This window comes from Aeromonas crassostreae (assembly GCF_054052445.1).
This window is the reverse complement of record NZ_JBSTYM010000010.1, coordinates 52661-108653: the sequence shown is the minus strand read 5'-3', so window position 1 is coordinate 108653 and position 55993 is coordinate 52661. Positions and strand designations below refer to the sequence as shown.

Sequence of the window (55993 nt, the reverse complement as noted above, 5' to 3'; positions counted from 1 at the left end):
GGCAGGCCGCCATGGCGCTCCAGGGGCGCCACTTGCCGAACACCAGGGCCGCCAGCGCCATGAAGCCCTTGCCCGCGCTCATGTTGGGGATGAACTGGGCAGTCTGGGCCACCGCCAGATAGGTGCCCCCTATCCCCGCCAGGAGGCCGCCGATGATGAGCGCCGTGTAGCGCATGCGCACCACCGAGATACCGGCAGTGTCCACCGCGGCCGGGGCCTCGCCCACCGCCCGTAGCCGCAGGCCGAAGCGGGTGCGAAACAGCACCCACCAGGCGAGCGGCACGGCGGCGAACGCCAGGTACTCCAGCAGGGAGTGACCGCTCAAGAGCTCGCTGTAGAGCTGACCGAGCACGGGCACGTCATACAGCTCCCTGGCGAAGGGCAGATCGATGGGGGCGAAGCGGGCGGCGCCGGAGAGCGCCGGTGTCTGCCCCCCCTGATCGAACCAGTAGCGACCCAGGGTGATGGTCAGACCCGCCGCCAGTATGTTGATGGCCATGCCGCTCACCACCTGATCGCCCCTGTGGGTGATGGTGGCGAAGCCGTGCAGCAGGGCAAACAGGATGGCGATGCCGGCCCCGGCCCCCAGGCCAATCCAGGCGGAGCCGGAGACGGCGGCGGCCGCACCGCTGGCGAACGCCGCCGCCAGCAGCTTGCCCTCCAGGGCGATATTGACCACCCCGGAGCGTTCGCAAAACATGCCGGCCATGGCCGCCAGGATCAGCGGCGGCGCGGTGCGCACCGTGGCGTCCAGCATCAGGATCAGTGTCTCAAACATGATGTGGACTCCCTTCGACGCGCAAAACATTCCTTTCATCCATGGCCGCCAGGATCAGCGGCGGCGCTGTGGGTATGGTGGCATCCAGCATCAATATCAGTGTCTCAAACATGATGTGGACTCCCTTCGACGCGCAAAACATTGTTGTCATCCATGGCCGCCAGAATAAGCGGCGGCGCGGTGCGTATGGTGGCGTCCAGCATCAATATCAGTATCTCAAACATGATGTGGACTCCCTTCGACGCGCAAAACATGGTTGTCATCCATGGCCGCCAGGATCAGCGGCGGCGCGGTGCGCACCGTGGCATCCAGCATCAGGATCAGGGTTTCAAACATGGTCAGACTCCTTTGACCGGAAGGGACGGACGTCGGGCAATGGCCAGATAGGCCTGCTCGATGCGCGGGCGCAGCATGTGCTCCAGGGCGCCGCAGAACAGGATCACCAGACCCTGCAGCACCACCACTATGTTGCGATCCACCCCGAACTCGAAGCTGAGCTCGGCGCCCCCCTGGTAGAGGAAGCCGAACAGCAGGCTGGCGATGATGACGCCGACCGGGTGGTTGCGCCCCATCAGGGCCACTGCGATGCCGGTGAAGCCGAATCCCTCCACGAAGTTGAGCTTGATCTGGTGCAGCTCCCCCTGCAGCACGTTGAGGGCGAAGAAGCCCGCCAGCATGCCGGAGATCACCATGGCCAGGATCACCACCCCAGGGTAGGAGATGCCCGCATAGGCGGAGGCCGAGGCGCTGGCCCCGACGGCGCGCACCTGGTAGCCCCAGCGGGTGTGCCAGATGAAGAGCCATACCAGCAGCGCGCAGACGAGCGCCCAGAAGAAGCTGATGTTGAGCGGGCTGTTGGGCAGGGTCATGCCGACACCGGCCGCCAGCTCGCTCATCTTCGGCAGCCAGCTCGCCACGGCGAACACCCGGCTCTCGGTGGCCATGGATCCCGGCGGCTTGAAGACGTCGACCAAGAGGTAGGCCATCAGGGAGGCGGCGATGAAGTTGAACATGATGGTGGTGATGACGATATGGCTGCCCCGTTTGGCTTGCAGCCAGGCGGGGATGAAGGCCCAGGCCGCACCGAACAGGCCGCCGGCTATGATGGCGAGCGGCAGCAGCAGGGCGAACGGCAGCAGGTCCCCGAGCAGCAGGCAGACCAGGCCCACACCCAGGCCGCCGATATAGGCCTGCCCCTCGCCACCTATGTTGAACAGGCCGGCGTGGAAGGCCACCGCCACCGCCAGTCCGGTGAAGATGAAACCGGTGGCGTAGTAGAGGGTGAAGCCTATCCCCTCGCCGGTGCCGAAGGCGCCGTACCACATGATCTCGGCGGCATCGAGGGGCTTGATGTCCAGGTAATAGAACAGGATGGCGGAGACCAGGAAGGCCAGCCCTATGTTCATGGTCGAGAGGACGCCGACCGATACCCAGGCCGGTACGCGTTGTTGACTCATGGTTGGCTCTCCTTGCCTGCCCCGTGGGTGGGGGATGTGATCGCCACCTCGCCCGGAACGATATTCGCCATCATCAGGCTAGCGATTGTTGCGCTTGCTGCGCTGGTTGATCCCATGTTCATGATGTGGCTCCTTGCGATGGGCTTGCCGCCACCTCGTCCGGAACGATATTCGCCATCATCAGGCCGATCGTTGCGTTTGCTGCGCTGGTTGATCCCATGCTCATGATGTGGCTCCTTGCGATGGGCTTGCCGCCACTTCGTCCGGCACTATGCTGGCCATCATCAGACCTATGGTGCGTTCATCCGCACTGGCGCCATCCAGCTCGCCGACGATGCGGCCGTCGCTGATCACCAGGATCCGGTCCGACAGGCTCATGATCTCGTCCAGCTCCACCGACACCAGCAGCACCGCCTTGCCCTGATCCCGCATGGCGATGATCTGCTGGTGGATATATTCGATGGCGCCTATGTCGACGCCCCGGGTCGGCTGGCCGATGAGCAGCACGTCCGGGTCCTGCTCCACCTCTCGGGCGATCACCAGCTTCTGCTGGTTGCCGCCGGAGAAGTTCGCTGTCTTGTGGTCCGGGCTGGGCGGGCGCACGTCCCACTTCTCCATCTTGTCCTGGCAGTCCCGGCGGATGGCGCCCTTGTCCTGCAGCCAGCCCTTGTTGTATCGGGGTCGGCGGTGATAACCCAGGATGAAGGCCTCCTGGGCGTCGAAGCGGTTGATGAGCCCCATCTTGTGCCTGTCTTCCGGCACATGGCCCAGGCCATAGTCGCGCACCTGCTCCGGGCTGGCCGGATGCTGGCCATCGATGCGATGGACGCTCCCCTTGCCATGGAGGGTGAAGCCCCCTTCGCTGGGGGTCAGGATGCCGCCGAGCAGGCTGAGCAGCTCGGACTGGCCGTTGCCGGAGACCCCGGCCACCCCGACCACCTCCCCGGCCCGTACCGCGAAGCTGACGGACTTGAGCCGCGGCACGCCGTTCGGATCCCGGTAGCCGAGGCCATCCACCTGCAACCTGGGGGCCCCCGGCCGGGCCGGGCCCTTGTCGACCCTGAGCCGCACCTTGCGCCCCACCATCAGCTCGGCCAGCTGCTCCTTGTCGGTGTCCTGGGTGGCCACGTGGGCCACCATCTCCCCCCGACGCATGATGGAGACCCTATCCGTGATGGCCAGGATCTCCCGCAGCTTGTGGGTGATGAGCATGATGGTGGTGCCCTGATCCCGCAGTTTTTTCAGCACCTCGAACAGGTGATCCGCCTCCTGCGGGGTCAGCCCCCCGGTCGGTTCGTCCAGGATCAGGATGCGGGCGCCGCGATAGAGCGCCTTGAGGATCTCGACCCGCTGCTGCAGCCCCACCGGCAGATCCTCGACCCTCTCGTGCAGGGGCACCTCGAGACCATAGTCCCGCGCCAGCTCGCCGAGCAGTTTCTCGGCCGCCGCCAGGCTCTTGCCCAGGTGCCAGCCGTGCTCGGCGCCGAGGATGACGTTTTCCAACACCGTGAAGTTGTTCACCAGCATGAAGTGCTGGTGCACCATGCCTATCCCTGCGGCGATCGCATCCTGGGAGCCATGGGGTTTGAAGGGGTGGCCGTCGATGAACATGTCACCGCGATCGGCGTGGTAGAAACCGTAGATGATGCTCATCAGGGTCGATTTGCCGGCGCCATTCTCGCCGACGATGCCGTGAATGCTGCCCTTTTGAACCTGGAGATCGATCTGCTTGTTGGCGTATACCTCGCCAAACCGCTTGTCGATACCGCGCAATTCGATGGCGTAGCGATCCGTCTGGTCCATGATGCAGTCCTTGCTAATCATGACGCGTCTCTCCCCCTGGCCGGGCAGGCCCGTTCAGAGGGAGTGAGACCGAAAACCGGCCCGCGAGCGGGCCGGTGTGTCTGGTAGCCAATGGGCTATCAGTAGTTGCAGGTGCCGTCGCTCATGTAGTCATGCACCTTGACCTTGCCGGCGATGATGTCGGCCTTGATGGCGTCCGCCTTGGCCTTCATCTCAGGGGTGATCAGCGCCTCGTTGTCCTTGTCCAGCGCCCAGTCCACCCCGCCTTCGGCCAGGCCCAGGGACTGGATGCCCGGCTGCCAGCTGCCCTTGGTGGCATCATCCCAGGTCTTGTAGGCGGCCAGGCCCACCGACTTGACCATGGAGGTGAGCATGGTGCCCGGCTGCAGGTGGTTCTGGTTGGAATCCACGCCGATGGCCAGCTTGCCCTCGTCCTTGGCGGCCTGATAGACGCCGATGCCGGTACCGCCGGCGGCGGCATAGACGACGTCGGCCCCCTTGGCGAACTGGGACTTGGCGAGCTCAGCCCCCTTGGCCGGGTCGGCGAAGGCCGCCGGGGTGGAGCCCGTCATGTTCTGGAACACCTCCATCTTGGGATTGACGTACTTGGCGCCCTGCTCATAGCCGCACTGGAACTTGCGGATCAGCGGGATATCCATGCCGCCCACGAAGCCGACCTTGCCGCTCTTGGACGCCATGGCCGCCAGGGCGCCCACCAGGAAGGAGCCCTCATGCTCCTTGAAGACGATGGATTGCACGTTCGGCTTGTCGACCACCATGTCGATGATGGTGAACTGCACCTCGGGGAACTCGGTGGCGACCTTCTCTACCGCTGAGCCCATGTTGAAGCCGACCGCGACTATGGGGCTGTTGCCCCGGCTGGCCAGACGGCGCAGCCCCTGCTCGCGCTGGGCCTCGTTCTGGGGCTCGAACTCCCTGACCTTGACCCCCTTGTCCTTGTTGTAGAGCTCGACGCCGTTGCGAAACACGGCCTCGTTGAATGACTTGTCGAACTTGCCAGCGGTGTCATAGATGACGGCGGGCTGGGAAGCGGCCTGGGCCGAGAGGGCGGCCAGGGTGAAGGCGGCCACACTGGCCAGTTTGAGTAGCTGAGTCACGATCTTGTCCTTGATTGTTATTGAGGGTCCGTAACCTGCTGGCGCAGGCAAGCGTGCACGCAGGCTAACTGTATGTGAGTGAGGTTGGGGGTCAAGGCGGGCATCACAGAAAAACGTTTGCGCTAACGATTTGATACATAAGCGAATGACTTTATAAGTTGTTGTTTATAGACGACTTTATGGTTTTTTGTGCTGCAACAAGGCGGCCTCAAATGACATTTTCATTACGAATCATGAAGTTGTGCGCAAGCGTTTTCCAAGACCGGGGCGAGAGTGAGCTTCTATTGACGCCAGCATGGCCCAGTGGCCGCCGCGCGACCCGCCAGGGGGAGGGGGCCGCCCTCGGGCGCGGGACGGGGCCTCACCGTGAGGAGGCGGTGATGCACCGGGATTTGGTCTGCGGCGCCACAAGCCGTATAATCGCCGCCTGTATAAATAAACAGGAGTGGTGATGGACGTTTCAACCCTGCTCGACGGGCTCAATGACAAGCAAAGAGACGCGGTGGCGGCCCCTCGCAGCAACCTGCTGGTGCTGGCAGGCGCCGGTTCGGGCAAGACCCGGGTGCTGGTGCACCGTATCGCCTGGCTGATGCAGGTGGAGCGTTGCTCACCCTTCTCCATCATCGCCGTGACCTTTACCAACAAGGCGGCGGCCGAGATGCGCGGCCGGGTCGAGAAGGTGATAGGGGACGGGGTGCGCGGCATGTGGATAGGCACCTTCCACGGCATCGCCCACCGCTTGCTGCGGGCTCACCATCTGGATGCGGGCCTGCCGCAGGATTTCCAGATCCTCGACTCCGACGACCAGTACCGCCTCATTCGCCGGGTGCTCAAGGCGCTCAATCTGGACGAGAAGCACTGGGCCCCCCGCGCCGTGATGGGCTACATCAACGGCAAGAAAGACGAAGGCTTGCGCCCCGGCGACATCGACCTCTATGGCGACCCCGTCACCCGCACCTATCAGCAGATCTACAAGACCTATCAGGAGACCTGCGATCGCTCCGGGCTGGTGGATTTTGCCGAGCTGCTGCTGCGCGCCCACGAGCTGTGGCTGAACAAGCCCCATATCCTCGAGCACTACCGGGATCGCTTCCAGAACATACTGGTGGACGAGTTCCAGGATACCAACGGCATCCAGTACGCCTGGCTGCGGATGCTGGCAGGGGACACAGGCCGGGTGATGATCGTCGGCGACGATGACCAGTCCATCTACGGCTGGCGCGGTGCCAAGATAGAGAACATCCAGCGCTTCCTGACCGACTATCAGGGCGCCGAGACCATCCGCCTCGAGCAGAACTACCGCTCCACCGCCAATATCCTCAAAGCCGCCAACAGCGTCATCGCCAACAACTCGGAGCGGCTCGGCAAGGAGCTGTGGACCGAAGGGGCCGAGGGGGAGCCGATTTCGCTGTACGCCGCCTTCAACGAGGTGGACGAGGCCCGCTTCGTGGTCGGCCGCCTCAAGGATTGGAAGGAAAAGGGCGGCCTCCTGGCCGACTGCGCCATCCTCTATCGCTCCAACGCCCAGTCGCGGGTGCTGGAAGAGGCGCTGATGCAGGACGCCATGCCCTATCGCATCTACGGCGGCCTGCGCTTCTTCGAGCGGCAAGAGATCAAAGACGCCATGGCCTACCTGCGTCTTATCAACAACAGGGGCGACGACGCCAGCTTCGAGCGGGTGGTCAACACCCCGACCCGGGGCATCGGCGATCGCACCCTGGAGATACTGCGCAACAACGCCCGGGATCAGGGGCTCAACCTGTGGCAATCAGCCAAAGCCTTGCTCAATGACAAGGTGCTGACCGGCCGCGCCGGCAACGCGGTGCGCGGCTTTGTCGAGCTGATCGACGCGCTGGAGGAGCAGGTCTCCCTGCTGCCGCTGCACCAGCAGGCGGATATCGCCATCCAGCATTCCGGCCTCAAGGCCATGTATCTGGCGGAGAAAGGCGAGAAGTCCCAGGCGCGGGTAGAGAACCTGGACGAGCTGGTCACCGCCTGCCGCCAGTACCAGCGCCCGGACGAGCTGGAAGACATGAGCGATCTCTCCGCCTTCCTCGCCCACGCGGCGCTGGAATCCGGCGAGAATCAGGCGGACGAATATGCCGATGCGGTGCAGCTGATGACGCTGCACAGCGCCAAGGGGCTGGAGTATCCCCTGGTGCTGCTGGTCGGTGTGGAAGAAGGCATGTTCCCCAGCCAGCAATCCACCGAGGAGTCGGGGCGGTTGGAAGAGGAGCGGCGCCTCTGTTACGTCGGCATGACCCGCGCCATGGAGAAGCTCTACATCTGTTATGCGGAGAGCCGCCGCATCTACGGCCGCGAGATGTTCCACAAGCCGAGCCGCTTTATCCGCGAGATGCCCGCCGAGTGTCTGGAAGAGATCCGGCTGCGCACCCAGGTCAGCCGCCCCACCCAGTACGGCCGCTTTAGCCAGAACGAGGTGCAGCAAAGCTTCGACGCCAGCGGCATCAAGCTTGGCCAGCGGGTGCTGCATCCGAAATTTGGGGAAGGCATAGTGCTGAACTTCGAAGGTGTGGGCCAGCAGAGCCGGGTGCAGATCCAGTTCGACGAGGTCGGCGCCAAGTGGCTGGTGACGGCGTATGCCAGATTGGAAGCGCTGTAAGGCGCAGCGCACCCGCCATCAATAGCAAAAGGAGCCGTTGGCTCCTTTTTTGTCAGGACTGTAGGTTCGATTAGCGAAGCGTAATCGGACGTTCGCGTCATGGGTAAATTGTGTGCCTGGGTGTTGGCAGCACGGCTGGCGCCGTGCAGGACGCGAGGGCTGGGCCCTCGATAGGGTTTCGCCCGCCCTTCGGGCTTGGGCGAGTAACTTTTCTTTGCGTGGCCAAAGAAAAGTCACCAAAAGAAAGGCCACCCCCGCCAATCCGACCGCTTCGCCAGTGCCCTCGGGGCCGCGGCCACCTCGGGCGGGCCCCCCCCGCCCGCCCCACCCGGGGGGGGGGGGGGGGGGGGGGGGGGGGCGGCGCCACGGGGGGGGGGGCCCCCCCCCCCCGGGGGGGGGGGGGGCGGCTACGCCATCATCCCTGATGGCGTCCCTGACGTTGCCTCTGACCCTCGGCGGATTGGAGGGGAATCAATACCGTGCCTGCTTTTGACTTGGAAGCATCTAGGATAGCCACTTTAACCAGAATGAGGGTGGCATGATCTCCGACGGCGGCGACATCAAGCTCGGCCAGCAGAGACGGGGACGGATCCATGCCAAGTGGCTGGTGACGGCGCATGCGAGATTGGAGGCGCTCTGATTTTTCCCTCCCTTTGATGCAGCCAACTCGGCTTTAAGCCGGACTGGTTTTTATAAATTTCGTCACGGTAATATTAATGACGCGATCGTCCGAATACGCTTCGCTATTCGAACCTACAGCTATCAAGAGATGTAGCTGTGCATACAAGAATCTGTCCTTACTGCACAAATTCAACATATAAATATTTACTTTATTGGCATTGTGGCTAGAAAATAATGTATATTAGATGGCATGCATTGAAACTAATAGTTTACTAGGGTTAGGGTGAAATGATAATAAATGAGCCCAAAAAAACTGGTGTAAGGTTATGGGTTGAAATTCTTGTCTTTATTTCATCCTACTACCCCCTTTTCCTTATATTATTCATTCGCGATATTGGTTCACAATCTCATAGCATAAAAATTGGTATTGCACCGTGGAATTCATCCGTTAGTGTATGGGCCATGTGTTTTCTTTTAATTTCCTCATTTGCAATGTTAATCACCGCAAACTTTATGCGATTCTTTTTAAAAAGCCATTCCAATGGGGTTGAAGTCCGTGTGGTTAAAGTTAATCAAGTTCGAGGAGATATGATTAACTATACAATCCCATTCCTAATTGGTCTTTTCGCATTTGATTATAAATCTTGGCAATCAATTACCTCCTTGGTTTATATTTCTTGTCTTTATGTTTTCATTTTTACACAAAGAAAAAACAATACTACTAAATCCGATGCTGTTGTTATTAGGGATTAGGCTGTATGACACCACATTGAAGTGGGTTGGTCAGGATAGAGAAGAAGAAAAAACTGTAATTTGTCTGGGGTGTATGTCAGTCTCAGATATAAAGGTTGAGTTTTCTGAGAATGCCGGGATTAATTTTATATATTCAATTAAAATGGAAAAGTAGAAATGCATAATGTTCAGCTTGAATTAGATCAGCAAGCTTTAGATGCAAAGCTGAGGGCATTGAAAGATCTAGATTTGGAAGAGGCCACCATAAATATTTGGGTCGCAGATGTAAAGACTAACAACTCGAAGAAGCGTTTCTCGAACGTAAAATTGCTCAATATTGAGCGTGTTCACAAAGAGCGATTTAAACAGTATGTAGTTGATTGTATTGAAGGCTATGATCATATCGATGAGTTGAGACCAGTTACAACAATTCAAGATAACCGTTTTTTCTACACTGAGAGTAGTGCCACAGATTTATCTCAACTCAAAGATATTGTTATTGAGGGAGGGGTAGGTGCAGTTACTGAACATGCGGAATTAAATAATTTCAATTCCTATGCGATCCAACTAACATTTGGCAATCCAGAAAGAAGCTTGTTTGCTTTTAGATATATTAGTGGGGCGTGGTCTTTAAATAGATCATCAGGAAATTTTTTGATTTCATTCTTGAGAGATGACACTTTAGTTTTTGAAATAAACAATCAACCAAGATTTCAGATAACACCATACATTGATTTCATTCAATTTGAGGATGATGTGTTTATTGCAGATTTAGTTCAATTTGAAACAGCAATGAACTATCATGAAAGACTGAAAGAAAAGAAAAAGGATGCCATTGCGGCTCTATGTGATAGCCCAGCTGTAAATGCCCGCTTTAGTCCTACACTCACTACCGTTATCGGAAATGATAAACGGCTAATGCGTCAGTTAGCATCCGTACACAGCAAGGGTCATTATTCTGATCCCGCTTGGCTCGGCAGGCTAAGAGAAGTAGCCCAAGAGGCAGGGAATTGGCAAATAGAATTTGACGAGAATGAACAAATCATTATTAAAGAAGATAAAACATACATAAAGGAGATATTGACTCTATTACAAAATAAACGAGTGAGAACAGTTGTTGATGGAGTCATGTTTGATGTAGATGGAGAACTAATTGCAGTTCCTGTCGTGCAAGCTGGCTGACGTAGAAGGGCCGTAGGTTCGATTAGCGAAGCGTAATCGGACGATCGCGTAATCGGACGCTTACAACGGAACAACCCTTTTAGGTGTTCACTCCAATCCCCCCAACACCCCATCCACCGACCCGCACCAATCCGGCGGATAGACGCCGCTCGCCACGTAACGATGGAAGGTGGAATAGGGCCAATCGGCCAGCCGGGTGACATGACCATGCTTGAGGGGGTTGATATGGACGTAATCCATATGGTGGCGGTAATCCTGCGCATCCCGGATCAAATGTTCCCAATAATGACGTTGCCAGATGCCCCGCTCCCCGTGGCGTAGCCGGGTCTGGCTGCGGCGCTCCGTCACCGGCAAGGCGCGGGAAAAGTGGCTCTTGATCAGCCGCCAACGCAGGGGGAAATCGCTGTCTCCCTCCGGCAAAGAGAGAATGCAGTGGAGATGGTCGGGCAACACCACCCAGGCGTGGATGGCGAAGGGGTGAGCCTGTTGCACCTTGGCAACGCTGTGGCGCAGCAGGTCGATCTGCTCCACCAGCAGCCGGTTGTTGCGCCGCTCCAGCAGGTTGACGGTAAAGAACCAGGTTCCGCCGGGCCACCATGCCCGCCGCCAGTTGGCCATGCATTTCCCCTATCTTCGGCAGAAAAGCCAAGCATAGCCTTGCCGCTATATACCCAATCACGCGAACGCCCGATTAAGCGATCGTGCATGACGCCATTGTCCGATGATGGGATAGACCGACGACGAGATTGCCCGATGACGCGAACGTCCGATGACGCGATCGTCCGATTACGCGATCGTCCGATTACGCTTCGCTAATCGAACCTACATGCAGGCGGGTTCCGACAGGAAAAAAAACCAGGCTCCCGCCTGTCGGGCTCACCGCAACTGAAACGCCTTGACGATAAATTCGATAAAGAGCCGCACGTTTCGGGACTGCTCCTTGTGGAAGGGGTAGACGGCGAACAGGGCGTGGGGGTCGGGTTGCCAGTCGGGGAGCAGTTTGACCAGGGTGCCGTCCGCCAGTTCGCTCGACACGAACTCTTTGGGCACCAGTATCACCCCAAGCCCCTGCACGGCAGCCTGTTTCAGGGCTATGCCGTTGTTGGCGCAGAAGCTGGCGGGCTTCAATTCCACCGCCACGCTCTCCGCGTCCCGGGTGAAGAACCACTTGTTGGGGGAGGAGGATAGGCTGTAGAGCAGGCAGTTGTGGCTCTTGAGATCCTCCGGGTGGGTGGGCTGGCCCGCCTCCTTGAGGTAGTCAGGGGCGGCGCAGAGCACTCGCCGTACCTCGCACAGGGGTTTGGCGCGCAGTGTGGAATCATCCAGGGTGCCTGCCCCCCGGATCACCAGATCCAGCCCCTGATCCACCAGGTCCATGTAGGCGTCGCTCAGGATCACCTCGATGCTGATTTCCGGGTAGCGGCGCTGGAACTCGCAGACGAGGGGGTTGATGCGGATCAACCCGTAGGACATGGGCATGCCGATCCTCAGCCTGCCCCTGGGGGTGAAGGAGGCGGCCATGATGGACTGGTCGGCGGCCTCCAGGCTGTCCAGCACGGCGCATATCTGGCCGTAGTAGGCCATGCCGGATTCGGTGACGCTCAGCCGCCTGGTGGTGCGGTTGATGAGGGCGAAGGAAAATCTGGAGAAAATCTGGGACACCCACCTTTTTGAGTGAGGCGCAGCCGAGCTGGTTGTCGATGTTGTGGCGGACTGAGAGCGAAAATGTTCCTGGATCTGGGTGGGCCAGGGCTGCGCTGGCGCTAAAACTCTTATTCAGACACAGTCATGCCCGGCATCGGATGACATGCCGGGGTTTGATTTGAAGAGGAGGAGGGACGAAATCTAGGACACCCACCTTTCTAGCAGAGGCGTATCCGGGCTGGTTGTCGATGTTGTGGCGGGTGTGAGAGCGAGAAGAAATCTGGGACACCCACCTTTTTGAGTGAGGCGCAGCCGAGCTGGCTGTCGATGTTGTGGCGGACTGAGAGCGAGAATGTTCCTGGATCTGGGTGGGCCAGGGCTGCGCTGGCGCTAAAACTCTTATTCAAACACAGTCATGCCCGGCATCGGATGACATGCCGGGGTTTGATTTGAAGAGGAGGAGGGATTCAAGGAGGAGGCTGGTGACATCGTTGCTGACCACAGTGCTGCGCAAACTGCCGGCAATGCTCCCTGTCACCCACGGCTCTGATGCCTTGTCGCCGAAACAGTGTCACTTGTCTCAACCATTGTGCGGCATCAAGGCCCAGCCGTTGCAGGATAGGCGCAAGGTGAGCCGGTATATGGCCCCTCTTGTCGGCTCTGATGGCGCGACCCGTCCAGTCGACCAGCATCAGGTAGTCAGCGAAGGCATGGGGCAGGCCATCCGGTTTTCCCTGGCTGGCAAATGGTAGCAATAGCGGAGGCAAGGCGTCGCTTGCTGGTGTTTCATCCAGTCGCTGCTTGATGCTGGTGTAGTCGCTCTGTTCGGGCTTGTCGGCAATCGCGGCCCGTATTGGATTGAGGTCCACGTAGACCATGCAGGCCAACAGGGCAGACTCGGTGAGCAAGGCCTGACTCTTGAAGCGCCCTTCCCAGAAATGCCCCTTGCAACCATCCTCCCGATTTGCCTGGCGGGCCAGGGTTTCATTGAGCAATCGAACAAGCCAGCTGATGGAATGCAGCCGTTCACGCCATTGGGTTATCAGCTGTTGCACGACTGCCAGTTCAGGCTCAATCAGAGATTCCCCTTGATACCAGCGCCGTACCAGCAGCGGCCATTGGAACAGTGCAGCCCAGCGCTCTGCCACCTCCCGTTCGCTCCAGCTGGCGGCAGTGTCTGGTTCGACTTTGAGCACCAGATGGTAATGGTTGCTCATCACCGCGTAGGCGCAGACGCTGATGGCAAACAGCCGCGACAGCTGGCCCAGCTTGCCGACCACCCACTGACGACGATGCTCGTAGCTCTGGCCGGAGTGGGCATCTTCACCACACAAGAAAGCCCGCCGCACACAGCGACTGACCACATGGTAGTAAGGCGTATCCTGCAAACTGATTTGACGTGAACGGGCGATGGTCATGGCACCCTCCTGCGATTCCCCTTTCAGTCAAGAACAGAGCTAAAGCGCTGTCAAAAAGGTGGGTGTCCCAAGACGCTGTTCGATCCCCATGTCACGGGCCGCGCCCCGCACTATGTCCACGCCGTCGGCGAGGGGGTCGGCTTGCTGCAGGTTGCGGGTTGCAGGCACTCTCTGATCGCGAATGGCCAGGGTGGTGAAGATGGCCTCTATCCCCCGGCGGTTCCCAGCAGATGGAGGAAATCTGGGACATCGGAGGAAATCTGGGACATCCATCTTTTTGTGCGTGTCGCAGCGAGGTTGGCTGTCGATATCAAAAAGGTGGGTGTCCCAAGATGAAAAGTGCCGGCGAGATCAGGCCCCCTGCCAGCGTTTGAACAGCACGCTGGCATTCACGCCGCCAAAGCCAAACCCATTGGAGATGGCGTGCTCGATCCGCATGTCACGGGCCGCGCCCCGCACTATATCCACGCCCTCGGCGAGGGGGTCGGGTTGCAGCAGGTTGCGGGTGGCGGGCACTCGCTGATCGCGAATGGCAAGCGCAGTGAAGATCGCCTCTATCCCCCCGGCGGCCCCCAGCAGATGGCCGGTGGCAGACTTGGTGGAGGTCACCGCAATCTGGTTGTCATCGCCAAAGACGCGTTTGATGGCGGCCAGCTCCCCCCTGTCACCCACTGGAGTCGAGGTGGCATGGGCATTGAGGTGCTGGACATCCGCCCCCTGAATGCCGGCCTGAGCCAGGGCAGCCATCATGGCGCGGCGAGCGCCGTCTCCATCCTCCGGGCCGGCGGTGAGGTGATAGGCATCGGCGCTGGTGCCATATCCCACCAGTTCCACTATGGGGGTGGCGCCCCGGGCCAGGGCGTGTTCCAGGGATTCAATCACCAGGATCCCGGCCCCTTCGCCCATCACAAACCCGTCGCGGTCGACATCGAACGGACGGGAGGCCGCTTCGGGATCATCGGCATAGGCGGATGACAGGGCGCGGGCGGCGGCAAACCCGCCCAGGCTGACGCGGTCTATGGTGGCCTCGGCCCCGCCACAGATGGCGATGTCGGCCTCACCGCAACGAATGAGGCGGGCGGCGTCGCCAATGGCCTGCACCCCGGCGGCGCAGGCCGTGACCGGTGCCCCGAGCGGCCCTTTGAAGCCGAAGTTGATGGAGACATGGCCCGCCGCCATGTTGACCAGGAAGGAGGGGATGGTGAAGGGAGACAAGCGGCGCGGCCCCCGCTCATCCGTGGTGCGCACGGCCTCGACGATGGCGGGGAAGCCGCCGATGCCCGAGGCGATGATGGTGGCGGTGCGCTCCTGCTCCGCCGCCGTCTCGGGGGCCCAGTTGGCTTGCAACAGGGCCTCCTTGGCTGCGGCAATGGCAAACAGGATGAAGCGGTCCATCTTCTTCTGCTCCTTGGTCGACACCACGGCATCGGGGTCAAACCCGGCCACGGGATCCTCGGCCAAGGTCGGAACCATGGCGCCCACCTTGGCGGCCAGCCCTTCGGTGAAGGCCTCCGGCAGGCGGCGCAAGCCGGACTGGCCCGCCAGCAGCCGCTGCCACACGGTTTCCACCCCATATCCAAGCGGGGTCACCGCTCCCATTCCTGTCACCACGATGCGAGTTGAGCTCATGATTCTGATTCCTGTTTCGAAGGGTTATCGCCGCTCATGACGCCATTGGCATGGCGCAGACGCTGCTTCATGCCGTCGCTGGCGGCCGGTCCTGGCACCAGAGTGTGGCGCGAGGGTGAAATCTCCTGACCGGTGCGCCTGTCCACCAGCATGGGCTCGACCAGCTCGCCCGTCTGGGCATCCATCAGCTGGATGCTGGCTCCCTCGGGGGCCAGGTGGTTATTGCCCCAGGTGAGCAGCGCGATCAGCACTGTGCTGAGATCCTGGCCGCGGGGGGTGAGCGCATATTGATAACGAGGGGGGCGATCGGAGTAGAGCCGCTTCTCCATCAACCCCCCCTCGACCAGAGCGGTCAGGCGTCGGGTCAGTATGTTGGGGGATATGCCAAGGCTCTTTTGAAATTCATCGAAGCGCGACAGGCCATGCATGGCATCGCGGATAATCAGCAGACTCCACCATTCGCCGACGTGATCCAGGCTGCGGGCAATGGGGCACTGCTGTTCACTCAGACTCTTCTTGCGCATATGGGCTATCAGGTTACTTGCATAATGGAAGTAACCATACGACCCCTACTTCCATTATGCAAGTGACTCGTGCCGTCCGGTGGTGGGCGATGCTATGCGACACCTTGGAGAGGGGATATCTGGGACACCCATCTTTTTGGACAAGGCATTACCGTCAGATGACGGAAATATGGCGCGAGCACATCTCGGAGAAACAGGGGGAGCCAGAAACCCGGCCGCCATGCCGAGGGTGCGACGGCCGGGTGAATTGTAAAGAGTAGGGTGACAGTTGGAACTGGGTATCAGCCTAGTCTAATCAACTCGATGGGCGCATAACGCTCTTGCGTGTTGGCCAGCAGCACGCACTTCTCATGCTCCGCCTCATAGGGAGTCATGTTGTCGGTGCGAGCCTCCTTCAGGGTGTCGACGGCGCCGGTGGCGGCAATCATGACGCGCTGGCCAAGGGTCAGCACATTGCGGTTTCTATCATAGATCTTCATGGCATTCTCCTTTTCTGATGTGTGTCCCGACCCTGTGCCGAGGACAGCGGACCCAGACTACGCCTCCAAAAAAGTGGGATGCGTGTCACAGATCAAAAAAAGGGCAATCTGGAGGGGCAATCTGGGACACCCATCTTTTTGTGCGTGTCGCAGCGAGGTTGGCTGTCGCTATCAAGAAGGTGGGTGTCCCAAAATGAAAAGGTAGGGGAGAGGGGGGGGGTGGGAGCAGAGAAAAGCAGAGAAAAGGCGGGACGCCCACCAGAACGACATCTGGCGCGCCGCCCTGCCGGGCGACAAGTCGGGCCCTGGCGGCCTAGCGGCCAGAGAGGTGACCGAGAGGGGAAGCGGCCCGGCCCTGGATCCTTAAGGGTTTGATCTGGCTTGCTGTTTTTGTGAGCGATAGCTCATATAATCGCCGCCATGAAAATGATTCGGATGGATTCGATGGTCACGGCGATGGCGGCCCTGCTCGCGCTGCTCTGCTCCGCTCTGGCATGGGCGGCCCCCACCCCCTTTGTGGCGCTCCCGGCCGCGTCGGCGAGCCAGAGCAGCATGGAGCCGCTGCTCTCCTGGTTTCGCGGCGAGTTCAGCAATGCCGAGCAGGCCGGCTATGACCCGCGCTTCGCCAATGCCACCCTGAGGCTGACAGAGATCTGGCCCGGCGGGGCCGGGGTGCGCTGGGTCTATGCCGAGCAGAACCTGGCCGGGCGCCCCGAGCGACCCTTTCGCCAGCGCATCTACCGTTTCAGCGCGGGCCCAGGAGGGCGGGTTCTGATGAGCGAGCTGACCATGCCCAGGGCCAGCGACTTTGCCGGTGCCTGGCGGGATCCCGACCTGCTCGCAGGCCTCACCCCTTCCCAGCTCTCCCTGCGCGGCGGCTGCGACATCTGGTTGCATCGTCAGCCTTCCGGCGACTATCGGGGCCGCAGCGACATAGGCCTTTGCCCGACCGAGTTTGGCGGCGCCGCCACCCTGGTGCAGTACGTCTGGATAGGCAAGGACAGGATCCGGCTGCTGGACAGGGCCTACGACGAGGCGGGCCAGCCACGCTGGGGCAGCCCGGGGGAGGGCTATCTCTACCTGCGGCTGCCCGCCACCGGCTGAGTCGGCTCGGGCAGGGCCCGGGTCCGGGCGGCGCCCGCCAGGGCGCGATAGAGCAGCAGGTAGCCCAGGGCGCACACCAGGCTTGCCATCAGGAAGATCTCCTGCACCGCTACCCTGTCTCCCAGCAGGGCGATGATGAGCCCGGCCAGGGGCAGGCTGAGCTGATTGAGCAGCACCATCAGGCTGATCACCCTGCCCCGCTGTTGTTCCGCTATCCAGTGCAGCCGCTCGGTGCGAATGAAGACATTGAACAGGCCGCACAGACCGTAGCTGAGGCCGCATCCCAGCAGATACCAGCCGAAGCTCGGGGCCATGGCCATGATGAGGCCCCCGGCCAGGATCAGCAGGAAGGCGAGCTGTCCAATCCAGTAGACGGCGACCCGGCGCAGCAGCCAGGGCATCAGCAGGAAGGCGCCGATGGAGATGCACCCCATGGTGAGCTGGACGCTGGCCAGGGTCTGATCGCTCTGGCCAAACAGCCCCAGCGTCATGGGGGCGGCGGTGGCGAGCGCCAGGCCGACGATCAGGTTGACCAGCATGGCGAGCCCCACCAGGCGCAGCAGTATGGGCTGGGCCAGCAGGGCGCCGAGCCCGACCCTCAGCTCGGGCAGCAGGGCCCGGCGTTGACTCTGGCTGTGGGCGGCGGGGGCGGCGCCCCGGGTCAGCCCCAGCACGCCGGTGGCGCTCAGGGTGAAGCCCAGGGCGCATCCCCACAGCAGCTGGGTGGCCGGCAGCCAGATGAGCAGGGCGGCGGCCAAGGCGGGGCCGAGCACGCTGGCCCCGTTGTTGGTGACCTGCAACCAGCTCTGGGCCTTGGCCATGTCGGCGGGGGGCACCAGATGGGGCAGGGTGGTCTCGAGGGCGATGAAGGCCTGGGCATAGCAGAAGGCGCACAGCGCCATCATCACCATGATGGGGGCCATGCCGCTGCCGGGCCACAGGGTCATGATGAGGGCGGTGACGACGCAGGCCGCCGCCCTCAGACCATCGGCCAGTATGTAGACGCGCCGTCCACCGACCCGATCGGCAAACACCCCGGCCAGGGGCAGGGAGATGAGGCGGGGCAGCCATTCGATGAAGAAGGCCAGCCCGGAGAGGGCGACACTCCCCGTGCTGCGATAGACCAGCAGGGGCACGGCAAACTGGAGGATCTGATCGCCGAGCCCGGACAGCATGCGGGAGCCCAGAAAGACGGAGAAGCGCATTCCCTGCATGGCCTGCCCCCTCAACAGTGAACGACCGGCTGGTCGCAGGCGATCTGGGTGTCGGCCTCGATGGCGTCGGCCAGGGTGTCGAGCCAGGCCAGCAGGGTCGGGTAGTCGGCATGGTGCAACACTATCTGGCCCATGAAGCCGCCATTGTCGGTCACCCTGGCGCTGACCCGCTCCCCCACGGCCTTGCTGTAGCTCCCCTGATGCAGGGTGATGCCCAGGGCCTGGGCGAGGCGCGGGATATCGGCCTGGCGGCTCAGGGTGCCGCTCTGGCGCGGGCGCAACATGCGGATCCCGCTATAGCCCAGCTGGCGGGGCAGGGCGCTGTGGGTCTGCCCCGTGCGGGCCCAGTGCAGCCAGCGCTGCCAGGGGTCGAACGCCTCGAAGCTGAGGGCGGCGAGATCCCAGATGTGCATCCCCGCCGGTCGCATGTTGCTCTCCACCGCGCTGGCTCCCTGTTCGCGCAGGAAGAGCTCGTTGTGATAGGCCCCCCACTCCTCGGCCAGCAGCCGACGCATGAAGCCCCCGGCCTGATTGAGCCAGCGGGTCTGCTCCGGGGTGAGCCTGGCCGGCACTATCTGCTGGTACTCGGCGCGGTACTCCCCCTGGGTGGTGTGCTTCTCGGTCAGCCAGCGGCAACCGGCCACATAGTCCCAGCTAAATTCCCGCGCCCCCTCGATGAGGGGCTCCATCATGATGCCGCTGGCGTGATAGGGGGCGAGCTCGGCCCAGACGGCGGCGCAGTCGGTGTGCTGATGAACCGCCATGCAGCCCCGGCTGTTGCCCTCGGCCACCGGCTTGATGAAGCCGCTGCCGCCCAATGCCTCCCGGGTGGCGATCAGGGATTCGAGGCTGTCGATGGCCCGGGCCGTCAGGGGCAGATAGTGATCCGGGGCGGGCACCTCGGCCTCCATGGCCCGAAAGCGCCCCTTGTCCAGGCCCGCCAGGGCCGCCTCTGGCCGGGCGCCGGGCAGCCGGTAGTGCTGGGCCAGCAGGGCACCGAGCGGTACCCCCCGATCGGAGAAGGGGAGTATGCCGAGCGGTGTCATGGCCGCCTCGGCCAGGACCTTGCACACCCGCGCCAGGGCGGGGCTCTGGCCGAGCTCCGCCTGGATCACCAGGTCGGCGGCCTGCCAGTCTTGCAGGCTGGCCCGCTCCACCACCAGCACCAGCTGGCAGTCGAACCGGTTGTGGGCCAGCTGGCGGAGCTTGGCAACATCATAGATGCGCACATTGTTGTAACCGACGATGACGAAGCAGGGGGTCATGCTGATGCCTCCATCCGCGCGGGCGGGGTCGAAATGTATTCCACTCGGGTCTGCTCCAGCAGGGCGCCGAGGGCGAGAGGCAGGGTCTCTGCCCGGCCCTGCACTATGCCGGACAGGGGAGTGGCGCCGGTGGCGTAGCTGATGCTGCCGGGGCGCGCCGCCACAGGCGTCGCCTGATGCCAGCTGTGCAGCAGGGTGCCCCAGCGGTCGTGGTCGAAGTGGATGCGCTGGGCCTCGCCCCTGTGGTGGGCCGGGTAGACGAACCAGCCGTAGTGGGTGTCGGTCAGGGGGACGGCCTGCTGGGTGATCTCCCCGTGGAGCTGGTATTGCAGGTCGATGTGATAGAGGTTGAGCCCCGTCCTCAGGGCGAAGGTATCGGCGACCCCGGCCCCGCCGACCCGGCAGGCGGTCTCGAGGAAATGGACCCGGCCCGCCTCATCCTGGATCAGCTCGAAGTGAAAGCAGCCCTGGGCCTGGCCCAGGGCGGCCAGGGTCTGGCGCAGCAGCACTTCCATCTGCGGCTGGGGGGCGATCTGGACCGAGCCCAGGGGGGCGCCCCCGGCGTAGTCGAGGCAGTTGCCCACATAGCGGCTGGTGATGGATTGCACGACCTCGCCATCGCGCAGGAAGCCGTCCAGATGACAGATGCTGCCGGGGATGAAGGCCTCGACGAAGTAGTCGTCCGGGCGAGTCAGCTGGCCGATGGCGTCGAGCAGCCTGCGCCTGTCTCCCATCACTATCCCTGTGCTGGAGGCTTCCAGCCTGGGTTTGAGCACGAAGCAGCCGGGACTGTCCGGCAGGTGGGCAAAGGCCGCCAGAGACCAGAAGTCGGGTTGGGGGATACCGGCGTCGCGACAGTGCAGGCGCATGGCCCACTTGTCGCGCAGGGGCAGTATGGCCGCCGGGCTATCCCCGGGGATGGCGAAACGCTCGCGCAGTTGGGCGGCCGCCAGCAGCTCGTACTCGGAGCGGGCGATCAGCCGATCGGCCCGTTGCAGCAGGGACGCGCACTGGCGGGCCAGCGCCTCGGCCTCGAAGCTGGCGACCTCATGATGGTGACTCCCGGGGGGAAGGTCTGCCGCGCCGCCGGGCAGGCAGAGGTAATCGACCCGGTGCACGCCGTGGTCTATCACCTGGTCGTAGCGGATCTTGCCATAGGGCAGCCGGTGCAGGATGACGATGTTCATGGGTGATACTCCACCTGGAAGTGGTGCGCCGTGCTGGCGGCGAAGTCGGAGAATCGGGCAACTCTAATCTCGCCCTCCATGGGGGGGCAGGGAAGGACGGTATTCATTTGGCATTACTTTGCCGGTAAAGTGGCCGGTAAAGTTGCGCAAGGAGGCAGCCATGATGATCCCAGCGTTGGCATTCAGGCCAGGGGAGCCCAAGGTGGTTCAAATCACGGACCACCTCGGCCAGTTGATCCGGGAGGGCGTGCTGCCCATGGGGACGCGGCTCCCCTCCATCCATGCCCTGACGCGCCAGTTCGGGGTGAGCAAGTTCACCGTGGTGGATGCCCTGGACCGACTCAAGGGCCAGCAGCTGGTCCATGCCAGCCAGGGGCGGGGCTATTTCGTCTCCCGCCGTGGCCCGGTGCCGGATGGCGACAGCCTGGGGCAACTGCTGCCCCAGGATTTTCTGAGCGTCTCCCGGCGCGCCCTGATCGGCGAGCAGGGGGCGAGCCGTCCCGGCTGCGGCTTCTTGCCCGCCGATTGGCTCGATGGTGACAACCTGCGCCAGGCCCTGCGCCAGGTGAGTCGGCAGCCCAACCTCAGGCTGGCCGAGTATGGGGATGCCGCCGGCTATCGCCCCCTGCGCGAGACCCTGAGGGACCGGCTGGCGGTGCTCGGCATGGCGCTGACCCCGGGCCAGTTGGTGACCACGGCCAATACCATGCAGGCGCTGGATCTGCTGCTGCGCCTGCTGTTGCGCCCCGGGGATACCGTGCTGGTGGATGACCCCTGCTACTTCAATTTCCACGGCGTCCTGAGTCTGCATGGCGCCCGGGTGCTCTCCCTGCCCCGCACCCCGAATGGCCCCGATCTGCCCCTGCTGGAGCGCTGGCTCAGGGAGGAGAAGCCGCGGCTCTATCTCACCTCAGGCCTGCTGCACAATCCCACCGGCCAGTCGCTCTCGCCCGCCCAGGCGTTCAGCCTGCTGGCATTGCTGTCCCGCTGGGATTGCCATCTGATCGAGGATGACCTCTATGGGGATCTGCTCGGGGAGGGGGTGCCCCGGCTGGCCAGCCTGGGGGGCTGGGATCGGGTGACCTATGTGTCGGGATTTTCCAAGCTGCTCAGCGCCAACCTCAGGCTGGGCTTCGTCGCGGCCAGCCCGGCCCTGGCCGCCAGCCTCGCCGGCCTGAAACAGGTGTGCGGCGGAGTGACCATGGAGATAGGGGAGCGGATGCTGACCGGGCTGCTGCGAGATGGCCACTACGACCGGCAGCTGCGGCGGATCCGCCAGCGGCTGTGCGATGCGGGGGGGCGCGTCGACGACTGGCTGGCGGGGCTGGGCTGTGGGCTGGAGTTCGATGGCCAGGGGGGCCTGTTTCGCTGGGTGCGGCTGCCGGACGGGGTCAACAGCGAGACCCTGGCCCAGTCGGCCCTGGCCGAAGGCATCGCCCTGGCGCCGGGCTCCCTCTTCACCCGGAGCGAGGAGGGGCAACGCCATATGCGGCTCAACCTGGCCCACACCGATCACCCCGAGCTGATGGCGCGGCTGGGTCGGCTGCTGCAAGAGGCGGGGTCAGGGCCGGCTTAGCCCTCTTGAGGGGGAATATCGGCCGCGCCGTTGCCCTCCTTAAATGAGCTGCTCGGCCATGCCGCCCGGGAGGGAGAGGCTGCGACCGGACGCCCAAACAGCAGGTCGGGGCCTGGCCCCTGAGGGAGGGCCGCGCCGTTGCCCGCTTTAAATGAGCTGCTCGGCCATGCCGCCCAGGATGGAGAGACTGACGGCGCCAAACAGCAGGCCGGTCACCAGGTTGAGGGGACGCTGCACCCGGCCGAGCAGACGCTGGGCCCGCGGGGTGGAGAGGCACCAGGCGAGCAGGCCGAACCAGGCGAGGGAGAGCAGGAACAGCTCCAGGATCAGCAGGCCCCGGGTCAGGCCGCCCACCTGGGGGGTGACCATGGCCGCCAGCAGGCCGACGAAGAACAGCAGCGCCTTGGGATTGAGCAGATTGGTGGCGAGCCCGCGCCGAATGCCGAGGGCCAGTCCGCCCCGTTCGCCCCCCGCCTGCAGACGGTCGGCCTCGCCACCCTGCCAGGCGGCCCTGAGGGCACCCCAGCCGAGCCAACCCAGATAGAGGGCGCCGACCAGCCGCACCAGGGTGAACAACCAGGGGTGGCTGGCGATCAGCAGGCTGATGCCGGTCAGGCTGAAGGTGGCGTGCAGCAGGATGGCGAGGGCGATGCCGATGGCGGCCCCCAGGGCGGTGGGCCTGTGCAGGCTGGTGCGCAGGATCAAGGCAAAATCGGGCCCAGGGCTTGCCAGGGCGATGAGGTGGAGGAGTCCCAGGGTGATGAACAGGCTCTGCATGGGGGCGCTTTCCTTTATGGTGCCGGCGATGAGGAGGAGAGCTTGCCAGCTCAGGGGAGGCTGCGGCTTGTAAAAGATTGCATCTGCTGACGGAATTGCGCCGGCGTGATGCCGAAGGCCTGGCGAAAGCCGTGGTGGAAATGGCTCTGATCGAAGAAACCCACCGCCAGCGCCACCTCGCTCACCGCCATGCCCCGGGCGAGCAGGGCCTTGCTGCGCTCGAGCCGCAGCCGCTTGAGCCAGGCGTAGGGGGTCATGCCGCTCTTCTTCTTGAACTGACGCAGGAAGGCGAAGCGATCCAGCCCGAACAGGGCGGCGAGATCCTCCAGGTTGTGGGGTTGATCCAGTCTGTCCAGCAGGTGCTCGCGCAGGAATCTGAGCTGGGGATCCGACAGCCTGTGTTCGCCGGGCGTCAGGTGCAGCAGATCCCCGAGCAGGGTCAGCAGGGTGCTCTGGGCCAGCAGGCCGTCGGCCAGGGGATCTTCCAGGTACATGTGCAGGCGGGCGAAACCGGCGTAGAGATCCGGGCGCCGCTGCAGGGCGCGGTCGAAGAAGTGTTCGCCACCGGGCAGCCAGTTTGCCAGGGTGGCGGGATCGATGGAGAAGACCCGCACCTCGTACCCCTCCGGCAGCAGGCTCAGGCCGTCGTGCATCTCGTCGGGATTGACGGTGGAGAGCTCGCCGCGCACCAGGGCGTGGCTGTTGCCCTTGTGGATGAACTTCTGGCCGCCGCGCTGCACCAGGCCGACGTGATAGTCCAGATGGACGTGACGGCCATAGCTGAACTCCCTGTGATGGGAGTGGGACAGCTCCAGCCCCGGCAGGTGGGGGGAGTGCCAGTAGTGAATGGGGGCTATGGGTTTCATCCCCTATCAATACCCCAGATGAAGGCGGGACGCTTGTAGATTATTGCAATCCCGGGGCGAGGCCAGACGGCACACACCCGGCCAATGCCGGGTGTGTCTGCCGGTTTATCGGGCCGCCGGCTGGGGCGGGCGCCGGCTGCTGCGCAGGCCGTCCAGGCTGAACAGCACCAGGGCGCTCCAGATGCAGGCGAAGGTGATGAGCTTGTCGGTGCGCAGCGCCTCGCCATACAGGGTGACCGCCAGGATGAACATCAGGCTGGGCCCTATGTACTGGAAGAACCCCAGGGTGGAGAACTTGAGCCGGGTCGCGGCGGCGGTGAAGCAGAGCAGGGGGGCCGTGGTGACGGCGCCGGCGGCAATCAGCATCAGGTTGAGGTAGAGGCTGTTGTCGGTCAGGTGACTGGTGGGACTGTCGGCGATGCCCCACAGATAGATGGCGGCCGGGGGCAGCAGGATCAGGGTCTCCAGCAGCAGACCGGTGAGGGCATCCAGGGCCAGCTTCTTGCGGATGAGGCCATAGAAGGCGAAGGAGCTGGCCAGCACCAGGGCGATCCAGGGCAGGGAGCCGAACGCTATCAGTTGCACCGCCACGCCGATGAAGGCGAGGCCCACGGCCCACCACTGCAGGCGGCGCAGCTTCTCCCCGAGAAACACCATGCCGAGCAGCACGTTGAACAGGGGATTGATGTAGTAGCCCAGGCTCGCATCCAGCATGTGGCCATTGTTGATGGCCCAGATGAACAGCAGCCAGTTGCCGCCCACCACGGTAGAGGTCAGGGCCAGGGTCATCAAGACCCTGGGTTGGCGCAGCACGGCGCGCACCTTGGACCACTGGCGACCCAGCAGCACCAGGATCACCAGCAGGGCACAGGACCAGATGATGCGGTGGGTGAGGATCTCGGCGGCGGGCACCTCGGCGATCAGCTTGAAGTAGACGGGGGCTATGCCCCAGAGGGTATAGGCGCACAGGGCATAGAGGATGCCCTGGCGCTGGATCTGTTGTGGCATTGGATGACCTTCGCTGGACGGCGGATGTGACTGACATCGCCAAACCCGCAGTGTAGCCATCCCGGCGACGGGAAAGAAGCGATTAAATAGTGATTAACATGCAACTTATGGCCGGGGATCCGGCACTTCGCCTCACCCCCGGCGGATCTTGCCGATATCCAGCAAGACCCACAGCATAAGCACTATGGCCGAAATCCAGGGGCCCCAGGTGACATAGGCCTCCCCCTGACCCAGCAGGAAAAACAGCAGTGGCAGCCCTATCACCAGCAGCAGCACGCTTCCCACGAGAAAAAGCATTTTTATCTTGATATTGAAGGGTTTGTGTAGCTGATGATTATATCAATCGACTCGAATGAGGGAAGGGGAAAAACGAGAAAGGGGGGCGAGCCCCCCTTCCATGTCCATTCCGGCGCCAGGCTCAGGACTCGAGCTGTATCCAGGTGCTCTTGAGCTCCGTATATTTCTCGAGGGCGTGCAGGGACTTGTCGCGGCCGTTGCCCGACTGCTTGAAGCCGCCAAAGGGCATGGTCATGTCGCCGCCGTCCCAGTTGTTGACGAACACGGTACCGGCGCGCAGGGCGCGGGAGCCCTTGATCGCCTTGTTGAGATCTGCGGTCCAGATGGCGGCGGCCAGGCCGTAGTCGGTGTCGTTGCCAAGGGCGATGGCCTCTTCGAGGGTATCGAAGCCGGTGATGGCGAGCACGGGGCCGAAGATCTCCTCCCGAAAGAGGCGCATCTGGGGGGTCACCTCATCGAAGATGGTGGGGGCTATGTAGAAGCCACCGCTCTCCTCCCGGGTGCGCTCGCCCCCCAGCAGCAGCCTGGCCCCCTCCTGCTTGCCTATCTCGATATAGCGCAGTACCTGTTCCATCTGGATGCCATCCACCATGGCGCCGATGCGGGTGGCGGGATCCTGGGGATCCGCCGCGACCCACTCCCTGGCATGGACCAGCAGCCGCTCGATGAAGTCGCTCTTGATGCTGTTTTGCACCAGCAGCCGGGAGGCGGCGGTGCACACTTCCCCCTGGTTGTAGAAGATGGCGGCGGCGGCGCTTGAGGCCGCGGCGTCCAGATCCGGCGCATCCGCCAAGATGATGTTGGGGCTCTTGCCGCCGCACTCCATAAAGGCGCGTTTCAGGTTGGATTTACCGGAGCACTGCACCAGATGCTTGCCGACCCGGGTGGAGCCGGTGAAGGTGATGCAGTCCACATCCATGTGCATGGCGAGCGCCTCGCCCACGGTATGGCCAAAGCCCGGCAGCACGTTGAACACGCCGTCCGGGATGCCCGCCTCTTTCGCGATGCCGGCGATGCGCAGGGCGGTGAGGGGGGATTTTTCCGACGGCTTGAGGATGACGGAGTTGCCGGTGGCGAGCGCCGGGCCCAGCTTCCAGCACGCCATCACCAGGGGGAAGTTCCAGGGGACGATGGCGGCCACCACACCGAGCGGCTCCCGGGTCACCAGAGCCAGGGCGCCCTCCTCGACCGGGGCCACCTCGTCATAGAGTTTGTCGATGGCCTCGCCGTTCCAGGCGATGCAGTTGGCGGCGGCGGGGGCATCGTAACCCATAGCATCCGAGATGGGCTTGCCCATGTCCAGGGACTCCAGCAGCGCCAGCTCGACCCGGTGGAGCCGCATCAGCTCGGCGAAGCGCTGCAACACCAGCTTGCGCTCCTTGGGGGATTGCCCCGCCCAGCGCCTGTCGTTGAAGGCGGCGCGGGCGGCGGCGACCGCCAGCTCGGCATCGGCGGCATCGCAGGCGGCGACGTTGGCCAGCAGCTGGCCATTGGCCGGATTGATGCACTCGAAGGTGGCACCAGTGACCGCATCCCGGTAGCTGCCGTCGATGAACGCCTGGGTGGGGAGGGTCAGCTGGGCCTGTCGGTATTGCCACTGGGCCAGGTTCATATCACTCATGTTCGCTCCTTGAACGTGCAAAGGTCATCCGCGTATCAATATGCTAAACATTTCGCCGCCTGTAAATCCGGCTTGTAACAACTTCTTAAACAGCGGGTGGCCAGGATAGCCGCCGACCCGGATCAGAAGGTGGCCGGTGTGTTGGCGGAGATCAGCACGCACTCCTGCTCGTCGACGTTGCGAAAGCGGTGCGGGGTGCGGCTGTCGAAGTAGTAGCCATCGCCGGCCCCGAGCAGGTGGATCTGCTCGCCTATGGTCACCTCGACCCGGCCCTGGATGACGATGCCGCACTCTTCGCCGTCGTGGCTGAGCATGTCATCGCCGGTGTCGGCGCCGGGGGGCAGTCTCTCCTGCAACATGCCGATGGCGCGATTGGCCCGGCTGTGGCCCACCAGGCGGTAGCTGATGGGGTGGCTGCCGAGATCCGGCATGTCGGCGGCGCGAAAGACCACCTCGGAGTCGAGGGCCGTCTCGTCGGTGAAGAAGCTGGCCAGGGACATGGGAATGCCTTCCAGCACCTTGCGCAGGGAGGCGACCGAGGGACTGACCTGATTTTTTTCTATCTGGGAGATAAAGCCGTTGGTCACCCCCGAGCGCTTGGCGAGTTCGCGCTGGGACAGGGCCGCCTTGGTGCGGACCGCCTTGAGGCGTTGACCTATATCCATCCTTCTGTTCTCCTCGAGTGTTTACTATTATTGAATTTGTGTTAAATATCTTATACCACCCTGGTCGGGGTGACACCATCACTGGGCAGCATAGCGCCCTTTTTTATGGATACAGGTGTTTAATTTAATAGGCGATCACCCTGAGTAGCTAAACACCTTAAGGATGAGGTGACCATGAAAGTTGTCAGTGACATCAATACGCCGGCGGACATGTCCGCCTTCTGGATGCCCTTCACCGCCAACCAGCAGTTCAAGGCGGCGCCACGGATCCTCAAGTCTGCCGAGGGCATGTATTATCGCGCAGAGGATGGCCGCAAGATACTGGATGGCACCGCCGGCCTCTGGTGTTGCAACGCGGGCCATGGCCGACGGGAGATTGCCGAGGCCGTCTCCCAGCAGATCGCCCACCTCGACTTCGCCCCCACGTTCCAGATGGGTCATCCCCTGCCGTTCGAGCTGGCCAACCAACTGGTGGAGATAGCCCCCAAGGGCTTCGGCCACGTCTTCTATACCAACTCAGGCTCGGAATCGGTGGACACGGCCCTCAAGATCGCCCTGGCCTGGCAGCGGGCCCGCGGTCAGGGCACCCGCACCCGGCTCATCGGCCGCGAGCGCGGCTATCACGGGGTGGGCTTCGGCGGCATCTCGGTGGGGGGCATTCCCGGCAACCGCAAGTGGTTCGGCTCCCTGCTCGGCGGGGTGGATCATCTGCCCCACACCCTCAACATCGCCAAGAATGCCTTCACCAGGGGCTTGCCCGAGGAAGATCTCACGCAAGCCGACGAGCTGGAGAAGATCGTCTTCCTCCATGACGCCAGCAACATAGCCGCCGTCATCGTCGAGCCCATCGCCGGCAGTACCGGCGTCATCATGCCTCCCAAGGGTTACCTCAAGCGGCTGCGGGAGATCTGCACCAGGCACGGCATACTGCTGATTTTTGACGAGGTGATCACCGGTTTCGGCCGCCTCGGCTCCCCCTTTGCGGCCCAGGAGTTCGATGTCATCCCCGACATGATCACCTGCGCCAAGGGGCTCACCAACGGCGCCATCCCCATGGGGGCCGTGCTGGTACAGAACCATATCCATGACGACATGATGGCCGCCGGCAAGGGCGCCATCGAGCTGTTCCACGGCTACACCTACTCCGGCCACCCGGTGGCCGCCGCCGCCGGTCTGGCGACCCTGGAGATCTACCGCAACGAGAACCTGCTGACCCGGGCCGCCGAGCTGGCGGGCTACTGGGAGGAGGCGGCCCATTCCCTCAGGGGCTGCAAGCATGTGAAGGATGTGCGCAACTACGGCCTGGTGGCGGGCATAGAGCTGGAATCCATACCCGATGCGCCGGGCAAGCGGGCCTACGAGGTGTTCGTGCGCTGCTTCGAGAAGGGGGCGCTTATCCGGGTGACCGGCGACATCATCGCCCTGTCGCCCCCCCTCATCATCGAACGCAGCGAGATCGACGACCTCTTCACCCTGCTGCAGGACGCCCTGCAGGCCCAGGACTGACCCTTGTCACCCGGGATGACGCCCGCCCTGGGCGCCATCCCTCAGCCCCTTCTCGGCGCGGCAGAGGGAGGAGCAATGACCCATCACGGAGGATTTATGAGTTACAGAATTGACAACTTCATCGACGGCGAGACGAGGGAGAGCCGCAGCGAGCGTTTCGGGGCCATCTTCGATCCGGCCACCGGCCAGCAGCAGGGCACGGTAGCCCTCTCCACCGCCGCCGAGTGTGCCGAGGCGATTGCCAGCGCCGAGGGCGCCTTCGCCGCCTGGTCCCAGACCCCGCCCCTGGTGCGGGCCCGGGTGCTGTTTCGCTTCAAGGAGCTGATGGAGCAGCACAGGGACGAGCTGGCCCGGCTCATCAGTCGCGAGCACGGCAAGGTGTTTTCAGACGCCCAGGGTGAGCTGACCCGGGGGCTGGAGGTGGTGGAGTTCGCCTGCGGCATTCCCCATCTGCTCAAGGGGGAGCACTCCCTCAACGTGGGCCGGGGGGTGGACAGTTACTCCCTGATGCAGCCGGTGGGGGTGTGCGCCGGCATCACGCCGTTCAACTTCCCGGCCATGGTGCCGCTGTGGATGTTCCCGGTGGCCCTGGCCTGCGGCAACACCTTCATCCTCAAACCTTCCGAGAAGGATCCGTCCCTCTCCCTGCGCATGGCCGAGCTGCTCAAACAGGCGGGCCTGCCGGACGGGGTGCTGAACCTGGTCAACGGCGACAAGGAGGTGGTGGACGTGCTGCTGACCGACCCGCGGGTACAAGCGGTCTCCTTCGTCGGCTCCACCCCCATCGCCGAATACATCTATGCCACCGCCTCGGCCCACGGCAAGCGGGTGCAGGCCCTGGGCGGCGCCAAGAACCACATGCTGGTGATGCCGGATGCGGATCTCGATCAGGCGGTCTCCGCCCTGATGGGAGCGGCCTATGGCGCCGCCGGCGAGCGCTGCATGGCGATCTCGGTGGCCCTGGTGGTGGGGGACGAGACCGCCGATGCCCTGGTGGCCAAGCTGGCCCCCCTGGTGGAAACCTTGCGGGTCGGGCCCGGCCTCGGCCAGAGTCCGGAAAACGAGATGGGGCCCCTCATCAGCCGCGAGCACCTGGCCAGGGTGCGCGGCTACGTGGATCAGGGGGTGGCCGAGGGGGCCGAGCTGGTGGTGGATGGCCGGGGCCTGAGCCACGGCGAGGGCTACTTCATCGGCGGCAGCCTGTTCGATCGGGTCGGCCCCGAGATGCGCATCTACCGGGAGGAGATCTTCGGCCCCGTGCTCGCCATCGTGCGGGCGCCTGACTACGAGACGGCCCTGCGCCTCATCAACGAGCACGAGTACGGCAACGGCACCGCCATCTTCACCAGCGACGGCGACACGGCGCGGGACTTCACCACCCGGGTGCAGGTCGGTATGGTAGGGGTGAACGTCCCCATCCCTGTGCCCATGGCGTTTCACAGCTTCGGTGGCTGGAAACGGTCCCTCTTCGGGCCGCTCAACATGCACGGGCCGGATGGGGTACGCTTCTACACCAAGATGAAGACGGTGACCGCCCGCTGGCCCCAGAGCCTGCGCGCCGGCGCCGAATTTTCCATGCCGACCATGAAATAGGGCCCAGGGCCGATTTCGGTCGGCCCCTGATGTGACGCAAAGGAGTGAAGGATGCGACTGGGAATTCTCGATTGTGATCGGTTGGACCCCGAGTTCGAGCAGCAGTTTGGCCGGGTCTATTCCGGGATGTTTATCGAGGGATTCAGGGCCCTGGCGCCCCACCTGGAGTTTCGGGTCTGGTCGGCCCTGGATGGCGAGTTGCCGACCGATCTGGACGAGTGCGATGGCTGGCTCATCACCGGTTCGCGCCACGACGCCTATGGTGATGCCCCCTGGGTGGTGGCGCTGCGGGAGTGGGTGCGCCGGGCAGATGAGGCCAGGGTCAAGCTGGCGGGAGTCTGCTTCGGCCATCAGCTGATCGCCCAGGCCCTGGGGGGCGAGGTAGGCAAGTCCGACAAGGGCTGGGGACTGGGGGTGGCCAGCAATGCCATGCTGGCGAGTGAGCCCTGGATGCAGCCCGGGCTGGACCGGATCCGCATCCTCGCCAGCCATCAGGATCAGGTGATGCGCCTGCCCTCTGGCGGGCGCCGCCTGGCGGGCAATGATTTCTGTCCGAACTTCATGTTTGGCCAGGGGGAGCACATAGTCGCCATTCAGGGCCACCCCGAATTCTCGGTGGACTATGACAGGGCGCTGATCGAGAAGCGGCAGCAGAGTCTGGCGCCGGAACGCTATCAGGCCTTCCTCGCCTCCCTGGAGCAGGAGGTGGACTCCAACATCATGCTGGGCTGGTTGTTGCGATTTTTAGGCATGCTGCCGGCTCGGCCATAGCGGGGCGCCGGCGGGGGACAAGGACGAACGCAGGAGCATCGAGATGATCATTGGCGTACCCAAGGAAATCAAAAACCACGAATACCGCATCGGCATGACCCCCGCCGGGGTGCAGGAGCTGACGGCCCGGGGCCACCAGGTGCTGGTGCAGCGGCAGGGGGGCGAGGCGATCGGCCTGTCCGATGCCGAGTACCAGGGGGCGGGAGCCGAGCTGGTGGCCAGCGCGGCGGAGATCTTCGCCCGGGCCGAGATGATAGTGAAGGTGAAGGAGCCGCAACCGGAGGAGTGCGAGCTGCTGCGCCCGGATCAGCTGCTGTTCACCTACCTGCACCTGGCACCGGATCCGGTGCAGACCCAGCTGCTGGTCCATTCGGGCGCCGTGGCCATCGCCTACGAGACGGTGACCGACGAGCGTGGCGGCCTGCCGCTGCTGGCCCCCATGTCCGAGGTGGCGGGGCGGATGGCGATCCAGGCCGGGGCCCACAGCCTGGAGAAGGCCCAGGGAGGCAACGGCACCCTGCTCGGCGGCGTGCCTGGTGTGGCCCCCGCCCGGGTGGTGGTGCTGGGTGGCGGTGTGGTGGGGATCAACGCGGCGCGCATGGCCCTGGGGCTGGGGGCCGATGTCACCCTGCTCGACAAGTCCCTGCCGCGGCTGCGGGAGCTCGATGGTCTGTTCGGCCCGGCCCTCAAGACCCTCTACTCGACCCGGGTCAACATCGAGGCCTGCCTGGCCCAGGCGGATCTGGTGATCGGCGCCGTGCTGATCCCGGGGGCGGCGGCGCCCAAGCTGCTGACCCGCGCCATGCTGGGACTGATGCGCAAGGGCTCTGTGCTGGTGGACGTGGCCATCGATCAGGGGGGCTGCTTCGAGACCTCCCACCCCACCACCCACGAAGAGCCGACCTATGTGGTGGATGGCATCATCCACTACTGCGTGGCCAACATGCCGGGGGGGGTGGCGCGCACCGCTACCTTCGCCCTCACCAATGCCACCCTGCCGTTCGTGCTGGCGCTGGCGGACAAGGGCTATGTCCAGGCGCTCAAGGAGGACAAGCACCTGAGGGCCGGCCTGAACGTGTTCAAGGGCAGGGTGACCCAGCAGGCGGTGGCCCAGGCGCTGGGCTACGAATACGCCAGCGCCGAGTCGGTACTGGGCTGAGCCGGTCGCGGCGAAAGCTTGAGCGGGTTCACAAACCCCGCCATCCCCGGGAGGGCCGTCATGGCCCTTTCTCTTTATAATGAGCCTTCGCTCTCCCGGAGGTTTCCCCATGTCCCGCATCCTGCTGCTCGCCAATCTCAACTGTGACCACGTGCTCTCCCTCTCTGAACCCCTGGTGGCCGGGGCCCGCCTGCACTACGTGGATCAGGGGCGACGGCTGGGGGGCGGCGCCGCCAATACCGGCATAGGGCTGGTGTGGGCCGGGCACCAGGTCGCCATCGCCTCGCGCATCGGCCTGGACGAGACCGGCGACTGGCTGCTGGCCGAGGCCCGCGGCCACGGCCTGGATTGCCAGCATGTGGAGCGGTTTGGCGGCGAGACCGGCGAGCTGCTCATCCTGGTGGATGCCACCGGGGAGCGCACCATATTGCGCCAGCCCCGCCGCCCGGATCTGCCGGGCCAGCTGCCCCAAAGCGGGGTGGACTGCCTCTATGTGAACTACCCGGGAGGCGCGGTGGCCCAGTACATGACCGCCATGCTGGAGCAGTGCCTGGTGGTGGCCCAATATCCCAAGGGGGGCAAGCACCCCAGGCCCTGTCACCTGCTGGTGGCGTCGCGCTCCGATCTGGGGGAGCTGGCCGACCCCTGGGCCCATGCCCTGACCCTGGCCGGTGACAAGTTGCAGTGGCTGGTGCTGACGGAGGGCAAGGAGGGGGCGGTCGCCATCCATGGCGAGGAGCGGATCCGGGTGGCGGCCCGTCCCGTCTCCGTGGTGGATACCACGGGGGCGGGGGATGCCTTCGCCGCCGGGCTGATCCATGGCCTGGCCCGGGGCATGGCCATGGCGGATGCGCTGCAATGCGCGGTGGACTGGGGCGCCTTCGCGGTCGCCAGCCAGAGCTCCATCCCCTCCCAGGCCTTGAAGAGCTGGCTGGCCCAGGGTCACTGAGGCCGCGCCGCCCGATCCGGGGCCGGGATCCCGGGGGTTTCACCTCCCTTTACCCTCGCGCCTCCTTGCGCCGATTGCTGCTGAAAGCGGGGCAAACGACGGCACAAGTCGGCAAGTTTGCGATCAATCAAAGAAAGTGTCGATTTATGTGCATCTTCATCGACACCCGCAGCGGCTGCTCTTAACCTTGGAGCCTCAACCTCAGGGAGCCCGGTCCCGACCGCCGTCTCCCTCCGGTCTCTTTGTCCGATTTCCGGCTGTAGTGAGAGGCAGAACCAGCATGCAACTGACCCGTTTTACCGACTATGCCCTGCGCACCCTGACCTTCCTGGCATTGCAGCCGGCGGATCGGCTGTCGACCATCACAGAGGTGGCCGACACCTTCGCCATCTCCCGCAATCACGTGGTCAAGATAGTGCATCAGCTCGGCCTCAAGGGGTACATAGAGACGGTGCGCGGCAAGCATGGCGGCATTCGTCTCGGCCGCGCCGCCGTCTCCATCAACCTGCGGGACGTGGTGATGGACATGGAGAACATCCTCTGCCCCGCCTACTGCAAGACGGACAACTGCCGCCTGGCCGGCGGCTGCCGCATCCAGGGCATATTGCGCAAGGCGATGAACGCCTTCCTCGAGGTGTTGGGGGAGTACACCCTGGCCGATGTGGTGAGCGATCCGACCCGGCTCTGTCACCTGCTGGGGCTGGAGCAGGATCAGCTGCTGGTGGTGGGCTGAAACGGGCCGCCGCTGGAAGAGAGAGAAGGGGCCTGCGGGCCCCTTCTGCCGTCTGTGGGGTCAGGGCTGGCGCACCAGGCTGATGGCGCCATAGACGCAGGCGAGGCCGCAGGCGCCGCAGCCATCGCAGGCGACCATGTTGACCGTGACCCCCTCAGGGGCCGCCTTGATCGCCTGGCGGGGACAGGCGTCCTCGCACAGCAGGCAGTAGAAGCCCTGACGGGCCTGGCAGCTAGCCTCTATCCTGACCCGGGTCTGCACCTGGCGGCCGTAGCGCAGGTCGAGGGCGCCGCTCGGACAGGCCCTGGCGCAGCTGCCACAGTAGCTGCACTGGCCACAGGCGAGATCCAGCACTGGGGTGCCGGCCACCGGGCTGCCCAGGTATTCGGCGCCGCCAGCCCCCTTGATGAGCCCCCGTGGGCAGGCCTGGCGGCAGCGATCGCAGCGCTGGCAGAGGGCGAGAAACTGGGACTCCTCGATGGCCCAGGGGGGGCGGGCCTCGCGGCAGTCGATGGTCCGGGGCCGACGCCTGGCCCAGAGCCGCGTCAGCCGTCGACAGAGTGCATGGGCCATGCTGGCCTCCTGATACCCAATAGGGGGTAATTCTATGGCCATAATGCCGCACAAGCCAGCGGAACCCGCACGGCAGGATCGCAAGGCCAGGCCCCCTTGTGTAAGCTAGGCGAGTCTTTTTTGCTGGGCTGACTCTATGTGGTTATTTCTGTGGCGGGCCTCCCTGCTCTATGTCTTCCCCCTGCTGATGTGGGGTTACTGCCGGTTCAAGGGGATCGGCTTCGATGAGCTGGATACCGGCGTCAATGGCCACAAGTGGGTGGTGCTGTCGTCCTATCTGCTCTACGTGGTGCTCTGGCTGCTGATCAATCGCTATCTGCTGCTGTTCCTGCGCCAGCGGGGCCGGCGATGATGGCATCGCTGACCTGGCTCTGGCTTGGCGGCGCCGGGCTGCTGGCCGTGGGGCTTGGCTGGCTGTGGGGGCGCCATGGAGCCCAGGCCCTGGCTCAGGAGCTGGCCCTGAGTCGGGAGCGCGCCGAGACCTGGCAGGAGCGTCTCGCCGAGCTGCAGGATCAGCAGCTGCGGGATCAGGAGAAGCTGGAGCAGCAGCAACACTTCGTCATCAAGCTCACCGCCCGCCTCAAGGACGCCGAGGCGACCCTGCGCAGCGAGCGCATTGCCAGCGCCGAGAAGCTGGCGTTGCAACAAGAGGCTGAAGCGCGCCTCGGCCAGCAGTTCGAGAACCTCGCCAATCGCATCTTCGAACAGAACTCGGGTAATTTCCGTGAACTGAACCAGCACAGCCTGGACAACCTGCTCGGCCCGCTCAAGGAGCAGCTGGAGGGGTTTCGCCGCCAGGTGGGGGAGACCCACGCCCAGGAGACGGCCCAGCGCCACAGCCTCAAGTTCGAGCTGGAGCGCCTGGCCGAACTCAACGCCCGCATGACCGAAGAGGCGGCGGCCCTGACCCGCGCCCTCAAGGGGGACAGCAAGCAGCAGGGCAACTGGGGCGAGGTGGTGCTGGCCCGCATCCTCTCCGAGTGCGGCCTGCGGGAGGGGCACGAATACCAGACCCAGGTCAGCCTGGAGACCGACAAGGGCAAGCGCTATCAGCCCGACGTCATCGTCCATCTGCCTCAGGGCAAGGACATCATCATCGACGCCAAGGTGTCCCTGACCGCCTACGAGCGCTGGTACAACAGCGATGACGAGCTGGGGCGGGCGGTGGCGCTCAAGGAGCACGTCGCCTCGGTGCGCAACCACATCCGCGAGCTGGGTCGCAAGGATTACCAGCAGCTGCCCGGGGTGCGCACCCTGGACTATGTGCTGATGTTCGTGGCGGTGGAGCCCGCCTTCCTGGCGGCGCTGGAGGCGGATCCTGCCCTGGTGCGCTTCGGCCTGGAGCACAACATACTGCTGGTGAGCCCCACCAACCTGATGGTGGCGCTGCGTACCATAGAGAACCTGTGGCGCTACGAGCGCCAGAACCAGAATGCGCGGCAGATCGCCGAGCGGGCCGGGCGCCTCTACGAGAAGCTGCGGCTGTTCGTGGAGGAGATGCAGCAGCTGGGTGGCAGCCTGCACAAGGCTCAGGAGAGCTACGACAAGGCCATGGGTCGCCTGGCCAGCGGCCGCGGCAACCTGATCGCCCAGGCCGAGCGCTTTCGCGAGCTGGGGGTGGAGGTGACCAAGACCCTGCCCGAGCCCCTGGTCAATCGCGCCCTGGAGCGTGAGGAGTCCGGCGACTGAGGCGGATGCGGGGGATGGCAAGACGACAAGGGCAGCCGCGGGCTGCCCTTGTCGTTGCGATGGGCGTCACTGCTTCCAGAAGGAGGGGAAGAAGATCACCGCCACCGTCAGGATCTCGAGCCGCCCCAGCAACATGCCGAAGGAGAGCAGCCACTTGGCGACGTCCGGCAGGGCGGCGAAGTTGCTGCTCGGCCCGATCAGGGGGCCCATGCCCGGACCCACGTTGGCCACCGCCGTGATGGCCCCCGAGATGGCGCTCAGGGGATCCAGCCCTATCACCGCCAGCAGGGCGGCGATGAGCAGTATGATGGCGAAATAGGCCAGCACGAAGGAGATCATGGAGCGGATGATGGCGTCGTTGACCGGACGGCCGTTGTACTTCTGCGGGAAGACCGCGGAGGGGTGCATCAGCTGGCGCATCTGCTTCTTGAACAGGGCGAAGGCCACCTGGACCCGGAAGATCTTCAGCCCCCCGGAGGTGGAGCCGGAGCAGGCCCCGAGCAGCATGATGAAGATGAACAGCAGGCTGGTGAGGGAGCCCCAGGTGCCGAAATCGCCGAGGCCGTAGCCCGTGGTGGTGAGCACGGAGACGATGTTGAAGCTGCTGATGCGCAAGGCATCCATGAAATCGAAGGTGCCACGATGCCAGAGGTAGAGCGTCATGATGAGGGTGACCCAGACCACCAGCCAGAAGAAGCCGCGCACCTGGGCGTCGCGCAGCAGGCTGGCATCGCGCCGGGAGAGGCTCTGCACATAGAGCAGAAAAGGCAGGCCGCCGAGGAACATGAAGAGGGTGCCAATCCAGTGGGCGGCATGGGAGAAGTGGGACATGGATTGATCCGAGGTGGAGTAGCCCCCGGTACTGAGAGTGGTCATGGCATGGTTGACCGCCTCGAACAGCGTCATGCCGCTCACCCAGTAGGCGAGGAAGCAGAGCATGGAGAGCACCAGATAGACCTGCACTATGTTCTTGGCCACCGTCTTGGCGCGGGGGGCGCTCTTGTCTGACCAATCCGAGCTCTCGGTCTGGAACAGCTTCATGCCCCCCACGTTGAGGTAGGGCAGCACGGCCACCGCCATCACGATGAAGCCCACTCCCCCCAGCCACTGCAGGATGGAACGCCACAGCAGTATGCTGTGGGCCATGCCGTCGAGCCCGGACAGCACGGTGGAGCCCGTGGTGGTCACCCCCGACATGGTCTCGAAGTAGGCGTCGGCGAAGCCGATGTGGTTGATGAAGACGAAGGGGAGGGCGCCAAACAGGCAGGCCACGCCCCAGACGGAGGTGGTGAGCAGGAACATCTCCCGCACCCCGAGCCTAAATTCCGCCTTGCGCCCGTAGTGCAGGCACCAGAAGGCGGCGAGGTGAGTGATGACCACCGACTGCAGAAATTCGACGAAGCCTTCCGATCCGGTCAGCAGGGCGAGCAGGGTAGGCAGCCACATGAAGAGGGCGAGCTTGGAGAGTACCAGCCCCAGGGTGAACACGATGGGACGCAGCTTGATCATGATGCTCGGCCTGGTTGTTGATGAGAGAAGCAGGGAGCGCCACCGCTGGCGCTGTTCCCTGGCTTGTCAGTCCGATGAATCCGCATGGTGGCGTTACAGGAAGAAGGGACTTGGCTGGAACAGCCGTTCCACTTCCTGTATGTACTTCTTGTCCACCAGGAACATGACCACGTGGTCATCTTGCTGGATCTCGGTGCGATCGTGGGCGATCAGTACCTCTTCACCGCGCACTATGGCGCCTATGGTGGTACCGGGCGGCAGCTTGAGCTCACCCACCGTCTTGCCCACCACCTTGGAGGTGTTCTCGTCGCCATGGGCGATGGCCTCGATGGCCTCGGCCGCCCCGCGGCGCAGGCTGTAGACGTTGGCGATGTCGGCCCGGCGCACATGGGTCAGCAGGGCCGAGATGGTGGCCTGCTGGGGCGAGATGGCGATATCGATGGAGCCGCCCTGCACCAGATCCACGTAGGCGCCGCGCTGGATCAGCACCATGGTCTTCTTGGCGCCCATCTTCTTGGCGAGCAGGGCCGACATGATGTTGGCCTCGTCCTCGTTGGTGACCGAGATGAAGACGTCGATCTGGTCGATGTGCTCCTCGGCCAGCAGCTCCTGATCCGCGGCATCGCCGCAGAAGACGATGGTGTTCTCCAGCAGTTCGGAGAGCTGCTCCGCCCGCTTCTGGTTGCGCTCGATAAGCTTGACGCTGTAACGCTTCTCCAGCTGGCGGGCGAGGCCGGCGCCTATGTTGCCGCCGCCGACGATCATGATGCGGCGATAGGGGCTCTCGAGCCGTTGCAGCTCCGACATCACGGCGCGGATATGGCCGGCGGCGGCGACGAAGAACACCTCGTCATCGGCCTCTATGATGGTGGTGCCCTGGGGACGGATGGAGCGGCCCTGGCGGAAGATGGCGGCCACCCGGGTCTCGATGTTGGGCATGTGCTCGCGCAGGCTGGAGAGGGCGTTGCCCACCAGGGGGCCGCCGTAGTAGGCCTTGACCGCCACCAGGCCCACCTTGCCGCCGGCGAAGTCCACCACCTGCAGGGCGCCGGGATACTCGATGAGGCGGCGCACATAGTCGGTCACCAGCTGCTCGGGGGCGATCAGGTGATCCACCGGCACGGATTCCGGCAGGAACAGGCGATCCCGCTCCACCAGATAGGCGGGGGAGCGAATGCGGGCCACCTTGTTCGGGGTGTTGAACAGGGAGTAGGCGATCTGGCAGGCGATCATGTTGGTCTCGTCACTGTTGGTGACGGCCACCAGCATGTCCGCATCCTGGGCGCCCGCTTCGCGCAGCACCTTGGGGTGGGCGCCATGACCATTGACCACCCGCAGGTCGAACTTGTCCTGCAACTCCCGCAGGCGGTCGCTGTCGGTGTCGACCAGGGTGATGTCGTTGTTTTCCCCGGCCAGGTTCTCGGCCAGGGTGCCGCCCACCTGGCCGGCTCCCAAGATGATGATTTTCATAGGGAACGCTTGCTCACATGCAGAGAGAAGAGGAGGCCATCGGCCTGGCCAATGATGCCCGTCATGGCTGAACTTTTACCAGCTTGGCGTAGTAGAAGCCATCCATGCCCGCCTCGCCAGGGAGGAACTGGCGGCCCGGACAGGCCGGGGTATCCTGCGGGTGCAGCGGGATCAGGTGGGCGTCCGGGGTGGCCGCCAGGAAGGCGCGCACCTGGTCGCGGTTCTCCTCGGGCAGCACGGAACAGGTGGCGTAGAGCAGGGTGCCGCCGGCCTTGAGTCGGGGCCAGAGCGCAGCCAGGATGCGGCCCTGCAGCTCGGCCAGCTCGCGGATGTCCTGATCCCGGCGCAGCCACTTGATGTCGGGATGGCGGCGGATCACGCCGGTGGCGGAGCAGGGGGCATCGAGCAGGATGCGATCGAACTGGCCTTCTGGCCACCACTGCTCGGGGGCGCTGGCATCCCCGTGGATGAGCCTGGCCTTGAGGCCGATGCGATCCAGGTTCTCCTGCACCCGGGTGAGGCGCTGCTGGTCGGCATCGACGGCCACCACGCCGGCCAGATCGGGCTGGCGCTCGAGCAGGTGCGCCGTCTTGCCGCCCGGGGCGGCGCAGGCGTCCAGTATCCACTCCCCCGGCTGGGGGTCGAGCAGCTGGGCGGCCAGCTGGGCGGCACCATCCTGCACCGAGCAGTCGCCGGCCTCGAAGCCGGGCAGCTTGGTCACGTCGCAGGGGCGTTCGAGCAGGATGCAGTCCGCCCCCTCTTCACCGGCGACGGCATGGATGTCGGCCTCGGCCATGCGGGCCAGCATCTGCTCGCGGCTCTGGCGCTGGCCGTTGTTGCGGATCCACATGGGGGGGCGCTGGTTGTTGGCCTCCATGATGAATTCCCAATCGTCGGGATAGGCCTGGCGCAGGCGCTTGGTGAGCCACTCAGGGTGACCGAGGCGGGTGCTGGGTACCCGGTCGATGCGGGCCAGTATCACCTCGGCGCTGCGCTGGAAGTTGCGCAGCACCCCGTTGATCAGGCCGCGCAGTGAGCTGCCCTTGAGCAGCTTGACCGCATTGACGGTCTCGGCCACGGCGGCGTGGGCGGGAATGCGGGTGTAGATGAGCTGGTAGAGGCCGACCAGGATCAGATAGTGGAAGATGCGGCTCTTGTTCTTGAGCGGCTTGTCCATCATCTCGCCCACGGCGGCGTCCAGGCGCGGCATCCAGCGCAGGGTGCCGTAGCAGAGTTCTTGCAGGAGGGGGCGATCGCGAGGCGCCACCTTCTCCTGGGCAGCAGGCAGAACGGCGGAGAGGGAGAGCCCCTGATCCAGCACCTGCTGGATGACGAGGGCGGCCTGTGCACGTGTTTTCATAGTCTTACCTTAGATGCGCAAGTCGGGGCCCGGGCCCCGCTTGTTTCGATTCAATCCCGCTCAAACCAGTTGGGTGCCGGGTACAAACCAGTCGCGGCGAGAGTTGAGCAGGTCCAGCGCCGCCATGGCCTTCTTGCCGGGAGGCTGCAGGGTCAGCAGGCGCAGCACGCCCTTGCCGGTGGCCACCTCTATTCCTTGCCTGTCGGCCTTGAGCAGGGTGCCGGCGGCTTGGCCATGGTCGCTGTCGATGACTTGCGCCTGCCACAGCTTGATGGTCTGTCCCGCCACCTCGAACCAGCTGATGGGCCAGGGATTGAAGGCGCGAACGCAGCGCTCGATGGCGGCGGCATCCATCGACCAGTCGATGCGCGCCTCCTCCTTGGAGAGCTTCTCGGCGTAGTTGGCCAGGGCATCGTCCTGGGGCTCGGCGGCGGTGTCACCGGCCGCCATGGCGTTGACGGTGTCGACCAATGCCTGGGGGCCCAGCTCGGCCAGCTTGTCATACAGGCTGGCGGAGGTCTCATCACTGGCGATGGGGCAATGAGCCTTGCGGATCATGGCGCCCGTGTCCAGCCCGACGTCCATCTGCATTATGGTGACGCCGGTTTCGCTGTCACCCGCCCAGATGGCGCGCTGGATCGGGGCCGCGCCGCGCCAGCGGGGCAGCAGGGAGCCGTGGACGTTGATGCAGCCAAGGGGCGGGGTGTCGAGCACCACCTTGGGCAGGATCAGGCCGTAGGCCACCACCACCATGAGGTCGGCCCCCAGGGCTTGGAGCTCGGCCTGGGCCGCTTCGTTGCGCAGGGAGGCGGGTTGATGGACGGGCAGGTTGTGGGCCAGGGCCAGCTCCTTGACCGGGCTGGCGCTGAGCTTCTGACCACGGCCGGCAGGCTTGTCGGGCTGGGTATAGACGGCGACAACCTCATGGCCGGAAGACAACAACGCCGCCAGATGACGGGCGGCGAAGTCGGGAGTACCGGCAAAAATCAGTTTCAATTTCTTCAAGGGGGCAGGTCCTTAACCGGCTTTACGGTCTTCGCGCGCCATTTTTTCCAGCTTCTGACGGATGCGCTGGCGCTTGAGTGGGGACAAGTAATCCACAAACAGCTTGCCCACCAGGTGATCCATCTCATGCTGGATGCAGATGGCCAGCAGATCATCCGCTTCCAGCTCGAACGGCTCACCGTTGCGATCCAGTGCGCGGATCTTGATCCACTCGGCGCGGGGCACCAGGGCACGGCTGCCGGGGACAGAGAGGCAACCCTCTTCGATACCGGTGCTGCCTGACTGGGCGATGACTTCCGGGTTGATCAGCACCAGAGGGTCTTCCCTGTCATCCGAAACGTCGATAACTATGATGCGCTGATGGATGTCGACCTGGGTTGCGGCCAGGCCTATGCCTTCCTCCGCATACATGGTGTCGAACATATCATCTACAATCTGTTGTAACTCGGGTGTAATGGTCTCGACGGGGGCTGCGATGGTGCGCAGACGTTCATCGGGGAAACGCAGTACATCTAGAATGGCCATAGTCTTGTCTTTAGCTTCGTATCAATGCAGTCAATATTGACGTAATTCTAGTCATTTACGCCGACAAAAAACAGCAACACTTTGCGTGCAGAAAATAACAGGGAGCGTTATGTATCTGAAGCAAACGACTTTAGCCTGTCTATTCGCCTTGATCAGTCAGGGCGTGCTGGCCCAGGCACTGACCCTCAAGAGCGATTATCCCAGCAGCTATCAGGTCCAGAAGGGGGATACCCTCTGGGATATATCCGGCAAGTATCTGGAGCAACCCTGGCTCTGGCCCAGGCTCTGGAACATCAACCCGCAGATCGCCAATCCGCACTGGATCTACCCGGGTGAGGTGCTGCAACTGAGCTGGGTCAATGGGGAGCCCCGCCTCGGCAAGATGGTGCAGGGGGGCAAGCGGGTGTTCCGGCTCTCCCCCAAGAACCACTACGAGAGCAAGGCCAATCCGATCCCCACCCTGCCGTTGAGCGAGATAGGCCCCTTCATGCAGACGGATCATATCTTCACGACGCAGCAGGAGAGCAAGACCCTGCCCTATATCCTGGGTGAGAATGCGGGCCATATCGGCATGCTGGAGGGGGCCACCCTCTATGTGCAGGGGGCGCTCATCCCGGGGCAGGATTATGGCATCTATCGGCCGGGCACAGTCTACCGGGACAAGCAGACCCGCGAACTGCTGGGCCAGGAGGCCATCTTCGTGGGCACGGCTCGCGCCCAGGAGCGGTTGCCAAAGGATCGCAGTCGCGTCCTTCTCACCAGCAGTCAGCGGGAAGTCTATCAGGGGGACAGGTTGATGCCCCTGCCGGCGCAGGAGATGCTGTCAGCCCTGTTTGTCCCTCGTGCGGCGCCCGTGACCACCCCTGGTTATGTGGTCGAGCTGCCAAGCAAGGCCCGGGGCGGGGGCAAGTTCGATATCGTCCTGATCAACAAGGGGGCCAGGGAGCAGATGGCGCCCGGGGACGTGCTGGATGTGCTGCGGCCCGGGGTGCGCCTGACGGACAAGTATGGCAAGGTCTCCTATCGGGATCTCTCCTCCCTCTATGACAAGGGGTTTCACTCTGCGGACCGCACACCCCTGCCGGATGAGTCCATCGCCCGCATCATGTTGTTCAAGGTCTATGACAAGCTGAGCTACGGCATGATCTTGCAGAGCCAGGACATGGTCAGCACGGGTTACAAGGTCAGCCACTTCTGAGATGGGATCCTCCCAGGGCAGACTGACCGCCTGGTTGACCCTGGAGGCCGTCCCCGGGATCGGCCCGGTCACCGCGGCCCACCTGCTGGCGGCCGTGTCCGGCTCTGACAGCGGGGCGGCGGCGAGCGCCATCGATATCCTCTTTGCCTGGGACGACACCAAGCTCCATGAGGTCGGTCTCAGTTGGGTGCAGATCCAGGCGCTGCGCCATCCGCAAGTCGGTGTGGTCCAGGCGCTGGAGTGGGCCGAGCGTCCGGGCAACCGCCTCATCTGCCGCGACAGCCCCGAATATCCTCCCCTGCTGCGTGAAATCCCGGCCGCCCCCCTGTTGCTCTACTGCCGTGGCGATCTCGATGCACTGGGCACCGTGCAACTGGCCATGGTGGGCAGCCGTCATCCCAGTTATGCCGGCCGGGACAATGCCGCCCGTCTCAGCCGGGCACTGGCCGAGAGCGGACTGGCCATCACCTCTGGGCTGGCGCTCGGTATCGATGGCATCTGCCATCAGCAGGCGCTCGCCGCCGGGGGAATCACCCTAGCCGTGCTCGGCTCCGGGCTGGATGCCGTCTATCCCAAGCGACATCAGGGCCTTGCCGATGAGATAGTGGCCAGCGGCGGTCTCATCGTCTCCGAGCTGGCCCCTAGCAAAGGGCCGTTGGCGGAACACTTTCCTCGCCGCAATCGCATCATCAGCGGCCTCTCCCTCGGCACCCTGGTGGTGGAGGCGGCCGAACAGAGTGGTTCCCTCATTACGGCCCGCTATGCCCTGGAGCAGGGGCGCGAGGTGTTTGCCGTGCCGGGGGCTCCCCAGAATGGACAGGCCCTCGGTTGCAACCGGCTGATCCAGCAAGGAGCCAAGTTGGTGATGGAGCCAGAGGATGTGTTGGTCGAGCTCAATTGGGCACAGATCCGCGCCGTCTCGGGGGCAGAAGCCGACGAGATGGATGCAAATACCGGTACTAATAGTGCATTGCCTTATGCCGATTTGTTGGATAACGTAGGTTATGAGACCACGAGCGTGGATACCGTTGCCGAGCGGGCCGAGCTCCCTGTCGAGGTGGTTCTGGGCAGGTTAGTCGAGCTTGAGCTGGCAGGTGCTGTGATAGCGGTAGCCGGTGGATACGTCAGAACGAGGAGGGCGAATCATGTTTGATGTATTGATGTACCTTTTCGAGACCTACATCCACAGTGATGCCGATGTAATGGTCCAGCAAGATGAACTCACCGACGAGTTGACCCGTGCCGGTTTCAACCAGGACGAGATCAACAAGGCCCTCAACTGGCTGGAACGACTGGCCAACCTCCATGACAGCGAGCGGGAAGTCTATGTCACCGCCAGCGCCCAGGGCTCGATGCGGGTCTATGCGCCGCAAGAGCTGGCGCGGCTCAGCACCGAGTGTCGCGGCTTCCTGCTGTTCCTGGAACAGGCGCAGGTGCTCAACGCCGAGACCCGCGAAATCTGCATCGAGCGGCTGCTCGAACTCGACAAACCCGACATCGAACTCGATGACCTGAAATGGGTCGTGATGATGGTGCTGTTCAACGTGCCCGGCAGCGAGACCGCCTACCATCAGATGGAAGAGCTGGTGTTCGACGAGTCGGACGGCATACTGCACTGACAGCCCGGTGCCGCGCTGGTAGAATTTGGATCTTCTGAATTCGAGGCGCGGCCCATGTCCAAGATCGACAATCACCTGTTTTCCGCCCACGAGCATGCGCTCGAGCGAGAGCCCTGTCCCCAATGCGGCTCCGAGCTGGTGATCCGTCAGGGCAAGCATGGTCCCTTCCTCGGGTGTGCCAGCTATCCTGCCTGCGACTATATCCGTTCGCTGACGCCTTCCGGCTGCGACATCGAAAAGGTGATGGAGGGCTCCGTCTGCCCGTCGTGCGGCCAACCGCTGGCCATCAAGAAAGGGCGCTACGGTCTCTTCGTCGGCTGCACCCAGTACCCCGCCTGCCAGCACATGGCCTCCCTGCAGGAGAGCGATGATACCCAGATCCCCTGTCCCGCCTGCGGCAAGGGTCACCTGGTCAGCCGAACCTCCCGTTTTGGCAAGTTCTTCTATAGCTGCGATGACTACCCCCACTGCAAGTATGTGGTCAATGACAAGCCTGTGGCCATGCCCTGTGCCAGGTGTGGTTGGGGCATCATGGTGGAGAAGCGGGTCCGGGGGACGCTGAAATGGTGCTGTCCGCAAAAGAAATGCGGCCACCAAGACGAGCGGGTATAATCGCGCCGCCGCCTGATGGGCCAGGTGCATCGTCATTTGGTTCGCCTCTGGTGTAAGCGTGTCCCCGTCAGGCATCAGCCTGCGTCGCCGGGATTTGTGCCGCGCTCCCCGTGATGGAGCGCATTTCGGGCAGCGACATCCTGGCTGTGACACAGGCAAGGAAGCAGGCCTTCGAATACCGCCTCGCGGCTTGGCATCGATGGCAAGGCTATCTTAGGTTGCCTACGTGTGCCGGCGAGGGAAGAGCGCCGAAGGGGTCATGGCTAAGGCGCCACCCTGCAGGCTTTATCATTGACGTGAACCAGACGCGACAGCCCGAGCTGGCGCGTTGGCCCTGATACAGAATGCGTATGTCGAACGAATTTGAACAAGCCGTCGCCGCCCTGCGGGCGGGCGGCGTCATCGCTTATGCCACCGAGGCCGTCTTTGGTCTGGGGTGTGATCCCGATAACCAGGCAGCGGTACAGCGTCTGCTCGCCATCAAGCAGCGCCCGGTGGAGAAGGGACTGATCCTGATTGCCGCCGACCTGAGTCAGTTGGAGAGCTACATCGACTTGAGCCAGCTAAGCAGCGAGCAGATGGCCAGGGTCGACGCGAGCTGGCCCGGCCCCTTCACCTGGGTCATGCCCGCCCGGGCGAGTACCCCAGCATGGTTGACCGGTCGTTTCGATACCCTGGCGGTGCGGGTCAGTGGCCATCCTCAGGTGCAGGCGCTGTGCCGCGCCTTTGGCAAGCCGCTGGTCTCGACCAGCGCCAACCTGACCGGTGAGGAGCCTGCTCGCAGCGTCGCCCAGATAGGCCAGGCCCTGGCCGCGCAGCTGGCACATATACAGGTTGGCGAGGTGGGCGGGCTCAGCAATCCGTCAGAAATAAAAGACGCTCGCAGCGGTGCCGTGATCCGCCCCTCCTGACGTGACGGTCGGACCCCTGACAAGACAATAATGAGGCGGGGCGCCACGATCCCGCCGGCTGGAGAAGCAATGAGCAAACCGGATGTGGCCGCAGTCAAGACCTTCCTGCTGGCACTGCAAGACACTATCTGTCAGGGGCTGGAGCGGGCCGACGGCCTGGGCCGCTTCGTCGAGGATGCCTGGACGCGGGAGGGCGGCGGCGGTGGCCGAACCCGGGTGATGCGGGCCGGCAAGGTGATCGAGCAGGGGGGGGTGAACTTCTCTCATGTCTATGGCGATGCCATGCCCGCCTCGGCCACCGCCCACAGACCCGAGCTGGCCGGACGTCGCTTCGAGGCCATGGGGGTCTCGCTGGTCATCCATCCCCACAACCCCTATGTGCCGACCAGCCACGCCAATGTGCGCTTCTTCATCGCCGAGAAGGAGGGCGAAGCGCCCATCTGGTGGTTTGGCGGTGGCTTCGATCTGACTCCCTTCTACCCGTTCGAGCAGGATGTGCGGCATTGGCACAGCGTGGCTCATGAGCTGTGCCAGCCGTTTGGCGATGACATCTATCCCGAATTCAAAGCCTGGTGCGACCGTTATTTCTATCTGAAGCACAGGGACGAAACCCGCGGGGTTGGCGGTCTCTTCTTCGATGATCTCAATCGCTGGCCCTTCGAGCAGTCATTTGCCTTCATGCGGGCGGTGGGAGAAGGCTATCTCGAGGCTTATCTGCCCATTGTGGCCCGCCGCCAGGATACCCCCTACGGCGAGAGGGAGCGCCAGTTCCAGCTCTATCGCCGTGGTCGCTACGTCGAGTTCAATCTGGTCTACGACAGGGGTACCTTGTTTGGCCTGCAGACCGGTGGCCGGACCGAATCCATACTGATGTCCATGCCGCCTCTGGCGCGGTGGGAGTACGACTGGCATGCCGAGCCGGGGTCGGCGGAGGCGCGGCTCTATCAGGATTATCTCAAGCCGCGGCAGTGGCTCTGATGACAAGGGTCGCCGAGGCGGCCCTTTTTCATCGGAAATGCCCTTGTCCAGGCGGGGGAAAAACCGTTAAATCGGATCATTCTCCTCCAGATGGACCCTTGCGATGGACAGGTATGCGGTATTCGGTTATCCGGTACGACACAGTAAATCCCCCTTCATTCACACCCTCTTTGCCCGGCAGACCCAGCAGTCGATGGAATATACCCTGGCGGAGCCCGCACCTGACGACTTTGCCGAGGCGTTGCGCGGTTTCTTCGCCGAGGGAGGCAAGGGCTGCAACATCACAGTCCCGTTCAAGGAGCAGGCGTTTGCGCTGGTCGATAGCCTGAGCCCGCGTGCCAGGCTGGCCGGGGCGATCAATACCATCAAGCTGACCGACGACGGCCTCCTGCTGGGGGACAATACCGACGGCGCCGGCCTGGTAGCCGATCTGACCTCCCAGGGGGTCGGCCTGGCGGGGAGCCGGATCCTGCTGCTCGGTGCCGGGGGGGCGGCCCGTGGGGCCCTGGCCCCCTTGCTGTCCAAGGGGCCGAGTCGCCTGGTCATCGCCAATCGCACCCATGACAAGGCGGCCCAGCTGGCCCGGGACTTTGCCCCCTTGGGTCCCGTCGAGGCCGTACGATACGAGGAGCTGCTCGGGCCGTTCGATCTGGTGATCAACTCCACCTCGGCCAGCCTGCAAGGATCGCTGCCACCCATACCCCCTTCGATCATACACAGTGATATCGCCGTCTATGACATGATGTATGGCGCCGAAGAGACGCCGTTCAATGCCTGGGCTCGGGCACAGGGGGCGCGCAAGATCATGGATGGGCTCGGCATGCTGGTGCAGCAGGCCGCCGAGGCATTTACCATCTGGCGCGGCATTCGCCCGGGAACGACCCAGGTGCTGCGCGAACTGAAACGCAATCTGGGGGTGGCATGAACCAGAGCATCCAATTCCCGGACTCGGCCGAATGGCAGGCCGAGCAGCAGCGGGTTCACTTCCCGGCTCAGTTGATGGGGGGATTGATCCCTTGCTATATCAGTCGCCACCGTCTGGAGCGGTTGGCCGGACTCTCCCTGGTGCGGGAAGACGATATCCTGCGAGCATTCGAGAGCCTGAGGTTCGATATCGAGGAAATGGTTGAAAAACTCATTGAAGAACAAGAGTTTGGAGAGGATGGCGCCATCTATCTCTAAACAGACAAAGTTTTTTTGCTGAGGATTGGAACTTTCTCAAGACCAGGCTGACTAACTAGATAGTTGAGGAAGTGCTAGTTAGTCACCTTTATAACCCCCGGTATTCGTACTGGGGATTTTTTTATCTATATGAAAATAAAAGAAAAATATTTACCCACTCTTGGTGAAACTTTGTTACATAAATTACTTTCACTTTTTTGTTGGTTTGATGTACAGTTGTTCTCGTAGGGTACAGAGGTAAGATGTTCTATCTTTCAGACCTTTTATTTCACGTAATTGAATGTGGCTGAATAGCAGCCCCGATGAGTCATCGTCGGGGCGTTTTTTTATGGATTGGATTTAGAGTAAAGACTTTAAAAACCGCTGTCCTCTGATAAAATGAGGGGGTTTCTTGAGTAAACCCAGTCGTCATTTCTCCTCAAGACTGATTTCTTCCCAATTTTGAACAGTGTCTTCGGGCCGGTTCCTTACCCAGGGAACTGGCCTCATTTTTGTCCCTTTGTCGGCTACTCAATGTAATTAAATTACAGTTTGGTATTTGTTGCCGATTTTTAGCCGGCGGGCACTGACCCAGGTTGAAAACGTTATCATTTGATGATTTTGTTTGTTCTTGATAAAAATTAAGTTGTTAGCTATTAAAAACAGCTAGTTATAACGTCGTGGATGAGGGTTGGTGACGGCGGGATTGATGAGAGGGGGCTCAGGAGGGGTTTCAATTGGCGGAACAGGCTCCGCCAATTGAAAAGTGGCAGGATTATTCGGAGTCGGACTCGGCATCGATGGCGTCTGCGGCCGTCTCACCCGAGAGGTACCAGCCACTGAGCGTCTGCGCCAGCTTCTCGACCCCGATCTGATTGAGGGAAGAGAAGGCTTCAACCTGGATCTGGGGGCCCAGATTGGCCACCGCCTGGCGAACCTTGATCACCTGATTGTTACGTGGCCCCGGACTCAGCTTGTCGGCCTTGGTCAGCAGCAGCATGACCGGCAATTCGCGGTGAGAGCTCCACTCCAGCATGTTCATGTCGGTTTCTTTTAACGGATGGCGGATGTCCATCAGGATCACCAAGCCTTTCAAGGACTCACGACGTTGCAGGTATTCGGCCAGCGACTTTTGCCACTTTAGCTTCATTTCCAGTGGAACCTGGGCATAACCGTAACCTGGCAAGTCGACCAGACGCTTGCCTGGTTCCAGCTCGAACAGGTTGATCAGCTGGGTCCGGCCTGGCGTCTTACTGGTGCGGGCCAGGTTCTTGTGCTTGGTCAAGGTGTTCAAGGCTGATGACTTGCCGGCATTGGAACGCCCGGCAAACGCAATCTCGACACCCCCATCATTTGGCAGGTGACGGATGTCGGGTGCGCTGGTCACAAAATGCACCTTATTGAAATTCAGAGTTTGTGTATCCAACGTAAATTCCCCATGGAGAGAGAGGGTTATAGAGTTACTTTTTTGTGAAATCGTGTAAAATGGCGTCGCTTAAACGCGTTTATTTTAACATGCCTTCAGCGGCATGGGATCTGGAAGCCTAATAACGAGAAGTTGGAACGCCATGAAGAACCTAGTCATTACTCTTGCTCTGATGGTTGGCGTAACGGGGATGGCACAAGCCAAGGGCGATGCCGCTGCGGGACAAACCAAATCGGCGGTGTGCGCTGCCTGTCATGGACCGGACGGCAATGGTCCTGCTGATATTTACCCCAAGCTTGCTGGTCAGCACGCATCATATATCAAAAAACAGTTAGTGGAACTGAAGGCTGCCGCTTCTGGCACCTCGGGTCGCGCTTCTCCCATCATGGGACCCATGGCTCTGCCCTTGTCCGATCAGGACATGGATGACCTGGCGGCCTACTTCTCCGGCCAGCAGATCACGCCGGTGGCGGTGCCCGATGAGGTCATTGCCGAAGGCAAGGCGCTCTACATGGGGGGTGACATGAGCCGGGGCCTGCCCGCTTGCGCCGCCTGTCATGGCCCCCGTGGGGTGGGAGTTGAGCAGGCCAAGTATCCTAGCCTGTCCGGTCAGCATCCCGCCTATATCAAGGCGCAGCTGGAGGGGTTCCGGGCCGCGACCCGCGACAATGACCCCAATGGCATGATGCGTGATGTGGCCAAGAAACTGACGGACCACGATATCGAAGTGCTGTCCAAGTACGTTGCCGGATTGCACTGATGACGGCATGGCGCAGCTTGCACCGCCAAGCCGCATAGCGAAACAGGGAGCCCAAGGGCTCCCTTGTTTTATGGGTTGCCGCTTTGCCCCTCTCCCTGTGCGATATTTCCCATTCCGAGCGTTGGCCTCGGCTGAAAAAATCACGCCTTATCCAATAAAGTCATTATTTATTAATTGGTTATTCATTTCTTTTGTCACCCTTACCCCCTCACGAGAGAGCGATCGGATTGAGTCACCTCCTGAACTTGATAGAGTTGCAGCCAGGAAATGACTCGAGATCGGGTCAAGGATTCACCCGGGAGCGGGTGAGCGCAAGGATGTCGGGACAGGCTGGGATGTCTGGCAAGGGAGTGAAGCATCAGGATGATGACCTCTCGGGACGGGAGGGGCGCGGGATGCAATCGGGTCGACGTACCACAGGGAGGTCGCGCGTCGAGGCAAGCAGGCACACGCATATTCAGGAATGATCAACCGAGGTCAGGACGACCCATATAAAGATATGCGACGAGGCGCCAGGGAAGGGCGACATTGATAGGGATGGGACTCGCACAGCATATAGAGGCAGCTTCGGCTGCCTTTTTTCTATTGGATGATTAACCCGGGCCGGCATTTTGTGTCAAAATACCAGCAACATGCCCAGAGGGTACCGATCCTGCGATGCTCAGTTGCCCTGCGGGGCAGCCATGATGCTGGATCCCGTGCCTCCTCAATCATTCACTGTCAGCACCTTATCCCGCCAGGCGCCATGGTGCCTCGTGGCGGTTTTTATATCCAGCAATGTCCCGGAGTCATTCATGTCGGCCAAACAACCCAGTCGCAAACCCACGGGTAAGCGTAAAGAATCAGATGCCAGTGCCCTGGAAGGCCGTGAGCGCAAGCGTGCCGCCCGGCGCAAAGGTCTGAAGGCGGGGACGCGCCAGCAGGTCGCCGAGCCCAAGCGCAACAAGGGCAACAAGCAGGCACAGGATCCTCGCCTGGGGTCGCGCAAGCCGGTGGCACTGATCGTCGACGACAAACAGAGCAAGCCGCAGCCCGTCAAGGTTGCCAGGGAGAAGATCCTCAAGCTGACTCCGGAGCAGGAGCTGGCCGCCATCGAAAACGATGATCGTCTCAATGATTTCCTCGACCGTCTGGATGAGGGTGAGACCCTGAACGCCGCCGATCAGGCCTGGGTCGACCAGCGGGTCGATCGCTATCAGGAGCTGATGGATGAACTCGGCATCATAGATGACGAGGACGAAGACGAGCCTGCCTTCCTGGCTGAGGATGCCGAGCAGACGCAGGCTCCTGCGACCGAAGAGGATCTGTGGGATCGCTTCACCAAGGCGGATTACCAACCGCAACAAGCAGAGCCCAAGAAAAAGTGAGCGGCGCCCTGATGCTGGCTACCCTGGCGGGTAGCCTTGTCTTGCTCGGTCTGGCCGTCTATGCCGGCATGCTGCTGGCCAGGGTACGACGCCAGACGGAGCAGCAGGAGCAGGCCATTCGGGCACGCAACGAGCGTATCCTCGACAGCGTGCGGGTTATCGCCCACGCGGTGCGCGATGGCCAGTGCGACTACTCGGAAGGGGCCATCCGCCTGACCAACCTGCTCAATGCCCTGCAAATCAAGGAGGGACGCGCCTTTGCCGAGGAGTTCCCCGGTCTGTACGGCTTGTATGAGAAGGTGAAGGAGATGCCGACCCATGAGGCGCGCAAGGCGCTCAAGCGTAACGAGATCATGAAGATGGATCTCGAGCGCAGCGGCTACGAGGTCGAACTGGAGGCCCAGATCCTCAAGGATGTGGCCCTGTTGAAGGATTTTCAGCTGGGCAAGTGATCCCGGCCAACCCATGAGGAAGCAAGTGTGCGAGTCGAACCGATAGTGTGGGATCAGGCGCTGATCGAGAAGTACAACCACAGCGGCCCCCGTTATACCTCCTATCCCACTGCGCTGGAATTCAACGAGGCGTTCGGTTATCCGGATTTCGTCCATGCCGCCGGCCAGTATCCCCAGCGCAATCTCTCGCTCTATGTGCACATCCCCTTCTGCCACAAGCTCTGCTACTACTGTGGCTGCAACAAGGTGATCACTCGCCATCAGCACAAGGCCGATCAGTATCTCGACTATCTGGAGCGGGAAATTGCCGCCCAGGCTCCCCTGTTTGCCCACCGCACCGTGACGCAACTGCATTGGGGCGGCGGCACCCCCACCTATCTGGACGAAGCCCAGACACGGCGGCTGATGGCCATGCTGCGGCAACACTTCCGATTTGCGGAGCAAGGGGAGATCAGCATAGAGGTGGATCCGCGGGAGATCGCACTCTCCATGCTGGACGTGCTGCGGGAGCTCGGTTTCAACCGCATCAGCCTTGGCGTGCAGGACTTCAACAAGCAGGTGCAGGCGGCGGTCAACCGGGAGCAGGACAACGACTTCATTCGTGCCATGCTGGAGCGGGCGCGGGAGCTGGGGTTCAGATCCACCAACCTGGATCTCATCTACGGCCTGCCGCACCAGAACCGCGACAGCTTCCACCACACTCTGGAGGAAGTGCTCAAGACCGATCCGGCCCGCCTCTCCATCTTCAACTATGCCCATCTGCCGAGCCGCTTTGCCGCCCAGCACAAGCTGAAAGAGGCGGATATGCCGGCCCCTCGGGAGAAGCTGGCCATGCTGCAGGACACCATCGCCTTCCTCACCGGCCAGGGCTACCAGTTCATCGGCATGGATCACTTCGCCAAGCCCGATGACGAGCTGGCGGTGGCCCAACGCAACGGCACCCTGCATCGCAACTTCCAGGGCTACACCACCCAGGGGGATTGCGATCTGCTGGGGCTGGGGGTCTCCTCCATCAGCATGATGGGGGATGCCTACTCCCAGAATCAGAAGGATCTCAAGGCCTACTACGCCCAGGTGGAGACGCTTGGCCATGCCCAGTGGAAGGGATGCTCCCTGAACCGGGACGACCTGATCCGCCGGGAGGTGATAAAGCGCCTCATCTGCGACTTCTCCCTGGATTTCGCCGCGGTCGAACAGGCCCATGATCTGGTGTTCGCCCAGTATTTTGCCGACGATCTCAAGCTGTTGCAGACCTTTGTCGACGATGGTCTGGTGCGCCTGACCGACACAGGCCTGACGGTGGTCGGCACGGGCCAGTTGCTCATTCGCAACATCTGCATGTGCTTCGATGTCTATCTGCGCAATGCGGCGCGGGCCCAGCAGTTCTCCCGGGTGATCTGAGCCAGAGCCCTTATGCTCACCATAAAAAAAACCGCCTCGGCGGTTTTTTTTATGGTTGTCAGGGCTGCCCTGATGGGCTGACTTAGCGGGCGACGGCGCTGGCGGCCAGCTCGGCCTTCTCCTGCTTGCTCAGGAAGGCCAGTTTGAGGCCATTTTCCTGGGCGCTGCGTATCTGGCCGGCGCTGAGACCGGCGGCCGGGGCGGCCACCTCGTATTCGTGGCGCAGCTCTATGCCTTCCACCGCAGGATCGTCGGTATTGAGGCAGGCGAGCACGCCATGGTCCAGGAACTGGCGGATCGGGTGGCGTTGCAGGCTCTCCACCGTGCTGGTCTGCAGGTTGGAGGTGAGGCAGGACTCGATGCCGATGCCGTGCTCGGCCAGATAATCCATCAGACGCGGATCCTGCACCGCCTTGACCCCGTGGCCGATGCGAGTCGCCCCCAGATCGCGAATGGCCTGCCACATGCTTTCGGGGCCGGCGGCCTCACCGGCATGGACGGTGACATGGAGACCGGCATCGCGCACCCGGCGAAAATGCTCGGTGAACAGCTCGCCGGGAAAGCCCAGTTCGTCACCGGCGAGATCGATGGCGACCAGCTGGTTGCCGTGGGTCAGGCAGGCCTCCAGCTCGCGGCGGCACTGCGCTGTGCCGAAGGTGCGGCTCATGATGCCGATGAGCTTGGTCTTGACGCCGAAGTCGCGGCAGCCGGCCTGGACGCCGTCGATCACCGCCTCCACCACCCCTTGGGGATCCAGCTTGTGGGTCATGGCCATGTAGGCCGGGCTGAAGCGCAGCTCGGCATAGTCGATGCCGGCGTGCAGCAGGTCTTCGGCATTCTCGTAGGCGACCCGGCGGCAGGCGTCATAATCCGCCAGCACGGCCACGCCCCAGTCCAGCTTCTTGAGGAAGGCCACCAGGCTGGGCTCCTTCTCGACGATCTGCACATGGGGGCGCAACGCCTCCAGCTCGAGGGCGGGCAGGGCTATGTTGTGCTGACGGCCGAGCTCGAGGATGGTCTGGGCCCGGATGTTGCCGTCCAGGTGACGATGGAGGTCGGTCAGGGGGAGGGATCTGTCAATCATGAGGGGTGCCTTCTTCGAGCCGATGATAGAGAAGCTAGTCATTCTAGGCGGGGATGACAAAAAAGATACCCTGTTTGAAATCAAAGGGGCCTGGATTGCCGTGGGCGTGATGGTAAGCGTTTTTCTGGCGGGCCGGGGCGAGAGCCTGGGGTGGTCATGAACTGGGCTGGAGGGATGGCGGGGCCCCCTTGGGCGGGGGCCGGCCGATGCTCAGGAGAGATCGAGCTCCTTGAGTTTGCGAGTGAGGGTGTTGCGGCCCCAGCCGAGCAGGCGCGCCGCTTCCTGCTTGTGGCCATGGGTATGCTCCAGCGCCGTCTCCAGCATGATCCGTTCGAACTGGGGCATGGCGTCGGCCAGTATGTCTATCTCCCCCAGGGCCAGCTTGCTGGCAACCCAGTCGCGCAGCTGCTGTTGCCAGCCGCCGGCGAGGGCGGGCTGACCCGGCTCGGCGACGGTGGCGATGGGGGTCAGCAGCTCGGTGGGCAGATCGGCGACCAGCACCTCCTGGCCAGAGGCCATGACGGTGAGCCAGCGGCAGACGTTCTCCAGTTGGCGCACATTGCCCGGCCAGGGCAGCCGGCTGATGAAGGCCTG

Annotated in this window: 52 protein-coding genes (2 of these 52 cut by a window edge); 24 read left to right on the top strand and 28 right to left on the bottom strand. The window is 62.9% G+C overall.

Annotated elements, in window-relative coordinates; genetic code table 11:
- The 4 genes from ACW5W4_RS10160 to ACW5W4_RS10145 all read right to left on the bottom strand — a co-directional run.
- Positions 1-778, bottom strand: the 5' portion of a protein-coding gene (locus ACW5W4_RS10160) for an ABC transporter permease (protein ID WP_456689275.1). It extends 188 nt beyond the left edge of the window; the window shows 778 of its 966 coding nt (coding positions 1-778); its start codon is at positions 776-778; its stop codon lies beyond the left edge, outside the window.
- A gap of 338 nt (positions 779-1116) precedes the next feature.
- Positions 1117-2235 (bottom strand): ABC transporter permease, encoded by a 1119-nt coding sequence (locus ACW5W4_RS10155; RefSeq protein ID WP_456689274.1) that lies wholly within the window; start codon positions 2233-2235, stop codon positions 1117-1119.
- A gap of 222 nt (positions 2236-2457) precedes the next feature.
- On the bottom strand, positions 2458-4038 hold the full coding sequence (locus ACW5W4_RS10150) for an ABC transporter ATP-binding protein (protein ID WP_456689273.1): 1581 nt from the start codon (positions 4036-4038) through the stop codon (positions 2458-2460).
- A gap of 119 nt (positions 4039-4157) precedes the next feature.
- The gene (locus ACW5W4_RS10145) at positions 4158-5156 is read right to left on the bottom strand and encodes a BMP family lipoprotein (RefSeq protein ID WP_427262322.1); all 999 of its coding nucleotides are present in this window, start codon (positions 5154-5156) and stop codon (positions 4158-4160) included.
- Between the two features lie 451 nt (positions 5157-5607).
- Here ACW5W4_RS10145 and uvrD point away from each other — a divergent pair, with 451 nt between their 5' ends.
- On the top strand, positions 5608-7779 hold the full coding sequence (gene uvrD, locus ACW5W4_RS10140; RefSeq protein ID WP_456689272.1) for a DNA helicase II: 2172 nt from the start codon (positions 5608-5610) through the stop codon (positions 7777-7779).
- 1530 nt (positions 7780-9309) lie between these two features.
- On the top strand, positions 9310-10314 hold the full coding sequence (locus tag ACW5W4_RS10135; protein WP_429167647.1) for a Kiwa anti-phage protein KwaB-like domain-containing protein: 1005 nt from the start codon (positions 9310-9312) through the stop codon (positions 10312-10314).
- Between the two features lie 87 nt (positions 10315-10401).
- Here ACW5W4_RS10135 and ACW5W4_RS10130 read toward each other — a convergent pair whose 3' ends face one another.
- The 6 genes from ACW5W4_RS10130 to ydfZ form a co-directional block, all read right to left on the bottom strand.
- A complete protein-coding gene (locus tag ACW5W4_RS10130; RefSeq protein ID WP_456689271.1) occupies positions 10402-10932 on the bottom strand; it encodes an REP-associated tyrosine transposase in 531 nt (176 codons plus the stop codon).
- 258 nt (positions 10933-11190) lie between these two features.
- The gene (locus ACW5W4_RS10125) at positions 11191-11976 is read right to left on the bottom strand and encodes a substrate binding domain-containing protein (RefSeq protein ID WP_456689270.1); all 786 of its coding nucleotides are present in this window, start codon (positions 11974-11976) and stop codon (positions 11191-11193) included.
- A gap of 449 nt (positions 11977-12425) precedes the next feature.
- Positions 12426-13376: a transposase gene (locus ACW5W4_RS10120; RefSeq protein ID WP_456689269.1), complete on the bottom strand. Its 951-nt coding sequence runs from the start codon at positions 13374-13376 to the stop codon at positions 12426-12428.
- A 351-nt stretch (positions 13377-13727) separates the two neighbouring features.
- Positions 13728-15005: a beta-ketoacyl-ACP synthase II gene (fabF, locus tag ACW5W4_RS10115; RefSeq protein ID WP_456689268.1), complete on the bottom strand. Its 1278-nt coding sequence runs from the start codon at positions 15003-15005 to the stop codon at positions 13728-13730.
- Complete coding sequence (locus ACW5W4_RS10110) at positions 15002-15529, bottom strand: winged helix-turn-helix transcriptional regulator (protein WP_456689267.1); 528 nt, start codon at positions 15527-15529, stop codon at positions 15002-15004. Before ACW5W4_RS10110 ends, fabF begins: the two co-directional genes overlap by 4 nt.
- A 281-nt stretch (positions 15530-15810) precedes the next feature.
- Entirely contained in the window at positions 15811-16008 is a 198-nt protein-coding gene (gene ydfZ, locus ACW5W4_RS10105; protein ID WP_427262317.1) for a putative selenium delivery protein YdfZ, read from the bottom strand.
- Between the two features lie 444 nt (positions 16009-16452).
- Here ydfZ and ACW5W4_RS10100 point away from each other — a divergent pair, with 444 nt between their 5' ends.
- Complete coding sequence (locus ACW5W4_RS10100; RefSeq protein WP_456689299.1) at positions 16453-17112, top strand: chromophore lyase CpcT/CpeT; 660 nt, start codon at positions 16453-16455, stop codon at positions 17110-17112.
- Here the strand turns inward: ACW5W4_RS10100 and ACW5W4_RS10095 are convergent.
- From ACW5W4_RS10095 to ACW5W4_RS10085, 3 genes are read right to left on the bottom strand one after another with little or no spacing between them, the layout of a single operon-like run.
- Positions 17085-18326: an MFS transporter gene (locus ACW5W4_RS10095; protein WP_456689266.1), complete on the bottom strand. Its 1242-nt coding sequence runs from the start codon at positions 18324-18326 to the stop codon at positions 17085-17087. The two genes, ACW5W4_RS10100 and ACW5W4_RS10095, sit on opposite strands and share 28 nt — an antisense overlap.
- Positions 18327-18337: 11 nt before the next feature.
- Entirely contained in the window at positions 18338-19591 is a 1254-nt protein-coding gene (locus tag ACW5W4_RS10090; protein ID WP_456689265.1) for an ATP-grasp domain-containing protein, read from the bottom strand.
- Positions 19588-20778: an ATP-grasp domain-containing protein gene (locus tag ACW5W4_RS10085; RefSeq protein WP_456689264.1), complete on the bottom strand. Its 1191-nt coding sequence runs from the start codon at positions 20776-20778 to the stop codon at positions 19588-19590. The genes ACW5W4_RS10090 and ACW5W4_RS10085 overlap by 4 nt, the downstream gene beginning before the upstream one ends.
- 160 nt (positions 20779-20938) lie before the next feature.
- Between ACW5W4_RS10085 and ACW5W4_RS10080 the strand changes: the two genes are divergently transcribed.
- A complete protein-coding gene (locus tag ACW5W4_RS10080) occupies positions 20939-22354 on the top strand; it encodes an aminotransferase-like domain-containing protein (RefSeq protein WP_456689263.1) in 1416 nt (471 codons plus the stop codon).
- Positions 22355-22501: 147 nt separating this feature from the next.
- Here the strand turns inward: ACW5W4_RS10080 and ACW5W4_RS10075 are convergent, their stop codons facing one another.
- The 6 genes from ACW5W4_RS10075 to ACW5W4_RS10050 all read right to left on the bottom strand — a co-directional run bounded on the left by ACW5W4_RS10075 (position 22502) and on the right by ACW5W4_RS10050 (position 27588).
- A complete protein-coding gene (locus tag ACW5W4_RS10075; protein WP_408796860.1) occupies positions 22502-23131 on the bottom strand; it encodes a LysE family translocator in 630 nt (209 codons plus the stop codon).
- 50 nt (positions 23132-23181) lie between these two features.
- Positions 23182-23997 carry an AraC family transcriptional regulator gene (locus tag ACW5W4_RS10070; protein ID WP_456689262.1) on the bottom strand — a complete coding sequence of 272 codons (816 nt, stop codon included), beginning with the start codon at positions 23995-23997 and terminating at the stop codon, positions 23182-23184.
- A 105-nt stretch (positions 23998-24102) separates the two neighbouring features.
- Complete coding sequence (gene rarD, locus ACW5W4_RS10065; protein WP_456689261.1) at positions 24103-25005, bottom strand: EamA family transporter RarD; 903 nt, start codon at positions 25003-25005, stop codon at positions 24103-24105.
- Positions 25006-25137: 132 nt separating this feature from the next.
- Complete coding sequence (locus ACW5W4_RS10060) at positions 25138-25302, bottom strand: hypothetical protein (protein ID WP_167335479.1); 165 nt, start codon at positions 25300-25302, stop codon at positions 25138-25140.
- A gap of 121 nt (positions 25303-25423) precedes the next feature.
- The gene (locus tag ACW5W4_RS10055) at positions 25424-26923 is read right to left on the bottom strand and encodes an aldehyde dehydrogenase (protein WP_456689260.1); all 1500 of its coding nucleotides are present in this window, start codon (positions 26921-26923) and stop codon (positions 25424-25426) included.
- Between the two features lie 122 nt (positions 26924-27045).
- A complete protein-coding gene (locus ACW5W4_RS10050; protein ID WP_041999052.1) occupies positions 27046-27588 on the bottom strand; it encodes a cupin domain-containing protein in 543 nt (180 codons plus the stop codon).
- Between the two features lie 174 nt (positions 27589-27762).
- Between ACW5W4_RS10050 and ACW5W4_RS10045 the strand changes: the two genes are divergently transcribed.
- The 6 genes from ACW5W4_RS10045 to ACW5W4_RS10020 all read left to right on the top strand — a co-directional run bounded on the left by ACW5W4_RS10045 (position 27763) and on the right by ACW5W4_RS10020 (position 34299).
- Positions 27763-29094: an aminotransferase class III-fold pyridoxal phosphate-dependent enzyme gene (locus ACW5W4_RS10045; protein WP_456689259.1), complete on the top strand. Its 1332-nt coding sequence runs from the start codon at positions 27763-27765 to the stop codon at positions 29092-29094.
- A gap of 96 nt (positions 29095-29190) precedes the next feature.
- Positions 29191-30687: a CoA-acylating methylmalonate-semialdehyde dehydrogenase gene (locus ACW5W4_RS10040; RefSeq protein WP_456689258.1), complete on the top strand. Its 1497-nt coding sequence runs from the start codon at positions 29191-29193 to the stop codon at positions 30685-30687.
- Positions 30688-30738: 51 nt separating this feature from the next.
- Entirely contained in the window at positions 30739-31458 is a 720-nt protein-coding gene (locus ACW5W4_RS10035; protein WP_408796853.1) for a glutamine amidotransferase-related protein, read from the top strand.
- A 43-nt stretch (positions 31459-31501) separates the two neighbouring features.
- Complete coding sequence (gene ald, locus ACW5W4_RS10030) at positions 31502-32617, top strand: alanine dehydrogenase (protein WP_456689257.1); 1116 nt, start codon at positions 31502-31504, stop codon at positions 32615-32617.
- A 109-nt stretch (positions 32618-32726) separates the two neighbouring features.
- Complete coding sequence (locus ACW5W4_RS10025; protein ID WP_456689256.1) at positions 32727-33566, top strand: PfkB family carbohydrate kinase; 840 nt, start codon at positions 32727-32729, stop codon at positions 33564-33566.
- Positions 33567-33846: 280 nt separating this feature from the next.
- Positions 33847-34299, top strand: a complete 453-nt coding sequence (locus tag ACW5W4_RS10020; RefSeq protein WP_456689255.1) for an Rrf2 family transcriptional regulator — start codon at positions 33847-33849, stop codon at positions 34297-34299.
- A gap of 60 nt (positions 34300-34359) precedes the next feature.
- Here ACW5W4_RS10020 and ACW5W4_RS10015 read toward each other — a convergent pair whose 3' ends face one another.
- On the bottom strand, positions 34360-34872 hold the full coding sequence (locus ACW5W4_RS10015) for a 4Fe-4S dicluster domain-containing protein (protein WP_427262302.1): 513 nt from the start codon (positions 34870-34872) through the stop codon (positions 34360-34362).
- 136 nt (positions 34873-35008) lie between these two features.
- Between ACW5W4_RS10015 and ACW5W4_RS10010 the strand changes: the two genes are divergently transcribed.
- Positions 35009-35224, top strand: coding sequence for a hypothetical protein (locus tag ACW5W4_RS10010; RefSeq protein ID WP_041999074.1), 216 nt, complete (start codon positions 35009-35011; stop codon positions 35222-35224).
- The gene (gene rmuC, locus ACW5W4_RS10005) at positions 35221-36561 is read left to right on the top strand and encodes a DNA recombination protein RmuC (RefSeq protein ID WP_456689254.1); all 1341 of its coding nucleotides are present in this window, start codon (positions 35221-35223) and stop codon (positions 36559-36561) included. The genes ACW5W4_RS10010 and rmuC overlap by 4 nt, the downstream gene beginning before the upstream one ends.
- Positions 36562-36627: 66 nt before the next feature.
- On the opposite strand, the gene ACW5W4_RS10000 is transcribed toward rmuC, so the two are convergent.
- From ACW5W4_RS10000 to def, 5 genes are all read right to left on the bottom strand, one after another.
- Complete coding sequence (locus ACW5W4_RS10000) at positions 36628-38070, bottom strand: TrkH family potassium uptake protein (RefSeq protein WP_427262300.1); 1443 nt, start codon at positions 38068-38070, stop codon at positions 36628-36630.
- 93 nt (positions 38071-38163) lie between these two features.
- The gene (trkA, locus tag ACW5W4_RS09995) at positions 38164-39540 is read right to left on the bottom strand and encodes a Trk system potassium transporter TrkA (RefSeq protein WP_427262299.1); all 1377 of its coding nucleotides are present in this window, start codon (positions 39538-39540) and stop codon (positions 38164-38166) included.
- A gap of 61 nt (positions 39541-39601) precedes the next feature.
- Positions 39602-40900, bottom strand: coding sequence for a 16S rRNA (cytosine(967)-C(5))-methyltransferase RsmB (rsmB, locus tag ACW5W4_RS09990; protein ID WP_456689253.1), 1299 nt, complete (start codon positions 40898-40900; stop codon positions 39602-39604).
- Positions 40901-40960: 60 nt separating this feature from the next.
- Positions 40961-41905, bottom strand: a complete 945-nt coding sequence (gene fmt, locus ACW5W4_RS09985) for a methionyl-tRNA formyltransferase (RefSeq protein WP_456689252.1) — start codon at positions 41903-41905, stop codon at positions 40961-40963.
- Between the two features lie 12 nt (positions 41906-41917).
- Positions 41918-42430, bottom strand: a complete 513-nt coding sequence (gene def / locus ACW5W4_RS09980) for a peptide deformylase (protein WP_427262296.1) — start codon at positions 42428-42430, stop codon at positions 41918-41920.
- A gap of 109 nt (positions 42431-42539) precedes the next feature.
- Here def and ACW5W4_RS09975 point away from each other — a divergent pair, with 109 nt between their 5' ends.
- From ACW5W4_RS09975 to ACW5W4_RS09940, 8 genes are all read left to right on the top strand, one after another.
- Entirely contained in the window at positions 42540-43628 is a 1089-nt protein-coding gene (locus ACW5W4_RS09975) for a LysM peptidoglycan-binding domain-containing protein (RefSeq protein WP_456689251.1), read from the top strand.
- 1 nt (position 43629) lies between these two features.
- Positions 43630-44781: a DNA-processing protein DprA gene (gene dprA / locus ACW5W4_RS09970; RefSeq protein ID WP_456689250.1), complete on the top strand. Its 1152-nt coding sequence runs from the start codon at positions 43630-43632 to the stop codon at positions 44779-44781.
- Positions 44774-45247, top strand: a complete 474-nt coding sequence (locus ACW5W4_RS09965) for a DUF494 family protein (RefSeq protein WP_427262293.1) — start codon at positions 44774-44776, stop codon at positions 45245-45247. The genes dprA and ACW5W4_RS09965 overlap by 8 nt, the downstream gene beginning before the upstream one ends.
- Before the next feature lie 54 nt (positions 45248-45301).
- Positions 45302-45859, top strand: coding sequence for a topoisomerase DNA-binding C4 zinc finger domain-containing protein (locus ACW5W4_RS09960; protein WP_456689249.1), 558 nt, complete (start codon positions 45302-45304; stop codon positions 45857-45859).
- Between the two features lie 350 nt (positions 45860-46209).
- Positions 46210-46770, top strand: coding sequence for an L-threonylcarbamoyladenylate synthase (locus ACW5W4_RS09955; protein ID WP_408796841.1), 561 nt, complete (start codon positions 46210-46212; stop codon positions 46768-46770).
- A gap of 69 nt (positions 46771-46839) precedes the next feature.
- The gene (gene hemF / locus ACW5W4_RS09950) at positions 46840-47748 is read left to right on the top strand and encodes an oxygen-dependent coproporphyrinogen oxidase (RefSeq protein ID WP_456689248.1); all 909 of its coding nucleotides are present in this window, start codon (positions 46840-46842) and stop codon (positions 47746-47748) included.
- A gap of 103 nt (positions 47749-47851) precedes the next feature.
- On the top strand, positions 47852-48673 hold the full coding sequence (aroE, locus tag ACW5W4_RS09945; RefSeq protein ID WP_456689247.1) for a shikimate dehydrogenase: 822 nt from the start codon (positions 47852-47854) through the stop codon (positions 48671-48673).
- The gene (locus ACW5W4_RS09940) at positions 48670-48930 is read left to right on the top strand and encodes a DUF1488 domain-containing protein (protein WP_456689246.1); all 261 of its coding nucleotides are present in this window, start codon (positions 48670-48672) and stop codon (positions 48928-48930) included. Before aroE ends, ACW5W4_RS09940 begins: the two co-directional genes overlap by 4 nt.
- Positions 48931-49684: 754 nt before the next feature.
- Here the strand turns inward: ACW5W4_RS09940 and yihA are convergent.
- Positions 49685-50335 (bottom strand): ribosome biogenesis GTP-binding protein YihA/YsxC, encoded by a 651-nt coding sequence (gene yihA, locus ACW5W4_RS09935; protein ID WP_408796837.1) that lies wholly within the window; start codon positions 50333-50335, stop codon positions 49685-49687.
- 142 nt (positions 50336-50477) lie between these two features.
- On the opposite strand from yihA, the gene ACW5W4_RS09930 reads away from it, so the two are divergent.
- From ACW5W4_RS09930 to hemN, 4 genes are all read left to right on the top strand, one after another.
- Positions 50478-51095 carry a c-type cytochrome gene (locus ACW5W4_RS09930; RefSeq protein WP_408796836.1) on the top strand — a complete coding sequence of 206 codons (618 nt, stop codon included), beginning with the start codon at positions 50478-50480 and terminating at the stop codon, positions 51093-51095.
- Between the two features lie 794 nt (positions 51096-51889).
- A complete protein-coding gene (yihI, locus tag ACW5W4_RS09925) occupies positions 51890-52462 on the top strand; it encodes a Der GTPase-activating protein YihI (protein ID WP_456689245.1) in 573 nt (190 codons plus the stop codon).
- An 11-nt stretch (positions 52463-52473) separates the two neighbouring features.
- Positions 52474-52914, top strand: coding sequence for a DUF2489 domain-containing protein (locus ACW5W4_RS09920; protein WP_427262286.1), 441 nt, complete (start codon positions 52474-52476; stop codon positions 52912-52914).
- Between the two features lie 27 nt (positions 52915-52941).
- A complete protein-coding gene (gene hemN / locus ACW5W4_RS09915; RefSeq protein WP_456689244.1) occupies positions 52942-54315 on the top strand; it encodes an oxygen-independent coproporphyrinogen III oxidase in 1374 nt (457 codons plus the stop codon).
- Between the two features lie 82 nt (positions 54316-54397).
- Here the strand turns inward: hemN and add are convergent, their stop codons facing one another.
- Together add and glnG are read right to left on the bottom strand one after the other, a co-directional pair.
- Positions 54398-55399: an adenosine deaminase gene (gene add, locus ACW5W4_RS09910; protein ID WP_456689243.1), complete on the bottom strand. Its 1002-nt coding sequence runs from the start codon at positions 55397-55399 to the stop codon at positions 54398-54400.
- A 210-nt stretch (positions 55400-55609) separates the two neighbouring features.
- Positions 55610-55993, bottom strand: the final stretch of a protein-coding gene (gene glnG, locus ACW5W4_RS09905) for a nitrogen regulation protein NR(I) (RefSeq protein WP_456689242.1). It continues 1035 nt past the right edge of the window; the window shows 384 of its 1419 coding nt (coding positions 1036-1419); its start codon lies beyond the right edge, outside the window; the stop codon is at positions 55610-55612.

Bases quoted from the DNA above. Each gene is read 5' to 3' on its own strand.
- add (WP_456689243.1), bottom strand. From the start codon at position 55,399: ATGATTGACAGATCCCTCCCCCTGACCGACCTCCATCGTCACCTGGAC.
- aroE (WP_456689247.1), top strand. From the start codon at position 47,852: ATGGACAGGTATGCGGTATTCGGTTATCCGGTACGACACAGTAAATCC.
- dprA (WP_456689250.1), top strand. From the start codon at position 43,630: ATGGGATCCTCCCAGGGCAGACTGACCGCCTGGTTGACCCTGGAGGCC.
- ACW5W4_RS10080 (WP_456689263.1), top strand. From the start codon at position 20,939: ATGATGATCCCAGCGTTGGCATTCAGGCCAGGGGAGCCCAAGGTGGTT.
- ACW5W4_RS10020 (WP_456689255.1), top strand. From the start codon at position 33,847: ATGCAACTGACCCGTTTTACCGACTATGCCCTGCGCACCCTGACCTTC.
- ACW5W4_RS10110 (WP_456689267.1), bottom strand. From the start codon at position 15,529: ATGCGCAAGAAGAGTCTGAGTGAACAGCAGTGCCCCATTGCCCGCAGC.
- ACW5W4_RS10055 (WP_456689260.1), bottom strand. From the start codon at position 26,923: ATGAGTGATATGAACCTGGCCCAGTGGCAATACCGACAGGCCCAGCTG.
- ACW5W4_RS09940 (WP_456689246.1), top strand. From the start codon at position 48,670: ATGAACCAGAGCATCCAATTCCCGGACTCGGCCGAATGGCAGGCCGAG.
- def (WP_427262296.1), bottom strand. From the start codon at position 42,430: ATGGCCATTCTAGATGTACTGCGTTTCCCCGATGAACGTCTGCGCACC.
- rmuC (WP_456689254.1), top strand. From the start codon at position 35,221: ATGATGGCATCGCTGACCTGGCTCTGGCTTGGCGGCGCCGGGCTGCTG.
- hemF (WP_456689248.1), top strand. From the start codon at position 46,840: ATGAGCAAACCGGATGTGGCCGCAGTCAAGACCTTCCTGCTGGCACTG.
- ACW5W4_RS09930 (WP_408796836.1), top strand. From the start codon at position 50,478: ATGAAGAACCTAGTCATTACTCTTGCTCTGATGGTTGGCGTAACGGGG.
- ACW5W4_RS10040 (WP_456689258.1), top strand. From the start codon at position 29,191: ATGAGTTACAGAATTGACAACTTCATCGACGGCGAGACGAGGGAGAGC.
- ald (WP_456689257.1), top strand. From the start codon at position 31,502: ATGATCATTGGCGTACCCAAGGAAATCAAAAACCACGAATACCGCATC.
- rsmB (WP_456689253.1), bottom strand. From the start codon at position 40,900: ATGAAAACACGTGCACAGGCCGCCCTCGTCATCCAGCAGGTGCTGGAT.
- ACW5W4_RS10085 (WP_456689264.1), bottom strand. From the start codon at position 20,778: ATGAACATCGTCATCCTGCACCGGCTGCCCTATGGCAAGATCCGCTAC.
- ACW5W4_RS10095 (WP_456689266.1), bottom strand. From the start codon at position 18,326: ATGCAGGGAATGCGCTTCTCCGTCTTTCTGGGCTCCCGCATGCTGTCC.
- ACW5W4_RS10060 (WP_167335479.1), bottom strand. From the start codon at position 25,302: ATGCTTTTTCTCGTGGGAAGCGTGCTGCTGCTGGTGATAGGGCTGCCA.
- ACW5W4_RS10050 (WP_041999052.1), bottom strand. From the start codon at position 27,588: ATGGATATAGGTCAACGCCTCAAGGCGGTCCGCACCAAGGCGGCCCTG.
- yihI (WP_456689245.1), top strand. From the start codon at position 51,890: ATGTCGGCCAAACAACCCAGTCGCAAACCCACGGGTAAGCGTAAAGAA.
- ACW5W4_RS10100 (WP_456689299.1), top strand. From the start codon at position 16,453: ATGGTCACGGCGATGGCGGCCCTGCTCGCGCTGCTCTGCTCCGCTCTG.
- ACW5W4_RS10135 (WP_429167647.1), top strand. From the start codon at position 9,310: ATGCATAATGTTCAGCTTGAATTAGATCAGCAAGCTTTAGATGCAAAG.
- ACW5W4_RS10130 (WP_456689271.1), bottom strand. From the start codon at position 10,932: ATGGCCAACTGGCGGCGGGCATGGTGGCCCGGCGGAACCTGGTTCTTT.
- ACW5W4_RS10070 (WP_456689262.1), bottom strand. From the start codon at position 23,997: ATGAAACCCATAGCCCCCATTCACTACTGGCACTCCCCCCACCTGCCG.
- uvrD (WP_456689272.1), top strand. From the start codon at position 5,608: ATGGACGTTTCAACCCTGCTCGACGGGCTCAATGACAAGCAAAGAGAC.
- ACW5W4_RS09975 (WP_456689251.1), top strand. From the start codon at position 42,540: ATGTATCTGAAGCAAACGACTTTAGCCTGTCTATTCGCCTTGATCAGT.
- ACW5W4_RS09965 (WP_427262293.1), top strand. From the start codon at position 44,774: ATGTTTGATGTATTGATGTACCTTTTCGAGACCTACATCCACAGTGAT.
- ACW5W4_RS09960 (WP_456689249.1), top strand. From the start codon at position 45,302: ATGTCCAAGATCGACAATCACCTGTTTTCCGCCCACGAGCATGCGCTC.
- ACW5W4_RS10015 (WP_427262302.1), bottom strand. From the start codon at position 34,872: ATGGCCCATGCACTCTGTCGACGGCTGACGCGGCTCTGGGCCAGGCGT.
- ACW5W4_RS09955 (WP_408796841.1), top strand. From the start codon at position 46,210: ATGTCGAACGAATTTGAACAAGCCGTCGCCGCCCTGCGGGCGGGCGGC.
- ACW5W4_RS10025 (WP_456689256.1), top strand. From the start codon at position 32,727: ATGTCCCGCATCCTGCTGCTCGCCAATCTCAACTGTGACCACGTGCTC.
- ACW5W4_RS10035 (WP_408796853.1), top strand. From the start codon at position 30,739: ATGCGACTGGGAATTCTCGATTGTGATCGGTTGGACCCCGAGTTCGAG.
- ACW5W4_RS09920 (WP_427262286.1), top strand. From the start codon at position 52,474: ATGCTGGCTACCCTGGCGGGTAGCCTTGTCTTGCTCGGTCTGGCCGTC.
- ACW5W4_RS10075 (WP_408796860.1), bottom strand. From the start codon at position 23,131: ATGCAGAGCCTGTTCATCACCCTGGGACTCCTCCACCTCATCGCCCTG.
- ACW5W4_RS10090 (WP_456689265.1), bottom strand. From the start codon at position 19,591: ATGACCCCCTGCTTCGTCATCGTCGGTTACAACAATGTGCGCATCTAT.
- trkA (WP_427262299.1), bottom strand. From the start codon at position 39,540: ATGAAAATCATCATCTTGGGAGCCGGCCAGGTGGGCGGCACCCTGGCC.
- ACW5W4_RS10010 (WP_041999074.1), top strand. From the start codon at position 35,009: ATGTGGTTATTTCTGTGGCGGGCCTCCCTGCTCTATGTCTTCCCCCTG.
- ACW5W4_RS10000 (WP_427262300.1), bottom strand. From the start codon at position 38,070: ATGATCAAGCTGCGTCCCATCGTGTTCACCCTGGGGCTGGTACTCTCC.
- fabF (WP_456689268.1), bottom strand. From the start codon at position 15,005: ATGAGCTCAACTCGCATCGTGGTGACAGGAATGGGAGCGGTGACCCCG.
- ACW5W4_RS10150 (WP_456689273.1), bottom strand. From the start codon at position 4,038: ATGGACCAGACGGATCGCTACGCCATCGAATTGCGCGGTATCGACAAG.
- rarD (WP_456689261.1), bottom strand. From the start codon at position 25,005: ATGCCACAACAGATCCAGCGCCAGGGCATCCTCTATGCCCTGTGCGCC.
- ACW5W4_RS10045 (WP_456689259.1), top strand. From the start codon at position 27,763: ATGAAAGTTGTCAGTGACATCAATACGCCGGCGGACATGTCCGCCTTC.
- ACW5W4_RS10155 (WP_456689274.1), bottom strand. From the start codon at position 2,235: ATGAGTCAACAACGCGTACCGGCCTGGGTATCGGTCGGCGTCCTCTCG.
- ACW5W4_RS10120 (WP_456689269.1), bottom strand. From the start codon at position 13,376: ATGACCATCGCCCGTTCACGTCAAATCAGTTTGCAGGATACGCCTTAC.
- ydfZ (WP_427262317.1), bottom strand. From the start codon at position 16,008: ATGAAGATCTATGATAGAAACCGCAATGTGCTGACCCTTGGCCAGCGC.